Raw genomic sequence first — 53,621 nt, forward strand, 5'->3', positions numbered from 1 at the left:
GGGTCACCCCGTCCACGCCGTCCTGGTCCACGGCGGCGAACACGGCTCCGACCTCCGCCTCGATCTTCCCGAGCGCGGTGTCGGCGGCCTCCCGGTCCAGGGCGGCGGACCGCAGCAGCCGCCCGCCGCCCGCCCCGGCCTCGTAGAGCTGGGTGCCCTGCCCGCAGACGACGAGCCCGGTGTACGCCAGGTCCGCGAGCAGCGCCCGTATCCCGGGCACGGGCCGCCCGGTGACGACCAGGTGCCGGGCGCCGGCCGAGGCGGCGAGGGCGAGCGCGGCCCGGGACCGGGCGCTCACGGTGTCGTCCGGGCGCAGGAGGGTGCCGTCCAGATCCGTGGCGACGAGACCGTACGCGGGGGTGATGCCGGGGGCGTATGCGGGGGGCGTGGGCATGGGCCCCAGCCTAGAAGGCCCCGGACGGCCGCTTGTCCGCCGGCGGCGGATCGGGTATGCGCGCTCTGCCGCCGGGCCGCGGGCCGGGTGCGCGTTCCCCGCCGTCGCGGAGCCGCGCCGCGGTGCGGCGGGGCTCCGCCGGGGCCGTCAGGGGAAGATCCCGCTGTAGGCGTTGAGCGCCGGCTGGCCGCCGAGGTGCGCGTACAGGACGTTGGAGCTCCTGGGGATCTCGCCGCCGCGCACCAGGTCGATGAGCCCGGCCATGGACTTTCCCTCGTACACCGGGTCGATGATCATGCCTTCGAGCCGGCCCGTCAGCTTGATGGCGTCCACCGTGGACGCCACGGGCACGCCGTAGAGATCTCCGGCCCAGCCTTCCAGGACGGTGATCTCGTCGTCCCTCAACTCCCGCCCCAGGCCGATGAGGTCGGCGGTGCCGCGGGCGATCCTCGCCACCTGGGCCCGGGTCTCGGTGAGCTTCGCCGACGCGTCGATGCCCAGGATCCGCCGCGGCCGGTCCTGGCCCGCGAACCCGGCGATCATGCCGGCCTGGGTGCTGCCGGTGACGCTGCACACCACGACGGTGTCGAAGAAGACACCCAACTCCTCCTCCTGGCGCTGCACTTCGCGCGCCCAGTTCGCGAAGCCGAGGCCGCCGAGCGGATGGTCCGATCCGCCCGCCGGAATGGCGTACGGTGTGCCGCCCGCAGCCCGTACGTCGTCCAGCGCCCGGCGCCAGCTGTCCTTCACGCCGATGCCGAAGCCGGCCCGCACCAGCCGCACGTCGGCGCCCATGATGCGGGACAGCAGGATGTTGCCGACCTTGTCGTTGACCGGGTCGGGCCAGTCCACCCAGCTCTCCTGGACCAGGACCGCCTTCAGCCCGGCCCGGGCGGCGACGGCCGCCACCTGCCGCGTGTGGTTGGACTGCACGCCTCCGATGCTGACGAGGGTGTCCGCACCCTGCCGGAGGGCGTCGGGGAGCAGGTACTCCAGCTTGCGGGTCTTGTTGCCGCCGTAGGCGAGACCGGCGTTGCAGTCCTCGCGCTTGGCCCAGACGCGGGCCCCGCCGAGGTGGTCGCTGAGCCGGTCCAGCGGGTGCACCGGGCTGGGCCCGAACAGCAGGGGGTAACGCTCGAAGTCGTCGAGGGACATCGCGGGCTCCTCAGGGGCGTGGTCGGGCCCGGCGCGGCCGTCCCGCGGCGGGTCGCGTGGTGGAGGGGGTTCAGGGCGAGGCGTCGAGCAGCGGCAGCAGCGTCTGCCAGTTCGCCCGGGTGGCTGCCACCGCTCCCTCGACGTCCCCGGCCGCGCACAGCGCGATGATCCGGTCGTGCTGGGCGACCGACCCGCGCCCGCCCAACGAGGAGAAGCGCAGCCGCTCCAGTCGACGCAGCACGGGGGTGAACTGATCGAGGACGGTGGCGACGGCCGCGTTGGCGCAGGCGGTCACGGCGACGCCGTGGAAGGCGTCGTCGGCCTCCAGCGCCGCCTCGGCGTCGTTGCGCCGCAAGGCGTCCGCGAAACGGGCGTTCGCCTCGCGCATGGCGTCGAGCTCGACCGCGTCCACCTGCGGAACCGCCTCCCGCACGGCGAGTTCGTGCATGGCGGAGGTGACCGACTGCGCGGCCCGCACGGCACGGACGTCGAGCGGACTGACGATGGTGTAGCGGCCGGGTTTCGTCCGCACCAGCCCCGCCTGCTCCAACCGCGCCAGCGCCTCGCGCACCGGCGTACGGCTGACGCCGAGCCAGGCGACCAGGTCGCCGTCGTTGAGGCGTTCACCCGGCGCGAGGGTGCCGTCGACGATGGCGTCACGGATGGCCCGGTAGGCGCTCTCGCGCAGGAGCGACCGGGAGACGAGGCCTCGGTTCTGCGGAACTGGCATGCAATATATTGCATGCTGCGCCCTGCGGGGCTGTCAAGATCCGGGTCCCACCCGCCTTCCCCGCCGCCGGCCGCGGCCCATCGGGGCCCGGGAGCGGCTCATGGCGCCGAGCATCAGGGATCCCGGCGGCCCGCGGCGCCGTGGATCACGGATCCGGATCCCGGCGCCGTGGATCACGGATCCGGTATCCCGGCCGTGGACGGAATGCCGATTGGCCCGGGCATCGCGGACGCGTGAATTCACGCTTCGGCAGGTGAGAAATGCGAACGCGCGGCTTTTACAGTCCTCTTCGCGTTCTGTTAAAACTTCCCCCCGTCAAGCACCTTGCTGGTGCTGATCCGTTGGGCCAGAGTTCATGTCGCGGCGGGCATCGCTCCCACCGCCCGGCGGAACTCACTCCCGACGAAGCGCGCTGACGCATCGTCGCATTCAACCCCCCTCGAGAGTTCCGCCTGCCATCCGGAAGGAATCAGCGTGCGTCATTCCCGTCATTCCCGCATTTCCAGCAAGTACAGATTCGTCTTCGTGGCGGCCGCGCTCTCGGCCTCCGTCGTCCTCGGAACCCAGGCCACCGCCCAGGCCCGGGACGCCGCTCCCGCCGGGGACTCGTCAGCCCCGCTCTACCAGCCCGAGATGGTCCGGGCGCTCGCCGCGTCGCTCGGTGTGGACGAGAGGACGGCGACCGACCGGCTGGACCGGCAGGACGCCCAGCAGAAGCGGCTCGCCGAGCTGCGCGCGGGCGGACTGGTCGACGACGGCGCGTTCTTCGACGCCTCGGGCGACCTGACCGTCAACGCCGAGAACCGTGCCGACGCGGCCCGGTTCGAGCGGGCCGGGCTCGACGCCCGGCTGCCCGCCCGCGGCGAGAGCACCCTCGACCGGATCAAGGCCCGGCTCGACGCCTCCGCCGCGAAGAGCGCGCCCGCCGGAGTGGTGGCCTGGTCCGTGGACCTCGCCGCCGACCAGGTCGTCGTCAAGGTGAACAGCGACCGCTCGGCCCCCGCCAAGGCGTTCCTCGCCGCGGCGGCGAAGCACGGCTCCGCCGTCAGGATCGTGCGGGGCGAGGAGAAGCTCGCACCCCAGGCCGCGATATACCCCGGCAGCAAGATGACGATCAACAACACCACCGGCTGGTGTTCCGTCGGCTACGGTGCCCGCGACCGGTCCGGCAACCAGTACCTGGTCACCGCCGGCCACTGCGTCGCCAACCTCCCCACCCTGCGCTACGACGGCACCGCCTTCGCCAAGGGCACCAAGACCCGCTACGCACTCGGCACCCGCAGCGTCGACATGGGCATCGCCTCCGTCAACTCCGGCCACTCCATCACCACCAGCGTCGGCACCTGGGGCAACACCAACCCCATCGCCGTGCGGGGCAGCAGCCGGGCGGCCTCCGGCGCCTCGCTCTGCAAGTCCGGCGCCACCACGGGCTGGACCTGCGGCACGGTCGGCTCGTACAACGTCTCGGTCACCTACGTCGACCTCAACGGCGGGCCCGACACCGTCGTCACCGGCCTGGCCACCTCCAGCGTCTGCACGGAGGGCGGCGACAGCGGCGGCGCGTACATCTCCGGCAACCAGGCCCAGGGCATGACCTCCGGCGGTCCCACCAACCAGCGCTGCACCGGAGGGGTCAACTCCCGCGGTTCCTCCTACTTCCAGCCGCTCGACGACACCCTCGCCCACTACGGGCTGACCCTCAACACCAACTGACCCGCGGACAGAAGGGCTGACCAGGGGCCGTCCACCGGGCTAAGGTGGGCGGCCCCCGAGCCGCTGGTGCCCGCGGACCGTTGAGAGACGCCATGCCGCATCCCGTTCCCGAGACCGACAAGCGCACAGCCGCCGAAGCCGAGGCCGAGGCCGACGGCACCGAGGACCCGGCGTCCGCCCGCGAAGGGTTCCGCGAGCCCGAGGCGACCTTCGCGGCCGTGTTCCGCCAGGCCCTGCGCAGACGCGGACTCCCGCTGGAACGCATCCGCGACCACCTGCGCGCCCAGCAGATATCCGTCAGCCTCGCCACCCTCAGCCACTGGCAGCGCGGTCGCAGCCAACCCGAGAAGGCCCAGTCGCTGCGCGCCGTGGACGCCTTGGAACCCCTGCTCGACCTGCCGACCGGCGCTCTGCGCTCGCTGCTCGGACCGCACCGTCCCCGGGGCGGGGCCCGCCCGCCCGACCCGGCCGCGGCCCGGGGAGTCTTCGGCGAGGACTCCGATGTGGAGCAGGCACTCGGTGACGCCTTCGCCCACTTCAACGCCGGTCTGCGCGCGCTCACGGTCCAGGAGACCGTCTGCCTGGACGAGCACCGCGCCATCCGTGAGACCTCGGTGACCACCGTCGTGCAGGCCGTGCGCGACGGCGTCGACCACCTCGGCGTCGTCCACTTCCTCGACTCACCGAAGTCCGGAACGGCCGCCCTCGACGTACCGGGCCGCCCCGCACCCCGCATCCGGTTCCTGGAGGAGATGGGCTGCGTGGCGGCCGACATTCCGCTCGGCCGCCGGCTGGCCCGTACGGAGACGGCGGTGATCGCCTACACCCTCCGCGCGGAGGGCGAGACCTCCTGGCAGCACGAGCGCCGCGTCACCGTCCCCCTGCGCGCGTACCTGCTGCACGTACGCTTCGACCCCCGGGCGGTGCCCGCCCACTGCTGGGGATACCGCCGCGAGCGGATCGGCGCCGACCCCAGCCACCGTCACCGCACGCCCCTGGACGACTTCCACACGACCCACCTCCTGCCGACGCGGTGCGTACCGGGCGTGTACGGGATCGAGTGGTGCTGGCCCGACTGAGCGGCCTGGGGCCGGGAAGTGCTCCCGGCCCTCCGGCTGCTGGGGGAACGAGGGCCTCGGCCATCCCCGTATCTCAGTTGTACGCGAACCAGGTGAGAATGGCCTTGACGCGCCGATTGTCCTCGTCGGGAGGCATGCCGAGCTTCACGAAGACGTTCGCCACATGCTTGCTCACGGCAGCGCCGGAGAGGAACAGCTCGGTCGCGATCTCCGCGTTGGAGCGCCCTTCGGCCATGTGCGCGAGCACTTCCCTCTCGCGAGCGGTGAGCCGGGCGAGCGGACCCTGCGGCGAGTCCGCGCGGGTGGCGTGGCGGACGACTTCGGGGTCGATCACGACGCCGCCCGCGGAGACCGTCTCGACGGCTCGCAGGAAGTCGGCGACCCGGCCCACCTTCTCCTTGAGCAGGTACCCGACGGCTCCGTCGGCACCCGGGCCGCTCAGGAGCTCCCTCACGTAGGGGCCCGTGACGTAGGCGGAGAGGACCAGCACCGGAAGGTCCCGGTGGCGGGAGCGCAGGTCGATCGCGGCACGCAGCCCGTCGTCCGTGTTCTTGGGGGGCATGCGGACATCCGTGATCACCATGTCCGGGGCGTCGCCGGAACGCACCAGCTCGTCGACCACGGCGACCAGCTCGTCGGCGTCCTCGCATTCGCGGATGACATCGTGATCGTGGGAGGTCAGGATCTCCCGGATTCCAGCCCTGATCAGAACGCTGTCATCTGCCAGAACAATTCTCATGAACCCTCCCCGGGAAGACATTCTGTTTCCATTGATCACCATGGGGGTTGGCCGGGGGCGGACGCCGAAACCTGTGTCCCGCCACCCGGTGGGCTGAGAATGTCGAGATTCCCGCCGACACTGCGCATGCGCTCGCGGAGTCCGGCGAGCCCGGAGCCCGCGTCGATCCTCGCACCGCCGACACCGTCGTCCCGCACCCGCACGTGCACGTCGGTCGTGGTGCACCGCAGGTCGACCCGGGCGACTCCCGCATGTGCGTGTTTCGCGATGTTCGTCAGGGCTTCGGACACCGTGAAGTATACGGCGGTCGCCGTCGGTGACGAAAGCTGGGAGTCATCGCCGGTGCTGGTCAGTTCGACCCGCAGAGGCGATCGGGCGGCGAGTTCTCGGACGGCGGCGATGAGGCCGAGGTCGCTCAGTTCACGGGGATGGATGTCGCGCACCGTCTCCCTCAGCCGTTCGAGTGCGCGCTCCGCTTGAGCCTGCGCCTCGCGGGCCAGCCGCACGACGCGTTCCCGGTCGGTGGCTGCGGAGGTGGCCGCGGCTTCCAGCATTCCGAGACGCATGACGACGGCGACGAGTTCCTGTTGGGCGCCGTCATGCAGATCGCGTTCAATGCGCTGCCGCTCGAATTCGAAGGCCGCTGTCAGCGAAGCCCGACTGGTCCGGAGCTCCTCCAGTTTCGCGAGCAGATCCGGGTCCCCGCCTCGGGAGAAGGCGCGCTGGAAAAGGTCCCGAAGAAATGACGTGCCGGTCAGTACGGCCGTGGTGACCGAACCGAGAATTACCCCTGCGGGAACTGCGAGGAAGGTCTGCCCCACGGAATCAGGGGTGAACGGACCGACCTGTGCGGCAATGCCGAGAAGCCAGAAGACGGGGGAGAAGACCAGCACGGCGGCGCCGATGAACCCGAAGAAGGCCACCAGCAGCGACAGCGCGGACAGGAGGGCTGCGGTCACGAGAACCGGGAGGTCGGTGCGCCACAGCGACCGTGAACGCAGCCGGAGGGACACCCACTGGGCCCAGCTGTTGTCGGAGGGCTTCAGCGGCATCGTCTCGGCACCGCACCACCGGCCTCTCGATCGGTCCGTCTCGGCCACCACCGGGGACGCGACCGGGAAAACGAGAAGGGAAATCAGCAGAATCGGAAAAGCTATGGCTGCGATGCATTCCGTCAGCACTCTCCGGGCAATGCGAATCTGCGCCATGCCCGTCATTGTCGCACACCGCGGATCACGTAAAAGGTAGACCCAGGTCTACCTTCAAGCAGTGCAGGCACCCGTGTGGATCGGGCCGTGCCCTGTTTAGCTCGATGCATGCCTATCGCAGCTACCGTTCCCGTGCCCTGTATCCGTTTGCGCGGCCTTCATATGGACTTTCCCGTCCCGGGGCGTCGACGTGAGACGGCTCGGGTCCTGCACGACATCGACCTGGAAATTCCCGAAGGCCGGCTGACCGCCATTGTCGGCCCCTCCGGGTCGGGCAAGTCGACGCTTCTGCTCTGCATCGCCGGTCTGGAGCGGGCGACGGCGGGTTCCATCGAGGTCCTCGGCACGGACGTCATGTCGCTTTCACCGCGCAAACAGGCCGCATTCCGCAGTGAGAACGTCGGATTCATCTTCCAGGAGTACAACCTCGTCAGCTCGCTGACGGTGGAGGACAACATCGCCCTGCCGGCGCGACTCGCCGGCCGTCGGGTGCCCGGGCCGAGGGTCGGCGACGCCATGTCGAGGCTCGGTATCGCCCAGCACGCACGACGCCGCCCCGACCAGCTGTCCGGGGGCGAACGTCAGCGCGTCGCGGTGGCACGGGTCGTCGCGAACCAGCCGCGGATCGTCTTCGCGGACGAGCCGACCGGCGCGCTCGACCTCAAGTCGGGCCAAGTCGTGCTCGATTGGCTGCAAGCACTTCCCGCGCAGGGAACCACGGTCCTCATGGTCACCCACGACCCCCATGCGGCGGCACGTGCCGATCAGGTCGTGGTGCTGGGGTCCGGGCGCGTGCGCACCGTCATTCCCGGTGGCGACTCCCACGCGGTGAGCGATGCCGTTCTCGCGGCGCAGTCGGAGTTCGAGGCCGGGGTGCGGGCGTCGTGATGCGACTCGTCCTCTCGGACATCCGGATGCGGGCGTCCATGTGGTGGTGGACGTTTCTGTGCGCGGTGGTCGGTGCGGCATGCTCGGCCGGCTCGGTCATCGCCATGTTCACCGCCGTCTCGGCGTCGCGGGCGGCGGGTGACGCGCGGATGGTGTCCGCGTCGATCGCACTCGGCGGCAACATCGTCTTCTTCACCGTGCTCGCCGCCGTGGGTGTCGTCGCGTCCACCGTCGGTCTGACCTTGACGTCCCAACGACGCGATCACGCCCTGTGGGCGATCCTCGGCATCCCGCGGGAACGCATCAGGTCCGTCCTGCGCACGGAACTCGTCGTGCTCGGCGTCGCGGCCGGCGCGCTGGCAGTACCGCTGGCCCCTCTCGTCGCCGGCGCCGCCCTCGACCAGTGGACGGCCAAGGGGCTCGACCTCCACGGAGCAACGGCCGGTTTCCAGGTCTGGCACATCGGGGTGAGTGCGCTGTCCGGAGTGGTCCCGTGTCTGCTCGGCGGCTGGGGAGTCACGCGCCGGGCCGCCAGGACACCGGAGATGCGCGCCTTTCGGGACTTCTCCGATCCACCGGCGCGGCCCGGGGTCGCGCGCGGTGTGCTCGCACTCTGCCTCCTCGCCGGGGTGCTCGGCATGTGGATTCCCGGGCTGGGGCTCGAACTCGAAGGCGGGGTCGAGCAGCGGACGGCCTTCGCTTTCGCCGGGGACCTCTTCCTCATCTGCCTGTTGCTGCTGATGGGCCCGTGGGTGATCACACCTCTGATGAGGTTCTGGACCGCGATCGTGCCCCTGCGCGGGGTCGCCTGGCACCTTGCCGTGCAGGCGTGCCGCACCCGTGCTGCGAGAAGCGTCACCACGGTGCTGCCCTTCGCCCTCTCCCTGTCGTTCGTCGGACTCTTCATGGTCATGGCCAACGTCATGCCCGGAAGCACCGCCGCTCTCGACGATGTCCTGGTCGTGCTGGGCTGGGTCTTCGTCGTGTCCTGGGTCGGCGGCCTCGCTGTGATCGCTCTGGTCGGGCGGGAACGCACCCGCGATTCCGCACTGGTGACGGTCGCCGGTGCGCGGCCGGGCGTGGTCGCCCGATCAACGGTCTACGAGGGAGTGATCTACGCGGGGACGGCCGTCGTCTTCGGCGCGATCACCCTCGCCGTGACGAGTGCCACGATCGCCGCGGGCGCCCGGACCAGCGTTGTCCGGGTCCTGGACGGCCTGCCCTGGACGACTCTCGGCCTGCTTGCCGGCGTGACCCTCGGAACCACCTGCCTCGCGCTGGCCCTCCAGGCGGCCCGCGTGTCGCGCACGGTCGCCGCCCGAGCTCTGCGCTCGTGAACCGGGGCGACGCCCCGGCCCCTCGAAGCAACCACCACCAAGAACGGCGTGCGGCACTCGCATGTCCAGAACCGCAAAGGAACGAGAAGATGAGAATGAGGCCCCGTGCTGTGCTCGCCCTCGGGGGCGTCGTGGTCCTCACCGTCGCAGCCGCAGGATGCGGCCCGGAGGTCACCTCGGCGGACACGGCCGCGAAGTCGAAGACGTTTGAGTTCAGCGGTAGGAGCCTGACCGTGAAGTCCGGCTCCGCCGACCTGGACTTCGTGGCCGCCGACGTCCGGGGAATCGAGGTGACGCGGCAGGTCAGCGGTACGAAGGTCGGCGGTGAAGTGGAAGCCGGATGGAAGCTCGAAGGGGACGTTCTCGCGCTCGCGGTGGACTGCACGGGTATCTCCGTCAACTGCGGTGCGAAGTACACCGTCAAGCTGCCGCGCGACGTCGCGCTCACGGTCGAGAACGCGAAGGGCCTGGTCGAGGCCACGGGCTTCACCGCGGACTTCTCGGCCAAGGCCGACGACATACGGGTGTCGGACCTCAGCGGACCCCGACTGGACCTCGAAGGCCGAGACGGAACCATCGAAGGCGAAAGGATCTCCGCGGGGGCGGTCACCGTCGCCGCGCGCAACGGTGACAGCGAGTTGGACTTCGCCTCAGCACCCGACCTCATCGATGTGCGAAGCCAGGACGGCGACGTTCGGCTTGGCCTGCCGGAGGCGACGTACGCGGTCGACACGGCAGCCAAGAAGGGCGACATCACGGTGGAGGTGACGAAAGACGACACAAGTGACCGTGCCGTGAGGACCCGCACCCGCAACGGGGACATCGTCATCGGCAGGAGCGAGACGCGGTGACGCGGTGAGGCGGTGAGTCCGTGACGGCTCTACCGGATGGGACGTCAACCGCGATCATGCGGCACGGTCCGTCGGGTCTGCAGGCGGTCCGTGCCGGTCCGTGGACGCCGAAGCCCCACCGTGGTCGCGCGGTGGGGCTGTTGTTCGGCCGACTCGGGTGGTTTCAGGCGGTGCCGAGGTCTCCGGCTCGTACGCCTGCCAGGAAGGCCGTGAACGCGGTCGCGGCGATGGTCAGGGTCGGGCCGCCGGCGTTCTTGGAGTCGCGGACGGGGACGGTGCCGTGTGCGGTGGCGAGGTTGGTGGCGACCTCGACGCAGGCGCCGCCGTTCTCGCTGTAGGAGGACTTGAACCAACGGAGAGATTCGGTCGTCACGGGGTGCCCCTTCGTAACTGCTCGATCATGACCACGGATGCCGCCTGGGAGAGCGCTTCTGCCTGCAACTGATGGTAGGCCGTCAACAGCGGTACTACGGAGGCACTGTCCCGTTCCAGCTGGCCTCGCTGGGCTGACTCCGCGTACGAGATGAGCGAGCGGTTCTGCATGGTCAGGACGTACAGCGGCAGGCTCAGGGGGCGACGATCACCCATGTCGAAAGGGGCGACCTGGAGCACGGTGTTCGGTAGTGCCGCGAAGTCGACCAACCGTTTCCACTGCCCGTCCATGGTGGCAGTTTCTCCCACGGGACGCCTGAGGCAGCTCTCGTCGAGGACGACGAAGACCAGTGGTGGTGGTGTGCGGATCAGCGCAGCCTGGCGCTCCTTGACGAGCGAGATCCGCTCCTCGCCCTGTTCTGGGGTGATGGCGCCTCGCTCGACCGCGCGTGCCGTGAGTGCGGATGCGTACTCCGGTGTCTGGAGGATGCCTGGAATGACACCGACCTCGTACAGCCTGATCTCCGACGCGCGCTCCTCATGCTTGACGTACTCCGGGAATCCCTCCAACAGTGCCGTGTATCTGGCCGCCCGGCTCTGACGCTGCAACCGATCGCCCGTGCCCAGCGCTCTGTCAGCACTTGCCGCGAAAGCGTCAGTTGGAGATCGTCGACCAGTTTCCACAGCAGAGATATGCGCACCCGAGCACCTGATGCGGTCGCCGAGTTCGTCCTGCGTCCACCCACGCTCGTCTCGCAAGCTGCGGAGAAGCGCGCCGAACGCGGCGCTCGCCGACCGCTCGGGATCCAGTTCCTTACGGTTCACCATGCGAAACCTAACTTGCTTGTCATTTTGCGTAAGTTGAAGACATCTCGACCGTAGGTCACGCTGAATCGCCCCGGTAGTCAAACGACTACAGAGAGGAGCGATCGGTGTACGGCGAGAACGTCTGCCCGAATGCGCAGGAACCCCCCGACCCCCCACCCCTCGGCACGCTCATGGTGGACACCGCTCGCGGTGACCGCGTGGGCGAGTTCCGTGGGGTCGCCGGCCCCTACTGGTCCCTGCGGCCCGTGGGTGGCGGGGCCGAGTGGGAGGCCGAGCCGCGCCGGGTCCGGCCCGCGCTCCTCATAGAGCAGCTTCGGGCCAGGACCGCACGGCTCAACGCCCGCAGCCGGGGTGAGGTGCTGTGAACGCCCGGTGCCCGCAGCCCACTTGGTACGTCGCCGAGAGTCGCGGCGGCGACGCGGCGCGGTCCGTCCGGCTGGGCGGTGTTCTCGCGCCGACGCGGCGGCTGGCCCTCCGCTGGCTGCTGCGGCAGGCCCGGCGCTTCGCGGACGCGCTCGACCCGGACCCGTACGCCCCCTGGGTCCCGGCCCGTGCGCTGTACCCGGTCCCCGCGGGCGGCCGGCGCGACGCACCTGCCGAACTCCGTTCCTGGGCCGACAGTTTTCGTGAGCACGACTACGCGCTGGGGCGTCTCGCGGACGGGCTGCCGTACGAGTTCGTCGCCCGGGACGCCACGTCCTGGTACGGGCTCGTCATGCGCCCCCTGGCCGTCGCCGCCCGTACCCCTCCTCCCTCTCTCCGGCAAGGATGAGCGCCCATGTTGCAGTGCACCGCCTTCACCGAACTCCCCGAGATGGGTGCGCGCGTCGCGCTCATGGGCCTGCCGGGAGGACCCGGCGCGGCATCGGAAGCGCCCGACCTGGACGAGTTCCTGCTCTGTGAACTCGGGGAGCACGACGAGACGATCGAGCACGCGGCCCAGCTCTGGTCCGCCTCGGCCCGGGCCGGGCGGGATCTGTGGATGTTCTGGTCCGAAGGCGGTGGGTGCCGGAAGTTCCGCTTCACGGAACTGCTGCCCTGCCCGGCCGTCATCCACCGGCTGTCCGTCAGGGACGGGGAGGCCTGCGTGCTGTACGACCGGCATCCGGCCGCGCACTCGTGGGACGTGCGGGATCCGCTCGTCGACCTGATGGCGGAGCGGATCCGGGAGGACGTACGGCGGGACCGGGACGCGGGCGGCGGGAGGGGGTTCTGAGGCGGACGCCGGGACGCCTTCGAAGTTTCCTATCCAGCGTTGAGCAGGCCGTTCGCCTCGGAAGAGAGTGGCGAGAAGTCGATGGTCCTTCAACAGATGGGATGAGAGCGTGCGTAAATTCGCTTCAGGCATCGCCGCGGCGGCCCTGGCAGGTTCGGCCGTGCTGGGCGTCGGCCAGGCCCACGCCGCCCCCGCGCCGGCCACGTCCGCACGTGCCGCCACCGCGTCGGAGGCCGCCTCCGTGCCGAGCTGTGTCGAGGCGGCGTCCGCGGTCATCTTCTACCGGTTCGTGACCGTCTGGATGACCAACAACTGCACGACCACGCAGCGGGTCAAGCCGACGTGGAACCTCGAAATGGTTCCGGCGCCCGACTGCTACGAACTCCAGCCCGGCCAGAAGGCGGAGTTCTCGCGCGACAAGCCGATCATGGGCACCAACTGGAAGTTCCAGCGCCTGGTCGCCTGCTGATCGCCTCCGCGGCCGGTCCGATCCCCCGGTCCTGAGCGGTCACCCGGTTCCGGCGGTTCCCGGCCCGTCCCCCTACGGGCCGGGGACCGCTTTCCCCTGGTGCGCGCACCACCCTTCGGGCGCGCCGAATTCTGCCGATCGGCAGATGTGCGGGGGGCGCCCCGCGCGGCAGCCTTGATCCACGACGACAGGCATCGGGTACCGCTCCGTGAGGCGCGGCGGATGCGAGCGGCGAGTCAGAGGAAGTCGGTCATGCCGAACACAGCCACCGAAACGCGTACCGGGGAGCCCTCCCCGGATGCCGGGCCCCGCCGACGCTGGTGGTCCGGCTGGCCGGACTGGTCCGTCCGCCTGGCGGTCGTGTGGTCGGCGCTCTACGGGGCGGCGGCGCTGTACTGGGCGCTCGGCGGGGACGGTTACCCCTTCGAGCGGGTCCACGAGGACCGGTCCTCCGGATCGATTCTGGAGCCGAGCCGGGCCGAGGCCGTCGCCCCGGTGCTGGCCCTGTTCTGCGCCCTCGGGGTGGTCGCCGGTGTCCTGATGGTGAGGAGGCGTGTCACCGGTCGGCTCCGCAAGGCCGTCCTCGCCTACGGATGGGTGGCCGGGACCGTTCTGACCCTGCTGATCCCCGACTACTCGCTGCTCGGTCTGCTGGCGTTCTCCCCGGCGCTGATCGTGTTCGTCTTCACCGGGGTGCCCGGCCCGCAGGACCTGGGCGACATCATGTACTGGCACCGCGGCAACCTGATGATCGTCTTCGTCGGCGGGCTGCTGTGGGTCGCCGCGACGCTCGCGTACCAGCGGCGGACCAACGGTCAGTGCGTGTACTGCGGTCGGGCCCCGCACGCGCCCGGCCGCTGGACCGATCCCGTCAGGCTGCGCACCTGGGGGCGGCGGGCGGTGTGGCTGGCCGTGCTCTCGACCCTCCCGTACGACATCACCCGCATCGCCTGGTACTTCGGCTGGCCGCTCGGCATCACCGACGCGTTCCTGAAGGAGATGCAGGACACGCCGAACATGCTGGAGATCGGGCTCGCCCTGGGAGTGGTGTCGACCCTGGGCAGCCTGCTGATGCACGGGCTGATCGCCAGGTGGGGCGAGGTGTGGCCGCGCTGGGTGTGGTGGAAGAAGGGGCGCACGATCCACCCGGCGACCGCCGTCGTGCCGGCCGGATTCGTCGCGATCGTGCTCATCCCGGGCGGGCTGATGGCGGTGCGCGGGTTCGAGCCGGCCTCGTGGGGGGAGACCGGTCCCGCGATCCTGTGGGCGGTCTGGGGTGTCGCCCTGGGCGCCGCCACCTACCTGTACTACCTGCGCCGCCGGGGCGTCTGCCGCAGTTGCGGGCAGGGGTGACGGGCCGTCGGCACACCCTGCCCCCCCCTCGCGCGTCGGGTTGTCGGCACACCGCCGCCCCCGCGCGCGCGTCGGCGTCGCGTGTCAGCTGAGGCAGAACTCGTTGTCCTCGGGATCCGCCATGAGGACCCAGCTCCCGCCCTGCTGGTCGACCGTGCGCACCGACCGTGCCCCCAGCCCCACCAGCCGTGCCTCTTCCGCGTCGCGCTGTCCCGGCGCGGAGTGCACGTCGATGTGGAGGCGGTTCTTCACCGTCTTCGGCTCCGGTACCCGCTGGAACAGCAGCCGCCGCCCCTGTCCCGTACCGCTGACCTCGTCGTACGGGTCGTCCGGATGCCGGGCCGCCGCGAGGTCGAGCCAGGCGCGGCGGCCGTGGGCGTGGGTCGTGATGGCCTCCGGTACGGCTCCGGCCGCGAGCAACTGCTCGACCAGCGGGCTGTTGTCCTCGACGAGATAGCCCAGGGCGGCGGCCCAGAATCCGGCCTGTGCGTGCGGGTCGGCGCAGTCGATCACGAGCTTCCAGGACAAGGTCGATGTCATGGAAACCGTTTATAGTGGTTACATGAGTGAAAAGGCAACGGACACGCCGGACCGGTCCGATCGACCGGAGCAGCGGGTCCCTGCCGGGCTGTTGCTGCGGCATCCGGACGGCAGCTCGTTCCGGTTCGATCCGGGGGCGCTGTGTCTGGAGCTCCTGCCGACCGGAGGGCCGGGCGCTCTGGCGTACTTCGAGGTGCTGCACGAGCCGGCCGACCTGGTGAGGTGGGCGGGGGAGAGCCGGCTGCCGGACGGGCTCGGACCGGGCGGCGGGCCCGGCTCGGGGCAGGGCTCCGCGCTCGTCGTGAGCGCGGGGGAGGTGGCGGACGCGCGTCTTCTGCGCGATGCGCTGTGGCGACTGGCGGAGGACCACGTGGCGGGGAATCCGCCCGGCCCCGACGACCTCGCCACCCTCAACGAAGCCGCGGCACGGCCACCCCTGACGGCCCGGCTGACCCCGGGAAGGGACCGGGAGTGGGCCCCCGGGGGCACCGGGGCCGCGCTGCTGTCCACCGTCGCCCGCGACGCGGTCGACCTGTTCACCGGGGCGTACGCCCACCGGATCCGCACGTGCGGAGCGCACGGCTGCCGGCTGCTGTTCGTCGACACCTCGCGCCCCGGCCGGCGCCGCTGGTGCTCGATGGAGCGCTGCGGCAACCGCCACAAGGTCCGGGCCCACCGCGCCCGGCGCACCGCCGCCGACGCGTGACGACGGCTCCGGTCCTTCCGGGGCGGGTCAGCGGAGACGGGGAGCGGGGGAGAGGGCGGGGACTCGGCGGCAAAGTCAGGGCGGGCCCTTACCGGGGCGGAGCTCCGGCAGGGCGCCGACGGCGTGTGCTCAGTGGTCGGAGTAGCTGAAGTCGCCCATGGTCCAGGCGCTGACGTCGTCGATCGCCACCCGGTACATCCCGCCCGTCTCCGGGATCCCCACCGTGCCCTGCAGAATCCGCGCCACATGGAAGTGCAGATGCGTGGGCGCCCTGCCCGCGGGGGTCGGTGCGGTGAAGGCGGCGGAGAACGCGCCCAGGCTGACCGAGTCGGCCAGGACCTCCGACACCCGCTGCCTCCAGACCGCTTCGGGGGCCAGCCGTCCCGTGATGACGGCGCCACCCGCCACCACGGTCAACGTCATCTGATTGCTGTGCCCGGACTCCACCAGAGCAGCGATATCGACGAGCAGTTCGTCAGGCTTCGACATGGGGCCAACTCTATGCACCGCCGTCCGGCCGGATCGAGGGGTCGCCGCGACCGGCTTCGACGACACCGGATCAGCGCACCCGGGCCTCGCGCGGGGGCGGCACCGCGCAGACCGGACAGGTGTGCCGGTCGATCGCGTCCAGCAGGCGGGTGGCCGCCGCCCGTACGGTCCGTGCCGGGGAGGGGCCCCCGGCCCCGGGCGCGTCGGGTGGGCCGGGTGCGGCGCCCAGCCGGGCGGCCGTGGCGCGGCCCGCCGCCACCGCGTCGTGCGCGGCGCGGGTCCACGCCGGGTGCTCGGGATTCCCGGCCGCCAGGATCGTGGCGAGCAGGTCCAGGACGCCCGCCCTGTCCCTGACCGTGTCCGTCACCGCCAGCTCCCAGAGGAACGGCACCGTCGCCGCCGTCGAGTCGAAGACGGGCGGGGTGCCGATCCAGCGCTCCAGATCGCTCAGCGCCTCGTCCGAGGTCGGCGCGTCCCCCCAGGCGATCCGCGACAGCACACCGGGAACCTGGGAGGCGGAGCCGTACGCGTGCTGCAACTCGTGCCACCGCACGTTCCTCATGGCCCGCAGGACAGTCCCCATCCGGGCACTCAATCAGCCTTTACCGCACGGCGTCCACCGTGCCGGAGGGCCGTTCCGCGGACCGGCCCGCTCCGTGGAGCCGGCGCAGGTACTCACCCACGGACCGGGCGTCGTCCGCCGGGGCGACGAGGCCCACGTGGTGGTCGGGGCGGACGACCACGACGGTGCCCGTGCCCGCGCGGATGGAGGCCTCCGTTCCGTAGGCGGCGGCCACGTGGCCCGCGTCGTCGGCCACCGATCCCGGCTCCGCCCCGGCCCGGTCCTCGTGCGCCGCGTACACCCGGCAGGTCCGGACCCCGGCGTCGCCGTACGCGTCCGCCGCCCCGCGCAGGGCCGCCGAGCTCCCGGCGCCGAAGCCGAGGACCGTGGTGCGGGGGCCCGCGAGGACGCGGTGCAGCCGGGTCGGCGCCCCGGTCACGGCGTCGGCGCAGGGGGCGTCCGGGGCGCGGTCCCCGGCGGCCGATTCCGTGGGCGCGTCGGTGTGGTGGGCGGCCAGGGAGCTCCAGCGGTAGCCGACGCCCAGGCCGGTGGTGTCGGAGGTGATCGCCGCTTCCAGGCCGCCGCCGGGCCGGCGGATCGCCTCCAGGGTGGCGCGCAGCCGCTCCGACGCCAGGTCCAGGGTCCGGGCGGCCACCGGAAGGCGCTCCTCCTCATAGGTGTCCAGCAGCCGCGCGTCCGCGTGGCCGGCGAGCACCAGCCCCAGCTTCCAGCCCAGATTGAACGCGTCCTGGATGCCGGTGTTCATCCCGAGGCCGCCCGCGATGGCGTGCACATGGGCCGCGTCGCCCGCGAGGAGGACCCGCCCCACGCGGAACCGGTCCGCCATCCGTACGTTGACGCGGTACGTCGACAGCAGCTCCGCCCGCGTCAGGGACCGGCCGGGCAGGGCGGTGTGGCGGGCCAGCAGCCGCCGGAACCCGTCGGCGGTGGGCGCGAGCGGCCGTCCCCGACCGTCCCGCTCCGGCCCGGCCTGGAACCACCAGCCCGTCCGCGTGCCGGGGATCGGGCAGAGCATCACCGCGCCGTCCTCGTCGAACCACTGGTGCCAGCGGGTGCGGTCCAGGGAGCCCTCGGCCAGGTCGACATCGCCGCAGACCATCACCTGGTCCTCGTCGGTGGCCCCCACGAACCCGATCCCGAGCAGCTTCCGCACGGAGCTGTGGGCGCCGTCGCACCCGACGACGTACCGGGCCCGCCCGGCCGACCCGTCGGCGTACGTGACGTCGACCCGGCCCCCGTCGTCCCCGCCCGTCCCCTGCGCCAGCCCCACGACCTCCCGGCCCGGCTCGACGCGGACGCCGTACCCGGCCAGCCGGTCGCGGAGGATCTCCTCCAGCCGCCACTGGGCGATCAGCCAACCCCGGTCGTAGGGCGCGTCCGGGGACGGCGCGGAGTCCGCCCACGGATCGGCCTCCGCGACCGGGAGGCGGTCGCGGTACTTGAGCATCGGCAGCGGGGCCGAACCGGCGGCGAGCACCTCCTCGGCCACCCCCAGATCGTCCAGGATCTCCAGCGAACGCGGGTTGGGGCCCTTGGCGCGCGAGGTGCGCGGCGGGGCGGGGGACCGGTCCACGATCCGTACGGCCGTGCCGCGCCGGGCCAGATCGCAGGCCAGCACCAGCCCGGTGGGTCCCGCTCCCACGATGAGTACGTCGGTCATGCCCATGCCTCTCCTTCGGTCCCGCTCCCGCTCCGTCAGGAACCAGAGAAACGTAACCGAGTTAAAAAAGCAACTGGGTAATCTTTACTGCGCGGGGCTGCTCCGCGGGGTGGGCGTGGAGTCCGCAGCCGGGGCCGCGGAATCCGGGGCCGATGCGGCGGGAGCCTGTGCCGGAGCCCCGGGGTCCGGGGGCATGGCCGCGGGTGCGGCCGCCGCCGTCGCCAGCAGTCTCAGGGCGAGCGCCCGGTTGCGCCGGGCGGTCCGCAGCGCGTCCCAGGTCAGCAGCGACAGGGCCAGCCAGACCAGGGCGAAACCGGCCCACCGCTCGGGCGGCATCGACTCGTCGAAGTACAGGACGCCCAGCCCGAACTGGAAGACCGGGGCCAGATACTGGAGCAGCCCCAGCGTGGAGAGCGGAACCCGGACGGCCGCCGCGCCGAAGCAGATCAGCGGCACCGCCGTGACGATGCCCGTCGCGGCGAGCAGGAACCCGTGCCCCGCGCCCCCGGCCGTGAACGTCGACCCGCCGGTGGCGGCGAGCCAGAGCAGGAAGCCGAGCGCGGGCACGAAGAGCACGGCGGTCTCGGCGGCCAGCGACTCCAGGCCGCCCATGCCGACCTTCTTCTTCACCAGGCCGTAGGTGGCGAAGGAGAACGCCAGCACCAGCGAGATCCACGGCGGCTTGCCGTAGCCGATCGCCAGGACGAGGACGGCGACCAGCCCCGTGGCGACCGCTGCCCACTGGACCGGCCGCAGCCGCTCGCCCAGCAGCAGGACGCCCATGGCGATGGTGACCAGCGGATTGATGAAGTAGCCGAGCGAGGCCTCGACGACGTGCCCGTTGTTCACGGCCCAGATGTACAGACCCCAGTTGACCGAGATCGTCGCCGCCGCCACCGATATCAGCCCCAGCTTGCGCCGGTCGCGGACCAGTTCGCCGATCCAGGCCCAGCGGCGCACGACGAGCAGGGCGACGGCGACGACGCCGAGCGACCAGACCATCCGGTGCGCGAGGATCTCGACCGCCCCGGACGGTTTGAGCAGCGGCCAGAACAGCGGGACCAGACCCCACATCCCGTACGCGCCGATTCCGTACAGCAGGCCTGCCCGCTGTTCGTTCTTCCCCTCCACGTGCCCTCCCGGCCCGCCCGCGCCGGCGGATCCGCCGACGGCACGACGGTAGCGCCGGAAGGGCTTCGTGTCATAGCCGTCTCACGGAAACACTCATGACACGGCGGAGCGCGACCGGTGGCGTGACGGGCGACGCCGGCAGTTTGACGACAGGCCCTAGGCCAGGGCGGCGCGCACGGTCTCGGCGAGGGGCGTCGTCGGGCGGCCGATGAGCCGGGCGAGGTCACCGCTCGTCCCCGCGAGCCGCCCCCGTCCGATCGCCTCGTCCACGTCGACGAGGATCGCGGCGAAGCCCTCGGGCACCCCGGCGCCGACCAGGGCCTCCTGGTGCGCGGCGGCCGGGACGTTCCTGTACGCGATCTCCTCGCCGGTCAGCTCGGACAGCAGCGCCGCGTACTCCGCGAGCGACCAGGCGGTGTCGCCGCTCAGCTCGTAGGCCGTGTTCAGGTGGCCGTCACCGGTCAGCACGGCGACCGCCGCGGCGGCGTAGTCGGCCCGGGAGGCGGAGGCGATGCGGCCCTCGCCCGCGTTGGCGAGCACCGCGCGGTGCTCCAGGACCGGGGCCAGGTTGGCGGTGTAGTTCTCGGTGTACCAGCCGTTGCGCAGGAACGTGTACGGCAGCCCGGAGTCCAGGATCAGCCGCTCGGTGGCCCGGTGCTCGTCGGCCAGCGTGAAGTCCGCGTCCGGCCCGCCGAGGATGCCCGTGTACGCGAGCCGGGCCACACCCGCCGCCTTCGCCGCGTCGATCACCGCGGTGTGCTGCGCCACCCGCCTGCCCACCTCGCTGCCGGAGATCAGCAGCACCCGGTCACCGGACCGGAAGGCCCCGGCGAGGGACTCGGGGCGGTCGTAGTCCGCGATGCGCAGCTCCACGCCCCGGGCGGCGAGCGCGGCGGCCTTCTCCTTGTCGCGCACGACCGCGACGACCTCGCCGGCCGGGACCTCGGCCAGCAGGGCGTCGACGACGAGGCGGCCGAGGGCGCCAGTGGCTCCGGTGACAACGATGCTCATGAGGGTCTCCGATGTGGTGGTTCGATGGTGCGGTTTCGGTGGTTCGGTCCGCTTCTGTGCTTCGGTGACGACCCTACGGGTAGCGCTAACTATGGGAAAGTACCCACTTTGAAGTAAGGTACTGGTATGGCAGAAAGCACCAAGTCTCCCCGTCCCGGTGAAGGCTCGGGCGAGGCCCTGTCCGCTCTCCTGGCCTGGGACGTGAACCAGCCCATGTGCCCGTCCCGGCTGATCCTCGAACACGTGACGAGCCGCTGGGGCGTTCTCGTGCTGGCGGCGCTGCTGGAGCGCTCGTACCGCTTCAGCGAACTGCGCCGCGCGGTGGGCGGGGTCAGCGAGAAGATGCTGGCCCAGACCCTCCGCACGCTGGAGCGCGACGGCTTCGTCGACCGGGACGCGAAGCCGGTGATCCCGCCGCGGGTGGACTACTCGCTCACCCCGCTCGGCATCGAGGCCGCCGAACAGGTCTGGGCGCTCGCCCGCTGGACCGAGCGCCGGGTGGACGCGGTGCGGGCGGCCCGCGAGGCATACGACGGGGCCCGGGCCTGACCCCGTGAGGGATCGGGCCCGGGCCCCGGGCGGTGCGCGTACGGCCCTCGTCCGGCCTCAGCCGACGACGGTCCAGGTGTCGTTGCCCGCGAGGAGCGAGGCGAGGTCGCCCTTGCCGTTCCGTTCGACGGCGGCGTCGAGCTGGTCCGACATCAGCGTGTCGTAGACGGGCCGCTCGACGCTGCGCAGCACCCCGATCGGGGTGTGGTGCAGGGTGTCCGCGTCGGCGATCCGGGACAGCGCGAACGCCGTCGTCGGCGATTTCGCGTGGGCGTCGTGGACGAGGACCTGCGAGCGGTTCTCCTCCGTGACGGCCACGACCTTCAGATCGCCGGTGGCCGGGTCGCGCACGACGCCCTTGGGCTCCTGGGAGCCGAAGAGGATCGGCTGACCGTGTTCGAGGCGGATGACGGCCTCGGCGGCCTGCTCCTTGTCCTTGAGGACCTCGAAGGCGCCGTCGTTGAAGATGTTGCAGTTCTGGTAGATCTCCACCAGTGCCGTGCCGGAGTGCTCCGCGGCGGCACGCAGCACGCTGGTGAGGTGCTTGCGGTCGGAGTCGACCGTGCGCGCCACGAACGTCGCCTCCGCGCCGATGGCGAGCGACACCGGGTTGAAGGGGGCGTCGAGCGACCCCATCGGCGTCGATTTGGTGATCTTGCCCAGCTCGGAGGTGGGGCTGTACTGGCCCTTCGTCAGCCCGTAGATCCGGTTGTTGAAGAGGAGGATCTTGAGGTTGACGTTGCGGCGCAGGGCGTGGATGAGGTGGTTGCCGCCGATGGAGAGGGCGTCGCCGTCGCCCGTGACGACCCAGACCGAGAGGTCGCGCCGCGAGGTGGCGAGCCCGGTCGCGATGGACGGGGCGCGACCGTGGATGGAGTGCATCCCGTACGTGTTCATGTAGTACGGGAAACGGGACGAGCAACCGATGCCGGAGACGAAGGTGATGTTCTCCTTCGCGAGGCCCAGCTCGGGCATGAACCCCTGGACGGCGGCCAGGACGGCGTAGTCGCCGCAGCCGGGGCACCAGCGGACCTCCTGGTCGGACTTGAAGTCCTTCATGGACTGCTTCGCCTCGGCCTTGGGGACCAGCTGCAGCAGGTCGTTGTGGTGCAGTTCCTCGGTGTCAGGCATCGATGGCCTCCTTGAGGGCCGTGGCGAGCTGCTCGGCCTTGAACGGCATTCCGTTGACCTGGTTGTAGCTGTGCGCGTCCACCAGGTACTTCGCCCTGAGCAGCAGGGCGAGCTGGCCGAGGTTCATCTCGGGGACGACGACCTTGTCGTAGCGCTTCAGCACCTCGCCGAGATTCTTCGGGAAGGGGTTGAGATGGCGCAGGTGGGCCTGGGCGATGGGCGCCCCCGCGGCCCGCAGCCGGCGCACCGCCGCGGTGATCGGCCCGTACGTCGATCCCCAGCCGAGCACCAGGGTGCGGGCCTCGGCGGGGTCGTCGACCTCCAGGTCGGGGACCTCGATGCCGTCGATCTTGGCCTGGCGGGTGCGGACCATGAAGTCGTGGTTGGCCGGGTCGTAGGAGATGTTGCCCGTGCCGTCCTGCTTCTCGATCCCGCCGATGCGGTGCTCCAGGCCGGCCGTACCGGGGACCGCCCACGGGCGGGCCAGCGTCTGCGGATCGCGCTTGTAGGGCCAGAAGACCTCCGTGCCGTCCGCCAGCGTGTGGTTCGGGCCGGTGGCGAAGGGGGTCTTCAGATCGGGCAGGGTCGACGTCTCCGGGATCCGCCACGGCTCGGAGCCGTTGGCGAGATAGCCGTCGGAGAGGAGGAAGACCGGGGTGCGGTACGTCAGGGCGATCCGGGCCGCCTCGATCGCGGCGTCGAAGCAGTCGGCCGGAGTCCGCGGGGCCACGATCGGAACCGGGGCCTCACCGTTCCTGCCGTACATCGCCTGGAGCAGGTCGGCCTGCTCGGTCTTGGTCGGCAGCCCGGTCGACGGTCCGCCCCGCTGGATGTCGATGATCAGCAGCGGCAGCTCCAGGGAGACCGCGAGACCGATCGTCTCCGACTTCAGCGCCACTCCCGGGCCGGAGGTCGTCGTGATGCCCAGCGCCCCGCCGAACGCCGCGCCCAGCGCCGCGCCGATCCCGGCGATCTCGTCCTCCGCCTGGAACGTCCGCACGCCGAAGTTCTTGTGCCGCGACAGCTCGTGCAGGATGTCCGACGCCGGGGTGATCGGATACGACCCCAGATACAACGGCAGCTCCGCCAGCTGCCCGGCCGCGATCAGCCCGTAGGACAGGGCGAGGTTCCCCGAGATGTTGCGGTAGGTGCCGGTGGGGAAGGCCTGCGAGGCCGGGGCGACCTCGTAGGAGACCGCGAAGTCCTCCGTCGTCTCGCCGAAATTCCACCCGGCCCGGAAGGCCGCCACGTTCGCCTCGGCGATCTGCGGCTTCTTCGCGAACTTCTGCCGAAGGAAGGCCTCCGTGCTCTCCGTCGGCCGGTGGTACATCCACGACAGCAGACCCAGCGCGAACATGTTCTTCGACCGCTCGGCCTCCTTGCGGGGCAGCCCGAACTCCTTCAACGCCTCCAGCGTCAGCGTCGTCAACGGCACCGCGTGGACGTTGTAGGCCTCCAGCGAACCGTCCTCCAGGGGACTGGTCGCGTACCCCACCTTGGCCATCGGCCGCTTCGTGAACTCGTCGGTGTTCACGATGATCTCCGCGCCGCGCGGAACGTCGTCGATGTTCGCCTTCAGGGCGGCCGGGTTCATCGCGACCAGGACGTTGGGGGCGTCGCCCGGAGTCAGAATGTCATGATCGGCAAAGTGCAGCTGGAAGGAGGAGACACCCGGCAGGGTGCCCGCGGGGGCGCGGATCTCGGCCGGGAAGTTCGGCAGAGTGGAGAGATCGTTGCCGAAGGAAGCGGTCTCCGAGGTGAACCGGTCACCCGTGAGCTGCATCCCGTCACCCGAGTCGCCCGCGAAACGGATGATCACCCGGTCCAGGCGACGGATCTCCTTGCCGTCGCTGCCCGTGGTTCCCGTCGTACCTGACAGGGGGGCTCGCTGACCCCCGAGAACGGCGTCGTTGGCCTCTTCGGCCTGCTCTGCCGCGCTACTGACCTGGCTCGTCACTGAACTGGACCTCCCATGGGCGGCGGTTCGGAACCGTCCGGCCGGCCGGCGATCCCAGAGGCCACCCTACGTCCGCGTAGGTGGCCTTCCAGGGACCGATCATATGGTGGACGCTGTTTTGAGACACCCTTTGAGTAGGGTTTGTCGCCTTTTGCAACCCCCTGATCGCGGGATGAGGGCAGCCCCTCCCTGCGTCTTTCGTCCTAGGCCTCCCCCGAGTCCCCCTCGGCCGCCCGGGTCTCCGACAGCCCTTCCTTGATCAGAGGTGCCCGTCCCGCGCCCGCCGGACACCCTCGGGCCCGCGTGATGCCCGCAATGCCCCCGGGGCGCTCCCGGGGCGCTACGGAGATGCCCCGGGAGGCGCCCTCGGAGCGCCCCCGGAGAGCCCCCGGGGCGAGGGTCGGCCGGGCCTCGCCCTCCGTCGCCTGCGGCCCGGGTCCCGCTCCCGCCCGAATCTGACGACTCGTCAGGTATTCAGAGTGTCAGATGTCTAGGAATTCAGGTAGGTCAGCACGGCGAGGACGCGCCGGTGGTCCCCGTCGCTGGGGGAGAGCCCGAGCTTCTGGAAGATGTTGCTGACGTGCTTCTCGACCGCCCCGTCGCTCACCACGAGCTGACGGGCGACCGCGGAGTTCGTCCGGCCCTCGGCCATGAGACCCAGGACCTCCCGCTCGCGCGGCGTCAGCCCGGCCAGCACGTCCTGCTTGCGGCTGCGGCCCAGCAGCTGGGCCACCACTTCCGGGTCCAGCGCCGTCCCGCCCTGCGCCACCCGGACCACGGCGTCCACGAACTCGCGGACCTCGGCCACCCGGTCCTTCAGCAGATACCCCACCCCGCGGCTGCTGCCCGCCAGCAGCTCGGTGGCGTACTGCTCCTCCACGTACTGCGAGAGGACCAGCACCCCGATGCGCGGGTAGTCCCTCCGCAGCCGCACCGCCGCGCGCACACCCTCGTCGGTGTGCGTCGGCGGCATCCGCACATCGGCGACCACCACATCGGGAAGCGCCTGCTGGGCGTCGAGGTCCGCCACCGTCTTGAGCAGCGCCTCCGCGTCCCCGACCCCCGCCACCACGTCGTGCCCGAGATCGGTGAGCAGACGGGTGAGCCCCTCCCGGAGCAGGACCGAATCCTCGGCGATGACCACGCGCACCCTGTTCTCCACGTTCTCCACGACTGCGAGTCCCCCACTGTTCCGAATATGCCGCGTTCCCCGCGACCCCGCACGCACCACGCCCGACCACCGCGCACCGCGTCCCGACCGCACAAGCATCCCAGGACCCGGAGCCGCACGCGGTGCCCTGTGGACAACCCAGGTGGACCGGGCAGTACGGCCCCCGCACCCCGGGCACGGACGGCCGCGACGCCCCACCGCCCCTTCGCCCCACCGCCCCTTCGCCCCACCACCGGTTCGGAGTAGCGGAGTGCCGGAGTGCCGGGCGGAGGGGCTGAGGGGCGGTGGGGCGTACGCGCGTGGAGGTGTCCGAGGCGGGTGAGGGAGACGAAGGCGGGAGGCGAGAGTCGGGAGGCGGGTGAGGGAAGCGGGGAGGCGGGGCGCCCGGAGCCGGGGGAGAGCCCCGGAGCCGGGGGAGAGCCGGAGCCGGGGCCCAGGGCCGGGGGCAGGGCCGGGAAGGGAGGCGGCGGGAAGAGGCCCCGAGGGGTGGTCAGCCGCGCCAGGGCAGCTCCGCCGTGACCGTCGTCGGGCCGCCGGCCGGGGAGTCGACCACGAGGACCCCGTCCACGGCGTCCAGCCGCTCCGTCAGCCCCGCCAGGCCGCCGCCCGCGGCCGGTGACGCCCCGCCCCGGCCGTTGTCGGTCACCTGGAGCATCAGCCGGTCGGCCGCCCGCCACACGTCGACCGTGGCCCGGGTCGCACGGGCGTGCTTGCTGATGTTCTGGAGCAGCTCGGAGACGGTGAAGTACGCGATGCCCTCGATCGCCTGCGCGGGGCGCGAGTCGAGATCCACCTCGACCGTCACGGGCACGGTGCACCGGGACGCTATCGCGGAGAGCGCGGCGTCCAGCCCCCGGTCGGTGAGGACGGCGGGATGGATGCCCCGAGCCAGGTCCCGCAGCTCCTGAAGGGCCACCTTCACCTCGCCATGGGCCTCGTCGACCATGCGGGCCGCGGCCTCGGGGTCGTCGGCGAGCTTCTCCTTCGCCAGGCCCAGATCCATGGCGAGGGCGACCAGGCGGGCCTGGGCGCCGTCGTGGAGGTCGCGCTCGATCCGGCGGAGGTCGGCGGCTGCGGTGTCCACGACCACGCCCCGGTCCGACTCCAGCTCGGACACCCGGGAGGCCAGCCGGGACGGCCCCAGCAGACCGGTGACCATCAGCCGGTCCACCGACAGCAGCCCCCGCACGATCCACGGCGCGGCCAGCACGAGCGCCAGACCGATCGCCCCGGTCACCGCCAGCTCGGCCGGCGAGTCCAGGTACTCCTGGTGGGTACGGTCCCCGTACAGCTGGAGACCGTCCTGGCCGCCGAAGACCGGAAAGAGCCAGAACCACAGCGGATACGTCAGCGCCGCCAGGCCGTACGACCAGAACGTGATCGCGACGACGAACGTGAACGTGGCCCACGGGAAGTGCAGCAGCGCGTACAGCAGGTGCCGCCAGGACACCCCGCTCTTGAGGATCGCGCCCATCCAGGACATCACGCCGCCGGTCTTCCCCCGCACCGGCTCCGGGTCCGCGACCTCCACCCGCAGCAACCCGCGCGCCCGGTGCCGCTCCAGCGCACCGAAGCCCCGGCAGACGGCGAGACCGACGGCGAGGACCGGTATCCCGATGAAGGTGACCAGCAGGCCCGCGCTCAGCGACGTCATGGTGACCGCGAAGACGAACGCCGTCGTGGCGAGCGGGAAGCTCAGCAGCGCGTAGAGCAGCTCGCGCCAGGTGCGGGCCTCCAGCGGTGCGCGCAGCGGCGCCGGGAGGAAGTGCTTCACCGGGGTCTTCGCCGGTGAGTTCGCCCCGAAGCCGGGGCCGGCACCCTGATGCCGCCGGTCCTGCGTGTCCGGTCCGTATGCCGTGGCCATGAGTCCCGTCCGTTCCGTCTCTTCTGTCCGAAGTCTCTCAGTGGGCTGTGCGTGGGGCTGTGCGTAGGGCTGTGGGCCTCGCGTGGGCCCGCGCCGCGACGGCGCCGGAGGCGGCCCGTCATCCCCGGACCGTTCTCCCTCAAGGGTCCTGGCCGGCGGCCTCCCGCACCATGAGGTGCTTCTCCGTATCCACCCGGGGGTTTTCCCCACCCCCGGACGCCGGGCGGTCAGGCGGCCGGCCGCGCCGAAGCCCGATCGCGCCAGGGCAGCTCGGCGGTGACGGTCGTCGGCCCGCCCTCCGGCGAGTCCAGGACGAACACCCCGTCGACCGCGTCGAGCCGCTCGGCGAGCCCCGCGAGACCCGTACCGCCGCCCATCCGGGCCCCGCCCCCGCCGTCGTCCGTGACCTGGAGCACCAGCCGGTCCGCCGAACGCCACACGTCGACGGTGGCCGACCGTGCGCCGCTGTGCTTGCTGATGTTCTGCAGCAGCTCCGACACGGTGAAGTACGCGATGCCCTCGATGGCCTCCGCCGGCCGTCCCCGAAGCCCCACCGACACCTTGACCGGAACCGTGCAGCGGGAGGCGATGGCGGAGAGCGCGGCGTCCAGGCCCCGGTCGGTGAGGACGGCGGGATGGATGCCGCGGGCCAGGTCCCGCAGCTCCTGAAGGGCCACCTTGATCTCGCCGTGGGCCTCGTCGACCATGCGGGCCGCGGCCTCGGGGTCGTCCGTGAGCTTCTCCTTCGCCAGGCCGAGCCCCATGGCGAGGGCGACCAGGCGGGCCTGGGCGCCGTCGTGGAGGTCGCGCTCGATCCGGCGGAGGTCGGCGGCGGCGGTGTCCACGACCACGCCCCGGTCCGACTCCAGCTCGGCGATGCGCCGCTCCAGCTCGTCCGAGGGCGACAGCAGCCCCCGCGCCATCGCCCGGTCCACCGTCGTCAACCCCCGTGTGATGAAGGGCAGCACCGGCCACAGGACGAACAGGCCCGCCAGCGTCACCCCGAACGTCAGCACCCCCCACGGCAGCCGGACGAACCCGTACAGCAACGCCCGCCAGCCCACCGGGTCCTTGAGCCCCGCCCACAGCCGGACGAACACCCCCTGCCCCTGATGACCCCGGGCCAGCGGACTCGGCTCCTCGACCCGTACGCCCAGCATCCGCCTCGCCCGCCACCGCTCCACCCGGCCCAGCAGCCGTCCCCCCTGGAGCCCGCCGACCAGCAGCGGCAGCCCGATCACGGTGACGGAGAGCCCGGCGCCGACCGCGACCACGAGAACCGCGTAGACGAACCCGAGGACGGCGATCGGCAGGTTGGCGAGCAGATACGCGACCTCCCGCCAGGCCCACCGGTCGAGGGCGAAGCGGGCGGGCGGCAGCCGGTCGGGATCCGGCACGGAAGGGCTCATGGTCATACCCCCAGCCTGCCGCGCGGCACCCGCGCACACCATGGGGTTCATGGGTGGGGTGAGGTAGGGGTAACCCCACCTCATGCCCGACGCGGCTGCTTACGCTCCGTTTATCAGGCCCTAGACTCCCGTGCGTACAGAACGGAACAGGTACACGGGACAGATGCGGACGACGAGGATCGAGGGGCGGACGTGACCGACGTTACGGACGTGACCGGCGTGGCGGACGTGACCCGCGTGGCGGACGCGGTGGACCTGAGCGGCGTGCCCGGCGCATCCGGGGATCCCGGGGTGTCGGGGATCGCGGGGGCCTCAGGCGGGTCGGGGATGCCGGGCGTTCCGGTGGACGCGCCCACCGCACTCGCCTCGGAGTTCTTCCAGAGCTATTCGGTCATCGGCCTGCTCGCCCTGGTCGGCGTCCTGTTCGTCGCCGTGGCCTTCGGAGCCGGGCGACTGCTGCGCCCCGTCGTCCCCACCCCGGAGAAGCTCCTCACCTACGAATGCGGCGTCGACCCGGTCGGCGAGGGCTGGGCGCACACCCAGGTCCGCTACTACGTCTACGCCTTCCTGTACGTGATCTTCGCCGTCGACTCCATCTTCCTGTTCCCGTGGGCCACGGTGTTCGCGGCGCCCGGATACGGCGCGACGACCCTGGTCGAAATGTTCGTCTTCCTCGGCTTCCTGGCCGTGGGACTGCTCTACGCATGGAAGAAGGGCGTTCTCGCATGGGCCTGACGAGCCGGCCGACCCCCGCGTCGCGGCAGCCCGCGTCCCCGCCCCCCGCTGACCCGGTCCTCCTTCCCGAGCCCAAGCGCCTCGGCGTGCTCTCGCGGCTCGCACCGGAGCCGATGAAGGTCGTCCTCAACTGGGGCCGCCGCTACAGCCTCTGGGTCTTCAACTTCGGACTCGCCTGCTGCGCCATCGAGTTCATCGCCGCGTCCATGGCCCGCCACGACTTCATCCGGCTCGGCGTGATCCCGTTCGCCCCCGGCCCCCGCCAGGCCGACCTCATGATCGTCTCCGGCACGGTGACGGACAAGATGGCCCCGGCGGTGAAGCGGCTCTACGAGCAGATGCCCGAACCGAAGTACGTCATCTCCTTCGGCGCCTGCTCCAACTGCGGCGGCCCCTACTGGGACTCGTACTCCGTGACCAAGGGCGTCGACCAGATCATCCCCGTCGATGTGTACGTACCCGGCTGCCCGCCCCGGCCCGAGGCGCTGCTCCAGGGCATTCTCAAGCTCCAGGAGAAGATCGCGCGCGAATCCCTCGCCGAGCGGTACGCCACCGGGGCCACGGGCGGGGGCCCGTCCACCGACGCCCTGCGCAGCGGCCTGGTCGCCGCGCCGACGGCTCCGGGTCCGACGGCTCCGGCCTCGACGGCTCCCGGTCCGACGGCTCCGGCCCCGACACAGGACGAGGAGCGGCGATGAGCACCAGCGACGACCCGTACGCGGCATCCGGGGCGTCCGGGGCCGAGGCCTACGACAGCCTGCCGGACGGGGTCGCCGACGTGTTCGGCGCCGAGGCCACGGCGGAGTCCGCGTACGACCTGCTGACCGTCGACGTCCCCGCCGCCGACTGGCTCACCGCGCTGCGGACCGCCCGCGACGAGCTCGGGTGCAGCTACTTCGACTGGCTCAGCGCCGTGGACGAACCGGGCGTCGGCTTCCGCGTCTGCGCCCATGTCGCGGCCCTGGGCACGGGTGCGGTGCGGCGGCTGATGGTCCGCACGACCGTGCCGCACGACGCGGCGGTCCTGCCCAGCGCCATCGACGTCTACGCGGGCGCCGCGTGGCACGAGCGCGAGACGCACGAGATGTTCGGGGTGGCGTTCGACGGCCACCCGCACCTCGTGCCGCTGCTCCTGCCGGAAGGCTTCGAGGGCCACCCGCTGCGCAAGGACTTCGTCCTGGCCGCGCGCGTCGCCAAGGCCTGGCCCGGGGCGAAGGAACCGGGGGAGCCGGCGGAGGGACACGCCGGTCCCCAGCGCCGCGCGATGCTCCCGCCCGGGGTCCCCGACCCGAACGAATGGGGCCCGATGAAGGGCCGGCTCCCCCCGGCCGCCGCCCGCCCGGGCCGAGCCGCCCGACCCGCGGCCGACCGCCCGCCCCGCCGCACCCGCACCGCGGGCGAGGGCTCGGCGGCCCAACGCGCCACGGCCCCGGGCCCGGAGGCGACCGGCGCGGGCGCCGCCCCGGAGACGGCCGGTCCGGAAACCTCCACGGCGCCCGGTGCGCAGGCCCCCACTCCCACGACGCGGGAGGCCGCAGCGGCACCGCAGACCCCTGCCGCACCCGGGACCCCCGCGGCGGCCCGCCCGCGCCGGTCCCGGTCGGCGTCGGACGGCTCGGCGAGCCAGCAGCCGCCCGCCGACGCTCCCGCAGAGACCTCAGCCGCCCCGGCACGCCGGTCCCGGTCGGCGTCGGACGGTTCGGCGAGCCAGCGCGCGGAGCCGGACGAGCCGGGGGCCACGCCCGCCCGGCCCGCCCGCCGTTCCCGGTCGGCGTCCGACGGCTCGGCCGGTCAGCGTTCCGGGCCGGGCGAGTCGCCCGCGTCCCCGACGTCCGGACCGCGCCGGTCCCGTTCGGCCTCCGAAGGCTCGGCCAGTCAGCGATCGGCGTCCGACGCGCCCGAGGGCCCGCCGCCGCGTCCGCCCCGGGTGCGCAGCACGGACGCCCCGTGGCACGACGCGCGGCCGGCCTTCGACGAACCGGAGGGCCCGGAGGCCGCGTCTCCGGACGCGTCCTCGCGGCCCCTCCGGCGCAACGCTCCGGACCCGAGCGACGCCCCGGACCCCAGCGACCAGCCCGCCCCCGACAAGCAGCCCCCCGGCCCGGACCACCCCAGCCCGGACCATCCCGCCCCAGACCACCCCGCCGGAGGCGATCCCGAGTGAACGACGTGTCCGACGTCGCCCTCCGTCTGGCCATCGTCTTCGTCGTGTTCCTGGTCGCCCCCCTCCTCGTGGGGCAGACGGAACACAAGGTGATGGCCCACATGCAGGGCCGCCTGGGCCCCATGTACGCGGGCGGCTTCCACGGCTGGGCCCAGCTCGTCGCGGACGGTGTGAAGTTCGCGCAGAAGGAGGACGTGGTCCCGGCCGCCGCCGACCGCCGCGTCTTCCAGCTCGCCCCCGCCGTCGCCCTCCTCCCGTACCTCCTCGTCCTCGTGGTCATCCCCGTCGGCCCCGGTGACGGGGCGGTCGGCCAGGCGGTCGACGCGGGGATCTTCTTCGTGCTCGCCGTCATGGGCATCGGCGTCCTCGGCTCGCTCATGGCGGGCTGGGCCTCCGCCAACAAGTTCTCCCTCCTCGGCGGCCTCCGCACCGCCGCGCAGCTCCTCTCCTACGAGCTGCCGATGCTCCTGACCGCCGCCTCCGTGGCCATGGCGGCCGGAACGGTCTCGCTCACCGGCATCCTCGACGCCTTCGCGTGGTGGTGGCTGCCCTGGCAGATCGTCGGCGCCCTGGTCTTCTTCGTGGCCGGTCTCGCCGAACTCCAGCGCCCGCCCTTCGACATGCCGGTGGCCGACTCCGAGATCATCTTCGGCGCGTACACCGAGTACACCGGGCTGCGCTTCGCCCTGTTCCTGCTCGCCGAGTACGCGGGCATCGTCGTCCTGTGCGCCCTGACCACCGTCCTGTTCCTGGGCGGCTGGCACGGCCCGTTCGGCGCCGACGGGCTCGGCTGGCTCTGGACCGTCCTGAAGACCGCCCTCCTCGCGTTCGTCGTCATCTGGCTGCGCGTCAGCTATCCGCGTCTGCGTGAGGACCAGTTGCAGAAGCTCGCCTGGACCACCCTCGTCCCGCTCGCTCTCGCGCAGATCGCGCTCACCGGCATCGTGAAGGTGGCGATCAACTGATGCCCCCGATCCCCGGCTCGGGCCTCGCCAAAGGCCTCGCCGTCACCCTGCGCACGATGACGAGGAAGACCGTCACCGCGCAGTACCCGGACGCCCAGCCCGAACTCCCGCCCCGCTCCCGCGGCGTCATCGGGCTGTTCGAGGAGAACTGCACGGTCTGCATGCTCTGCGCCCGTGAGTGCCCCGACTGGTGCATCTACATCGACTCCCACAAGGAGACGTCGCCGCCCGCCGCCCCCGGCGGCCGTGAGCGCAGCCGCAACGTCCTCGACCGTTTCGCCATCGACTTCTCCCTCTGCATGTACTGCGGTATCTGCATCGAGGTGTGCCCGTTCGACGCACTGTTCTGGTCGCCCGAGTTCGAGTACGCGGAGACCGACATCCACGAACTCACCCACGAGCGCGACAAGCTCCGCGAGTGGATGTGGACCGTGCCGGAGCCGCCCGCCCTCGACCCCGGCGCCGAGGAACCGAAGGAGATCGCCGCAGCCCGCAAGGCAGCGGACAAGCTCGCCGCCCAACGCGCACAGGAGCAGCGGGAGCAGCAGGAGCGGAATCAGGCAGACGAGAAGGGGGGAACCCCGTGATGCCGCTCAGCACCGCGGCCGGCGCCACCGCGAGCGCCACCATGGGCACCACCGTCGCGTCCGCCGGCGACCACCCCGGTTTCCTCTCCCCGTCCGGCGTCGAGATCGCGTTCCTCCTCGTCGGCCTCGTCACCCTCGGCGCCGCCGTCATCACCGTCACGACCAGGCAACTGGTGCACGCCGCGCTCTGGCTCGTCGTGGCGCTCGGCGGACTGGCCGTCGAGTACCTCCTGCTCACCGCGGAGTTCATCGCCTGGGTCCAGGTGCTGATCTACGTCGGTTCCGTCGTCGTCCTCCTCCTCTTCGGCCTGATGCTCACCCGGGCCCCCATCGGCCGCTCCCCGGACGCCGATTCGGGCAATCGGTGGGTCGCCCTCGGAGTGGCCGCCGCCGCGGCGACGGCCCTCGTCTGGGTCGTGGTCGACGCCTTCCGCACCACCTGGATCGATCTCGACGGGCCGGCCCAGGGCTCCACCGAGGTCACCGGCGCGTTCCTGTTCCGGAACTGGGTGCTGCCCTTCGAGGCGCTCTCCGTCCTGCTCCTCGCCGCCCTCGTCGGCGCGATCGTCCTGTCCCGCAAACACGACACGGACACCACGGTCCGCCCCGGCCCGTCCGGCTCACCCCGCTCACCCGGCCCGTCCGGCTCATCGGGCCCGTCCGGCAAGGAGGAGCGGAGCTGATGCACCTCGCCTATCCCGCCGTGCTCGCCGCCCTCCTCTTCTGCGTCGGCCTCTACGGCGTCCTCGCCCGCCGCAACGCGATCCTCGTCCTGATGTCCGTCGAGCTCATGCTCAACGCCGTCAACCTCAACCTCGTCGCCTTCGACGTCTGGCTCCGCGACACCCTCCACTCCGGCCAGGCGCTCACCCTCTTCACCATCGCCATCGCCGCCGCCGAGATCGGCATCGGTCTCGCGATCGTCCTGGCCGTCTACCGTAACCGGGGCACCTCCGCCATCGACCGGCTCCGCGACACCGCCGAGACCGACGCGGCGGAGACACTCCCCGACGACGCCGGGACCGGCCCGTCCGGGACCGACGCCGCCCCGAACGGCGACACCACGACGGCCACCGGCCGACCGGGCGACAACGCGGGGAAGAACAAGAAGGCAGAGGCCACCAGGTGACCACCACGACCCTCGCCGCCCTCGTCCCCCTCCTCCCGTTCCTCGGGGCGCTCGCCGGGCTCGCCGTCGGCCGCACCGCCCCCGGGTTCGTCCGCCCGCTGGCGATCCTTCCGACCCTCACCGCGGCCGTTCTCGCCGTGGTCGTCGCCGTCCGCCAGGGCGGCGGCCGGGCCATCGACGCCGCGACCCAGCTCACGCCCACCGGCTCGGTCCCGATCGATCTGGCACTGCACCTCGACGGCTTCGCCGTGCTGGTCGCCGTCCTCGTCACCGTCGTCGCCACCTGCGTACAGCTCTACTCCACGGCCTACCTCCGCGGCGACACCCGCTATCCCTCCTACGCGGCCCTCGTCTCCCTCTTCACCTCCGCGATGCTCCTGGTCGTCTACTCCGGCGACCTGATGGTCCTCCTGGTCGGCTGGGAGATCATGGGCATCTGCTCGTACTTCCTCGTCGGCCACTACTGGGAGACCCCCGAGGCCCGGGCCGCCTCCCTCAAGGCCTTCCTGGTCACCAAACTCGGCGACGTCCCCTTCCTGATCGGCCTGTTCGCGCTCGCCGCCGACACCGGCAGCTTCCGGATCACCACGATCCTCGCCGCCGTCGGCAACGGCGGGCTCGACCACCCCACCGTCATCGCCCTGCTGCTCCTCGCGGGCGTCGCCGGCAAGTCGGCCCAATTCCCCCTGCACACCTGGCTGCCCGACGCGATGGCCGGCCCCACCCCCGTCTCCGCGCTCATCCACGCCGCGACGATGGTCGCCGCCGGCATCTACTTCGTGGCCCGTCTGCTGCCCGTCTTCGCGGCCTCCGGCGCGGCGCTCGTCGTCCTCGCCGCGATGGCCGCCGTCACGATGATCGGGTCCGGGCTCGCCGCCCTCGCCCAGGACGACATCAAACGCGTCCTCGCCTACTCGACCATCGGCCAACTCGGCTACATGTCGGGGGCCCTGGCCGTCGGCGACCGGGGCGCGGCGGTCTTCCACCTGATCTCGCACGGTGCGTTCAAAGCGGTCCTCTTCCTCGCCGCGGGCGTCGTCATCCACGCCGCCGGCACCAACTCGCTCGCCGCCATGTCCCGGACGGGAGGCCTCGCCCGCCGCGTCCCGGACGCCTTCTGGACGATGACCGTCGCGCTCCTCGCGCTGGCCGCCATCCCGCCGTTCGCCGGCTTCTTCTCCAAGGAGGCCGTGCTCGTCGCCGCCGAGCACACCGCCCTGGGGGACCGGAGCGTCGCCCCGGCCGCCGCCGGCTGGACGATCCTGATCGCCGGACTCCTCGCCGCCGTCCTGACCGCCGCCTACGCCGTACGCCTGTGGCTCCTCGCCTTCCGGGGACGCGGCGCGGAACTCCCCGACCACGGCGGGCAGCCCGCCGCCATGACCTCCGTCCTGTGGGTCCTGGCCGTGCCCACCATCGCCTTCGGCCTCACCGTCGGCACGATCGGCGACTGGTTCGACGGGCACGACCTCACGCCGTCCCTCACCACCGCCGTCCTCTCCACCGGCGTCACCCTCGTCGGCGGCCTCGTCACCTACGGCGCGTGGCGGCACACCTCCGCCCTCACCGCCCGCACCCCCATCGGCGCCGTCGCCGCCCACCCCGGTGCCGAACCCGCCCTCGTCGAAGCCGAGGCCATGACGTCCCACACCGCCGCCTACGGCACCATCGCGGGAGCCCCCGACCCGGCCGACCCCGGCCGGCTCCTCCTCGGCCGGCTGCACCGCCACGCGGCCGCCGGCTTCCACCTCGACGCCCTGTACACCGCGCTGTTCGTCCGGCCCGTCCAGGCTGCCGCCCGCCTCGTCCGCTTCCTGGACCGCGAGGTCGTCGACACCTACGTCAACGGATCGGGCGCCGTCACGCGCCTCCTCGGCACCGCCGTCCGCCGGGCCCAGACCGGCAACGCGCAGACCTACGTCAGCGCCCTGCTCGCCGGGTCCCTCGTCCTGGCGATCGCCGCCGTCGTCTTCGCCAACGTCAACGCGGGGTCGTGACCGTGATCGATATCAGTGCGTCCGTGCTGCAGTTCCTCCTGGCGTTCGTCGTCGTCGCCCCGCTCCTCGGCGCCGTCGCGGCCCTGCTCCCCGCCCCGCCCGGGCTCCGGGGGAAGAACCCCGACCAGGCCGTGCTCCGCCACGGCGTGACCGTCACCGGGGCCGTCCTCCTCGCCGCGATCGTCCTGACCGCCGGCTTCGACCACGACCACCCCGCCACGATGCAGGCGACCACCGACATCAGCTGGATCCCGGCGCTCGACGTCCGCATCCACCTCGGCGTCGACGGCATCTCGCTCCCCCTCCTGCTCCTGACCGCGCTGCTGACGTTCCTCTGCGCGCTGTACAGCTACTTCAAGCCGCCCGCGGGCCCCTCGGCGAAGGCCTTCGTCGCCCTCGTCCTCGTCCTGGAGTCCGGCACCCTCGCCACCTTCGCCGTCCTCGACCTGGTCCTCTTCTTCCTCGCCTTCGAGATGGTCCTCATCCCGATGTACTTCCTCATCGCCCGCTGGGGCGGCGGCAGGCGGCAGGCCGCCGCCTGGAAGTTCATCCTCTACACGCTGCTCGGCTCGGTCGTCATGCTGCTGGGCATCCTCCTCATCGGGCTGAAGACCGGCACCTTCGACATGGTGGCACTCGCCACTGACAACGGCCGGGGACTCACCACATCCGTGCAGGTCATCGCCGTACTCGCGATCGGTCTCGGCCTCGCGGTGAAGACCCCGATGTGGCCCCTGCACAGCTGGCTCCCCGACGCCCACACCGCCGCCCCCACCGTCGGGTCGGTGCTCCTCGCGGGCGTCCTGCTGAAGATGGGAACGTATGGATTCGTCCGGATCCTGCTCCCCATCGCCCCCGACGGCATGCGGACCTTCGCCCCCTACCTCGCCGCGTTCGCCGTCGTCGGCATCGTCTACGGCTCCCTCGCCTGCCTGGCCCTCGCCCGCACCGGCGCCAAGGGCGACCTCAAGCGGCTCATCGCCTACTCGTCCGTCGGCCACATGGGCTTCGTCCTGCTCGGCATCGCCACCATGACCCCCACCGGAGTCAACGGCGCCCTCTTCGCCAACATCGCCCACGGCCTCATCACCGGCCTGCTGTTCTTCCTGGTCGGCGCCGTCAAGGACCGCTACGGCACCGCCGACCTCGACACCCTCGCCGGAGCGACCGGGGCCGCCCTCTACGGACGGGCCCCCCGCCTCGGCGCCCTGCTCGCCTTCGCCGCCGTCGCCTCGCTGGGCCTCCCCGGACTGGCCGGATTCTGGGGCGAGATGCTCACCCTGTTCGGCGCGTACAGCCCCGCCGAAGGCCTCAGCCGCCCCGCGTTCCGCACCTTCATGGCCATCGGAGCGTTCGGCACCCTGCTCACCGCCGCGTACATGCTCATCGTCGTCCGCCGCGTCTGCATGGGCGAGCACGCGCCCCGCTCCCGGCTGTCGCCCGACCCGGGGACCGCCAACTCCCCGGACGCCCCGCGACCCCCGGACGGCCCCCGGACGCCCGGGGCCGCCACCACCCCGCAGCTCGCCGACATCCAGACGTACGAAGCAGCCGCCTGGACCCCGCTCGCCGCGCTCACCGTCCTCGCCGGCCTCTGGCCCGCCGTCCTCCTCGGCCTCACCGACCCGGCCGTGCAGAAGCTCCTCTCAGGAGGCAAGTCGTGACCGCGGACCTCGGCACCACCGCCGACCTCAGCACCGCCCCCGCCACCGGCGGCCTCCTCGCGGCCGACGCCCCCAGCGTCGTCCAGTCCATCGACTGGCTCGCCGTCGCGCCCCCCACCCTCACCGCGCTGGCCGCCCTGGCCGTCCTGGTCGCCGACCTGTTCCTGCCCGCCCACCGCAAACGGCTCCTCGGGTACGCCGCCCTCACGGCCCTCGCCGCCGCCCTGGCCCTCCTGATCCCCCTGCGGGCGGGGGACCGGGCCACCTTCTGCGTCACCACCGGCACCCGGGCGTGCAGCTACACCGCCGACCACTTCACCCTCGTCATCCAGGCCCTCGTCCTCGGCGGCGCGCTCCTCACCGTCCTGCTCTCGCTCGACGACACCCGCAAGCTGCCGGCCGGGGAGTACTGGTTCCTGCTCCTGGCCTCCGCCGCCGGGGCCGCCCTGCTGCCCGCCTCCCGCGACCTCGCCACGCTCGTCGTCGCCCTCGAAGTCGCCTCCCTGCCCGCGTTCGCGCTCGTCGGCATCAAACGCGGCGACCGACGCTCCTCCGAGGCAGCGCTGAAGTTCTTCCTCTCCTCCGTCGTCGCCACCGCCGTCATGCTGCTCGGCGTCAGCTTCGTGTACGCGACCACCGGCACCCTGCACCTCACCGAGATCGCCACCCGCCTCGACGACGTGCCCCCGGTGCTCGACACCCTCGCCAGGACCGGCGTCGCCCTCACCCTCGTCGGCTTCGCCTTCAAGACCGCCGCCGCGCCCTTCCACTTCTGGGTCCCCGACACCTACGTCGGCGCACCCCTCCCGATCGCCGCGTACCTCTCCGTCGTGGGGAAGGCCGTCGGGTTCTCGGGGCTCATCCTGGTCACCGTCGTCGCGTTCCCCTCCTACGCCGACGTCTGGGGACCCGCCCTCGCCGTCCTCGCCGCCCTCACCATGACCGCCGGCAACGTGGCCGCCCTCCGCCAGAACGCCGCCCGCGCCCGCAGCGCCGTACGGCTGCTCGCCTGGTCCTCGGTCGCCCAGGCCGGCTACCTCCTGGTCCCGATCGCCGCCGCCGCGTACTCCAGCGACGACCAGATCGGCTCCACCGTGGCGTACGCCCTCATGTACGCCGTCGTGAACCTGGGCGCGTTCGCGGTCGCCGCCGTCGTCGCCCGTACCCACCCCGGCAACCGGCTCACCGACTACCGGGGCCTGTACGCCACCCGGCCCCTCGCCGCCCTGGCCCTCGGGTTCTTCCTGCTCTGCCTGGCCGGACTGCCGCCCGGCATCATCGGGCTGTTCGCGAAGGTCACCGTCTTCTCCGCGGCCGTCGACGCGGGCCTCGGCTGGCTCGCCGTCGTCATGGCCGTCAACGTGGTGATCGCTCTCTACTACTACCTTCAGTGGACCGCGATCCTCTTCCGGGCCCCCGAGGGAGCCCCGGAAACCACCGGGACCGCCACCGCACCCACGGCATCCGCCCCGCCCCGCCGATTCCGCGCCCCCACCCCCCTCACCACGGCGATCGTGCTCACCGCCACCGCCGGAATCCTGCTCTCCGGGGTCCCGCAGACCGTTCTGCGCTTCGCCTCCGTCAGCCTTTTCTGAGGCCTCCGGGCCCCGCAAGATCGGTTTGCCCGGAGCCCCCGCCACAGGGCATGGTCTTGGCTGCATACGTCACGTAATCGGCGTGGACATGCCGGAGAAAGAGGAGAGAGAGCAGTGCTGAACGGGTTCAAGGACTTCATCCTGCGCGGGAACGTCATCTCGATGGCGATCGGGCTCGCCGTCGGAGCCGCCTTCACCGCCGTCGTCACGGGCTTCAGCAATGCCTTCATCACCCCGCTGATCGGCCTCGCCACGCGCGGCACGGGAGACTTCAGCAAGGCCTCCTACGAAGTCGACGGCGTCGTCTTCCCCTACGGCCTCTTCATCGCCGCCGCGATCGCCTTCCTGATCACCGCCGGGGTGCTGTACTTCTGCGTCGTGGTCCCCATGGCCAAGGTGCAGAACCGCTTCGCCAAGGAGCAGGAGGAGGAGGCCGTCGACATCAAGGCCGCCCTCCGCGACTGCCCGCGCTGCTTCAGCGAGATCCCCGCCATCGCCTCCCGCTGCGGCCACTGCACCAGCGAGGTCGAGCCCGACCCCGAGGCGCTCTCCCTCGCCAAGCTCCCCGCACAGCAGCACTGACCCCACCGCGACGCCCCGACCCCGCGGGACCGTCGCGCAACGAGCCACCCCGCCACCCGTACGGCCCAGCGCCCCTCCGTACGGGGCCGGGCGCCCGACCGGCGCGAACACGCGGCACAGCCCCCGCCCTCCGGCCGCACGCACAAGGGAACTAGCTCCTCTCGCCTGGCGTTGACCAGTACAGGAGGCTCCACTGGGGAGTGGAGCACCACCATGCAAAGGGTTCCCCTGCTGCACCACTTGGAGGGCGTACCGTGCACCGCCGGCACAACGGGCTGAAAACCGCCGTACTCCTCGGGGGACTGTCCGCACTCATCATCGTCATCGGCAGCTTCTTCGGACGTACGGGACTGATCGTCGCGCTCCTGGTCGCCGTCGGCACCAACGCGTACGCGTACTGGAACAGCGACAAACTGGCCCTGCGGGCCATGCGCGCCCGACCCGTCAGCGAGTTCGAGGCGCCACAGCTCTACCGCATCGTCCGCGAGCTCTCCACGGCGGCCCGCCAGCCCATGCCGCGCCTCTACATCTCCCCGACGCAGGCGCCCAACGCGTTCGCCACCGGCCGCAACCCGCGCAACGCCGCCGTCTGCTGCACCGAGGGCATCCTCCAGATCCTCGACGAACGCGAGCTGCGCGGCGTCCTCGGCCACGAGCTGAGCCATGTCTACAACCGGGACATCCTCATCTCGTCCGTCGCCGGAGCCCTCGCCTCCGTCGTGATGTTCCTGGTCAACTTCGCCTGGCTCATCCCGGTGGGCCGCTCCAACGACGACGAGGGCCCCGGCCTCCTCGGGATGCTCCTGATCATGATCCTGGGGCCGCTCGCCGCCTCCGTCATCCAACTCGCCGTCAGCCGCTCCCGGGAGTACGAGGCCGACGCGTCCGGAGCCCAGCTCACCGGCGACCCGCTCGCCCTCGCCAGCGCCCTGCGCAAGCTCGACGCAGGAACGAAACAGCTCCCACTGCCGCCCGAGCCCAGGATCGAGACCGCGAGCCACATGATGATCGCGAACCCGTTCCGTCCCGGCCAGGGAATGGCGAAGATGTTCTCCACCCACCCGCCGATGGCGGAGCGGATCGCCCGACTAGAACAGATGGCAGGTCATCGCCCGTGAAAACCATCCTGAACGTCATCTGGCTGATCCTCTGCGGATTCTGGATGTTCCTCGGCTACCTGCTCGCGGGCGTCCTGCTCTGCATCACCATCATCGGCATCCCCTTCGGGCTCGCCGCCTTCAGGATCGGCGTCTACGCCCTCTGGCCGTTCGGCTACACCGTCGTCGACCGCCGGGACGCGGGCTCGCCCTCCTGCGTGGGAAACGTCCTCTGGCTCGTCCTCGCCGGATGGTGGCTCGCCCTCGGTCACATCACCACCGGCATCGCGCTGTGCATCACGATCATCGGCATCCCCCTGGGCATCGCCAACTTCAAGCTGATCCCCGTCTCCCTCATGCCCTTCGGCAAGGAGATCGTCCGCTCCGACCAGCCCTTCGCCGCCCGCTAGGTCCTGTCGTCACACTGCCGTCGTCGCCCCGGGGCAGGCGGCAGTGTGACGACAGAGCCCAGTCCCTGGCCCGGCCCCGGAGCAACCGAACACCTGCCCCCGGCGTCTTGGATTCCAGGACGAGGCAAGGGGTAGGTGCAGCCACATGGGCATCATCAGTTGGATCATTCTCGGGCTGCTCGCCGGAGTCATAGCCAAAATCCTGCTCCCGGGACGTGACCCGGGCGGCATCGTCGGCACCACCGTGATCGGCATCGTCGGGGCCTTCGTCGGAGGCTGGCTCTCCAGCAAGTTCCTCGACCGCCCCATCAGCAACGACTTCTACGACACCGCGACCTGGATCGCCGCCATCGCCGGCTCACTGGTCCTGCTCATCGCCTACCGGCTGCTGTTCGGCAACTCCCGCGAACGCCGCTGACCCGGCCCGGACGCCGGGACCCGTGAACGGCGGGCGCACCGCGCCCTACCGCACGTCCCGCGCCGTCAGCCCGGTCTCCCGCAACGTCAGGTTCAACCGGCCGGCCCGCAGCCCGGCTGCCGGGTCGGCCGGTCCCGCGTACACCTTCGGCACCCCGTGGAACGCGAAACGCGACGGCCCGCCGAAGACGAACAGATCCCCGGACGCCAACTCCACATCTGTGTAGGGCCGCCCGCGCCCCTCGGTGTTCCCGAAGCGGAACACGCACCGCGCCCCGATGCTCAACGACACCACAGGAGCGCTCGACCGCTCCTCCCGGTCCTGATGCATGCCCATCCGCGCACTGTCGTCGTAGAAGTTGATCAGCGCGGTGTCCGGTGCGAACGCCTCCGCCGCCTCCCCGTCCCCGTACGCCTCGGCCACCGCCGCCCGCCCCAGGTCGCCCAGCCACTCCGGAAACGCGGCCACCCGAGCGCCGTTCACGTCATCAGCCGTACGCGCGTACCGGTACGGCTGCCAGTGCCACCCCAGGCACACCGTCCGCACCGACATCACCCCACCGCCCGGCAGCACCGTGTGCCGCAACGGCACCGGCCCCGACGCCCACTGGCGGCACGCCGCGACCAACTCCGCCCGCCGCTCCACCGACAGCCACTCCGGGACGTGGACCGCCCCCGGCGCGACCACCCTCCGCTCCCGCCGGAACAGACCGTCCGAGGACGGCGGAAGTCCTGGCACCACGGCTCAGCCCGCCCCGCCCTCGATCCCCAGCAGCAGCCTCTTCCGCTCCAGCCCGCCCGCGTACCCCCGCAGCGCCCCGTCCGCCCCGATCACCCGGTGACACGGCCGCACGACCAGCAACGGATTGCGCCCGATCGCGGTGCCCACCGCCCGCACCCCCGCACCCGAGGCCCCGACCAGCGCCGCGACCTCCCCGTACGACACCGTGCTCCCGTACGGGATCGACTCCAGCGCCGCCCAGACCCGCCGCTGGAACTCCGTCCCCGCTCCTTGCGCCAGGGGCACGTCGAACCGCGTCGAGCGCCCCGCGAAGTACGCCTCCAACTGCCGGGCGATCTCCGCGAACGCCTCGGGATCCCGGCGCCAGCCGTCCTCGACGACCGCGCCGCCCTTCTGGCCGGGCACCGACAGCGAGCGCAGCCGGACCCCGGCCGCCCCGGCAGCGTCGGGCCCGCCCGCCGGCACCTCACCGACCAGCAGCAACTCGCCCAGCGGGCTCTCCACCCGCGCGTACACCGTCGTCGTCATGGCTTCTCACTTCCCCGGTTCGTACGGCCAGTCTGCGCCCGCTCCCCCCACCGTCACCGGCGGTTTTCGGACATCGCACCCGCGTCCCGGGCCCCCGGAAACACGAAGAGGCACGCCGTCGAGGTCGGCCTCGGCGGTGTGCCCCGTTGTGCTCTGCTCAGACCGCCCGGCAACGCCCCCGCGGATCGCGGAGGTCGATCACCGGTAGTTCACGAACTGCACCGCGAAGTCGAAGTCCTGCCCCTTCAGCAGCGCCTGCACGGCCTGAAGGTCGTCCCGGCTCTTGGAGCTGACCCGCAACTCGTCGCCCTGGACCTGCGCCTTGACGCCCTTCGGGCCCTCGTCGCGGATGATCTTCGCCACCTTCTTGGCGTTCTCCTGGGAGATGCCTTCCTCGATCGTGGCGAAGATCTTGTACTCCTTGCCGGAGAGCTGCGGCTCACCGGCGTCCAGCGACTTCAGCGAGATACCGCGCTTGATCAGCTTGGACTGGAAGATGTCCAGGACGGCCTTGACGCGCTCCTCGCCGTTCGCCTCCATCAGGATCTTCTCGCCCGACCACGAGATCGAGGCGCCCGTGCCCTTGAAGTCGTAACGCTGGGAGATCTCCTTGGCGGCCTGGTTGAGGGCGTTGTCGACCTCCTGCCGCTCGACCTTCGAGACGATGTCGAAACTGGAGTCGGCCATGACGTGTGGCTCCTTGCGTCGAATGCTTGAGGGATACGGCGCAAGCCTAGCCACCGCCGGACCCTCCGGCTGCTGATCAATGAGGTGGCGGAGCACCCCTGGCCATCAGGTATCGTTTACGTCGTCGCCAAGGAGCTCACCACGAGATCCAACGCGTCGTTCGAGGCGGTGTGCCCGAGTGGCCAAAGGGAGCAGACTGTAAATCTGCCGGCTCAGCCTACCCAGGTTCGAACCCTGGCGCCGCCACAGGACGGGAAACCCCGTCCGATCTGCTTTAACCGCAGGTCGGGCGGGGTTTCTGCATGTGTGTAAGTGTGACGACGGGGATCTGTGAGCGGGCCCGTACGTCTCACCTTGTCTCGCCCGAATCCCACCTTTGATCAGCCTGTGTGGGGCAGGTGTGGGGCACGGTTGGGCGCTACTGACCGGCCCGCAACGTCGCTTCGATCCGGGCGTTCGCGGTCGCCGCTGCGCCGTCCAGGCACTTGGCGTAGACGCGGAACAGCACCGCCACACTGTGGCCGGCGCGCTGGGCAACCACCTGAGGCTCCACCCCTGAACTGAGCCAGGTCGACACTGCCGCGTGACGTAGGTCATACGGTCGTTTGGCCAGGGCCGAATCCCGCTGGGCAGGCGTCAGGGCTCGTGTACGGGCCTCTGCCCACACCTCCCCGTATCCGGTGTCCTGGATCAACCCGCCGCGCTGGGTACGGAAGATCCGTCCGTCCGGGGCCGCTCCATAGGCGATGAGATGCCATCGAAGCAGAGCGACCAGATCAGGAGGGATTGGCACGGTGCGCACCGCTTTCCGCGGGCGGTGCTTGAGCCCTCGCCGGTCGTGCGCGGTGCCGCTGTCGGTCCAGGCTGAGCCGGAGCGGGGGCGGGTCTCGCGTAGCCGCAGAGCGCCCCAGCCGCGTCGGGGAAGCTCGCAGTCCTTGACGCAGAGGCCGACTACCTCGGCCGGCCGCGCCGCCGCGTAGTACATGCACCCGAAGAACCCGACCAGGTGTCGGCCCCGGGCGCTCTGCGTCCGCACGGCATCTAGCAGGGCGAGAGCCTGCCGGGGATCAGGGACGGTTGCAGGGTCCAACTCTTCCTCGACCTGCTCGGGCGCCTTCCACTGGATTTGTGGCAGGGGATTCTGAGGCAGAAGCCCGGCGTCGACGGCGTAGCCAAGGGCATTGTGCAAGATCGCGCGCTTCCGTCGGATGGTCGATGCGGCAGCCGTTGTGCCGTCCAGCTTCTTGGTGAGGGCGTCGAGCGCGGCACGCACGTGCATGCGGTCGGCCAAAGCCGATGTCGGCAGCGACTTCCGCTCGAACCAGGCCAGGACCTTGGCGACCTCGGCCGGAGGTTCCTCGGAACGCCGGTTCATGTTGAAGGCCCAGCTGTAGAGCGCTGTGCGTACTGTCCTCGGGTCAGGCATGCCCTTGGTGTCCGTGACCAAGGCGGGCGCGATGGTCGCCATCGCTTCGGAGAGAGTGCGCCGGGTTGATCCGGGGGAATGCGGCCACTTCATCTCGATGTAGTCGCGTGCGTGCTGGTACCAACTCACCTCCTTACGCTGACGCAGTTCCCGGACTGGTACGCCGGTCGCTTCGTCGAAGGGCTCCCCGGCATGGACGGCCCGGAGCAGCTCCGCCCGCCGGCCGTCAGCGAGCGTCTTAGTGCGGAAGGTCTGGGAATGCGGCGTCAAGCCGGTCTTCCACCGCAGTTCCGCGGAACTCTGCCCGCGGTCCTTTCGCTGTCGCACTGCCCAGATCCGCACGTCGTACGTATGCATGCTGCTCCCATAGAGAAGGGGCCCGTCACATCGACGGGCCCCTTGTGGTCGGTGGTGGTATTTATGCGGTGGGCTGCGCGCAGGATTGCCACCAAGCGTCAAGGTCACTACGGCTGACGCGAACCTGGCCGTTCGGCAGCTTCCGGACGAGCGGGGCCTTGCCGCGGGCGCGCATCCGGTAGAAGGCGGCGCGGCTCATGTCGAGTTCGGCGAGGACTTCGGGGAGCTTGAGCATCTGGGGGCGTGCCACGGTGCGACTCCTTGGCTCGGTTCGGTCTCACAGGTGCGGTTACATCGGTTACGTCGGTTACGCACCAGGTCAGGGGCGTGTTTTCTGTAACCGATGGGCGGGGCGTAACCGAGGGCGTGCGGTTACAGGTGGTGGTGGCCCGGGCGGTGTAACCGGAGATGTTCCGGTTACACCGCCCCGGTCGGTTACGGGTACGCCGCAGGTCAGACGTCCAGGGGGAGGGGCGTAACCGATGTAACCGAGGATTCCGGGGGCGGGGGGCAGTAGCGGTTCCAGGCGTCGGTGAGGTCGTCGCGGTGGTAACCCTTGACGATCTGCCCGCCGATGCGGAGCGGGCGAGGTGAGATGGGCTTGCTCTTGGCGGTGACGTATTCCTTGAGCGTCTTGGAGAGGGTGCGCGCGTTCAGCGGGCGGCCGTCGAGGTCGCCCCAGGGCGATTCCTCCAAGCCGTTGAGCAGGTGCAGGATTTCGACGGTGGAGACGGTGACTTCGCCGGGGAAGACGTGGTCGCGTAGGTCGGTGAGGAGTTTGACGCCCAGCGAGGCGCGGTCATCCTCGTTCACGGCGGTGACCAGGTCGACGCAGGCTTGCCGGGCCCGCTCGGGCCAGGTTCCGCCAGCCGCGTCTGCGACGGCGAGCAGTGGTTCCCACACGTCCGCCGGCCGGTCGGTGATGCCCTCGGGCATGTCGGGAAACGCCCCGTCGACGCGGGGCCGGACCTGCTCGGCCCAGGTGATGAGCTGGTCGCGTAGAGCGTGGCCCTGCGGTTCGTGGATGCGAGCCCGGAAGGGTTCCACGCGCTCGTTACGGGCCCGGCGCCGCATCCGGATGATGACAGAGCGGGCCAGGATCGTGTCGGGCAAGGAGCCGAGTCCCCCCATGGCGACCGCGCAGTACGAGGGGAAGGCGACGACGGTCTGCGTGCCGCCGTCCCCGACGCACCGGTAGGAGACGCCGCTCTTGCGGTGCCCTGCGTTGAGCAGGCCCCGCAGATCCTCGTTGTCCTTGGCTTTGGGGCCGAAGACGGTGTCGATCTCATCGAAGAGGATCGTCGGCCGCCCCGCCTCATCGGCCACCGCACGGAAGAGTGCGGCGGGTGAGGCATTCACGGCGTGCATCGGGTGGGGGACCAGCGTGCTGATGACTTCGAGCGCCCGAGTCTTTCCGCTGCCCGGTTCCGGGGAGAGGAAGGCGAGGCGGGGCGTGGAGTCGAAGCAGTCAAGCAGGTGCGTGTGCGCGTCCCACAGGGCGACCGCGACGTAGGCAGCCTCGGTCGGGAAGGCGTTGAAACGGCGGTGGAACGCTTCCACCGCATCGAGCAGGGCGGCACCGTCGATGAGTGTCTTGGGCTGCTGGTCGGTGTTCATGCGGCGTTCCTCCGGTGCTGCTCGGTGTGCGGGCAGTGGTCGACGCGGGCGCGGGTGGTCAGGTCGGTCACGGCGTTGCCGCCGCGGGCGTGTTCGTGGTGGCCGCAGGCGCAGAGCCAGTCGGCGGCGGGGATCTGGTTGCGTCCGAGCCCGCGCACCGTGAGGCCGGGGCGGATGCCGGTCACAGTGATCGTGTGCGGGTCAGGGAGAACAGCAACGCGGACGCCTTCGGCGACGCCTTTCGGTTCGCCACCGGTCACCGGTGCTGCGGCGCGATCGGCGGCCTGCGGGGCGTTCGGGGTGGCAGGCAGGCTCTTAAGGCGGGGATTGGGGGCGGTGGTCATGCCGGCCGCCCGGGGTTGTTGGCGATGGACCAGTTCAGAGCGCTGGCCACGGCGGCCCTGCACTCGTTCTCCCGGAGGCCGGCCCGCAATCCCGCCGAATTAAGAGCCGCCTCTACCTCACTGCGGTCGAGGTCGCCGGACGGGATGAACCGCCCCAGAGCGCGGGCGGCCCGAACCAGCGTCCAGTTCCGCACACCCTCCCCAGCCCCCGCGACAGCCGCCGTTTCGGCCCTGAGGGCCGCTGCGGCGTACCGAGAGGCCCGAACCGGCACGGGCACAGCCATCAGGCCCCGAGAGGGCTGACGGGGCGCCAGGAGGGCGTACAGCCATTCCGGCAGCGGTACGGGGTCGGTGGGGTTAACCACCTCGTACGCACCGTTCGGGAGGGTGCTCCCGGCGGCGACGACGTAGCCGCCGTGGGCGCGGGTGTCGATGTGCTTGCCCAGCCTGCCCGCGCTGTTGCCGAGCCGGACCCCGGGCGGGGCGGTGAAGTACAGGTGGTGTCCACCGGACGCGGTCCGGGTCCGGTAGGTGGCGGGGACGGTCTGCCCGGCGCGCTCGCAGAGCGCTTGCAGGGAAGTCACGCCGTCAGGCGTTCCTTTCGGGTCCTTCGCCTTGACCGGGTCCAGGTCCACCACGACCAACCCGGACGGACCCGTGGCCAGGCCCACGTTGAACGCCCCCGCCGACCAGGCCGCACGGATGCGGTCGGGGTCGGTGGTGGCCCGCTGCTCCCACTTCCGGTGCCCGCCCGCGCAGTCCCCGGTCCCGGAGCACGCGGTTTCACCGTGGAGGGCGGGCCGCTTGTCGGCCGGCCGCAGGGGGAAGACGTGCCATCCGCGTTCGGCCGCGTCCAGGGCGGCGTTGAGGAGGGTGTTCATGCGGCCACCGCCCGGGGGTGGGTCCAGGCGGCGGGGGTGGCTCCGAGGAGTTGTCCGTAGGCGTGGTGGGCCTGGCGGGGGATGACGCCGTTGCCGAGGATGCGGAGCTGTTCCTTGCGCGGAACGTCGGGGACGGCGGTGACCCAGCCGGCGGGCAGGCCCATGAGCCATTCCGTGAAGAACGGCGACAGGCGGCGGTTGCCCCGCATACCGGGCTCGGTGGGGCAGGGGGCGGGGCGGCCGGTGATGTGTTCCCAGCGGCGGATGGCGGGCCCGTAGTCGATGCCGTCGGTGGAGATCCAGCTCCCGCTGTAGGGGAGCCGGTTGACGACGAACTCGTTCAGCGGGCGCGCGTTGCGCTCCAACAGGTTGGAGGCCCCCGACCGCCAGTCCCGCGCGGCCGGCGTGGGGACCAGCCTCAGGACTCGGTCGGGGGTGCCGGGAGGCGTGTCACTGCGGTGCGCAGGTTCAGGCCGCCCTTGCGTTTCGGGCTGGTGCCGGGTCCGCCAGTGCCGTCCGAGGTGGTGGGGGTCGGCATCAGCGGGATGGGCAACTGCGAACCAGCGGTCACGCTCGTGCGGGGCCCCGACTTCGGGGTCACCAGCTCGTAGACATGTCCACCGGACGCCATACCCGATCGCGGCCAGGTCCTGGGCGACGACGTCCAGCCCCCGCGAGCGGAGCGCCGCCACGTTTTCCAGGAAGACGTAGCGCGGTCGAATGACGCCCACAGCCGCAGCGACGTTCTTCCAGACCCTCGACCACTGGCCACTGATCCCATCCTTTCGTCCGGCGTTGCTGATGTTGCGGCACGGGAATCCGGCCCCGACGATCTCGGGCCGGTAGAGGTCGCGGACCCGTTCCCAGTCGGCGCGGGTGATGTCTCCGAGGTTCGGCACCCCGGGGTGGTGGGCGGCGAACACGGCGGCGGCGTAGGGGTCGTTCTCGGCGTAGGCGACCGGCACCGCGCCGATACCCGCACCGAGCGCGGTTTCGAGTCCGCCGTAGCCGGCACACAGGGCCACGGCTCGTAAGGTCCCGTCCGGCACTCGCCGGATGGGGGTGGGGTGGGTCATGCTGGTGTCTCCAGTTCTGTGAGAAGTGCTGGCAGACAAGGGCGGCCCCGGTTCTTTGGCGAGATGCGGGGGCCGCCCTTGGCGTGTCAGAAGGGCGGTTCGTCGCTCCACGGGTCGCGGGCGACCTGGTGGCGGCGACGGAGGCGCGGGAGCCGGAGCAGGGTCCGGCGGCGGGTTTCGTCCCAGCAGGTGCAGGGGTCCCACTCAGTGCCGGCGTACTCCCCTTCGTGGTCGCCGTAGTCGTAGGCGAGCCCGCCGTGCCCGGCGCAGAGCGGGCAGTCGGGGCGGGGGGTGTCGGTCAGGATCAGGGTCCGGCGGTCCCAGCCGGTGAGCTGGAGGCGCAGTCGCACGGGGTGCTCCCTCAGATGTTGGGGATGGCGTCGACGATGGCGGCGGCCATCTCGTTGATAGGTCCGGCGGCTCCGGTGGAGGCGAGGAAGAACCCGAACCCGGCGGCGGTGAACGCTCCGCCGGGCGTGAGGCTGCCGGACCGCAGCAGGAAGAACAGGACGAGCCCGAAGAGGGCGACGAGGGACAGCGTCACTGCCATGGGGCTGCCTTCCGGTCGATGGTCTGGGGTCGAGTGCCGGCTGCGTGGATGCTGCGGCTGTTGTTGAGCAGTCGGCGCCCGATGCGGAGTCGGGAGCGGTGGCCGTGGCAGCGGCGGCAGAGGGTGACGGTGCGGCGGCGGGTGCGGACGCCGGTGCCGGAGCACTTCCGGCACGGGGCGAACGGCTTCACCGCGCACAACACTGCGTAACCGGCGGTGGTGAGGAGGATGAGGAGGCTAGCGAGCGCCACGAGGGGCTCACATCCCTTCGATGGGCGGGTTTCCGGGTGTTTCCGCAGGTGGGCTGCTAGAGGCTAGGTTGCAGCTCAGGGCGGTTGTGGGGTGCTAGCGGGGGTGCTAGACCTAGCAGTCGGGGGTGCTAGGTCTAGCAACCGTGCTGGGGTCAGGCGGCGGCCTTGTTCTGGTTACGTCGGGTGATGGCGGTGGTGATGTCGGTGCGGTCGATGCCGCGCCGGTTCTTGCCCTCGCCGGTGTCGGTCTGGCCCCAGACCTGCCCGGCCTTGATGCCGTGGGGCTTGAGGGCGGCGGTGACGTTCTCGCCCTTCCACCCGCCGTAGACGTCCGGGAGCGCGGCGGCCAGCCGGGCGGCGATCCGCTCGCACCAGACGGCCTTCTCGTCCGGAGCGATGACGGCCAGGACGTCGGCCAGCACATCGGACTGGCCCGTCTTCTCCGGTCCCGCGCCGATGGCGTGGCCGGTGACGTTGCCGTACTCCTCGCGGACCTGGCGGGCGCGTGCGGCGATCTGCTCGGCGGCCACCGCGTCCACGAAAGCGCTGGCGACGATGCGCGGGTCGTCGCCCTCACCGGCCATCCAGCAGATGCCCCGGTCGGAGCGGGAGAACATGGTGGCCCGGTACCCGGCCTTGTACATCGAGGTCCCCAGCACCATGTCGTTGGCGGGCTGTCCCATGACCTTGAGGCAGAACCGCAGCACCGCGTTGGCGCTGATCCCGGTGGGCAGCGACTTCGCGTCCGGCCGCTGCGTCCCGAACAGCGTCACGATCCCCAGCGCCGGGCCGCGCTTGACGAGGTCGGTGCAGATCGCTTCGATCTCCTTGCCGTGCTCCTCGTGCTCGAACGGCACCTGGCACTCGTCGAACCCGGCCACGATCGGGTGCAGCCCCAGACTCTTGTCGCTGGCCAGTTCGGGGGTGACCTTGGATTCCGGGCAGCGGGAGCGCGGCAGGGACTTGATGACCTTCGCCCGCCGGCGCAGCTCCTCCTTCAGCTCCCGCAGGGCGTCCAGGACGTATGCGATGTCGTCGTTCTCCTCGCCGGCCCGGTAGCGGTGGCAGACCGGTTCGAGGGCTCCGAAGTCGCCGGTGCCCTTGAAGTCGAACGCGTGCAGCTCGGCGCGCGGGTCGAGTGCGGCGATGAGGAGGAACAGCCGCATCAGGAACGTCTTGCCCATGCGCGGGATCGACCCGACGACCACGGCTGCGAACATCAGCGTCACCGACACGTCCCGCATCCGCTGGTCATTGCCGAACACCACCGGCCTGAACAGGTCCACCTGCCCGGCCTTGAGGAGGGGCCAGGCGGGTTTGGTGGTCTCGTTCATCGGCTTGTCCCCGACCCAGAGGACCAGGCGTCCTTCGTGTTCGGTGGGGTCGGGGGAGGGCCAGACGCAGCCGACCTTGCGCCGGAGCCCGGACGCCAGGGGCTTGCGGGCCTCCATGATGTCCTCGGGCGTGACGCCGTAGGGGAGGTCGAGGTCGGCGCGGTAGCCGGGGCCGTCACGCACGATTTCGCTGGTGAAGCGCAGCCCGTTCATCTCGCCGCCCTTCTTGATGGCGGCGGAGATCTTCGCGTTCCCGATCGAGTCGAGACCGCGCAGCACGATGCTGCCGGTGAGCTTCTGCACCTCCGTCTTCAGCACGGCGGGGCCGATGACCGGGGCATCGGGCTGCTGGCCGCCCATACCGAGGAGCAGCACCCCGCCGGCGGCGAACGCGTACATCAGCGCGGGGGCCATGACGTAGAGCCAGAGGGCGAAGCCGACACCGAACACGGCGGCGACCAGGGTGACCAGGCCCCGCAGCCGCACCCGCCCGGCCCGCAGCCGGGACAGGCGCATGTACTCCTCCACGTCCTCCGCGCGGACAGCGGCGGCCCGCAACGGTGCGGCTTCGCGGTCCCACACCCACCGGTTGGTGGTGGCGATGAACCGGCAGGCTCCCCGCGGCGACATCAGCGCGAGCCGCCCGGCGTAGACCGGGAGCCGCACGCCATGGAAGAGGGCGCTGTATCCGGCGTTCGCGCCGGCGTGGCGGGCGGTGGCGGTGAAGTCGCGCCGGTCGGTCAGCCACCCGGCCAGGACCGGCTTGCGCTTCTCCACGCTCACCTTCGGTTCCGGCAGGGCGGGGTTGTCGACCGCGACCGGCGCGGTGGTCTCGGTGTCGTTGTCCAGGTCGGGTACCGGCCGCAGATGCGCGGCCGGGGCGGCGGTGTCCGTCATGCTGGTACTTCCTCCTGCTCGATGGGTGGAGAGGAAAGAGGGGCGGCCGGTTTCCTTGGCCGGGTCCGACCGCCCCCGCTCAGTCGCGCTCGGCCTTGTGAACGGCCCGCTCCGCGAGGCGGACGCGCTGCTCGGCGTCCTTGCGGGCCTGACGGGCGGCGGTCTTGTCGGCGCGGGGTGAGGTGCGCTCGGCGGCCTTGGCCCTGGCCAACTCCTGCCGGGCGGTGGCCTGCACCTCGTGCAGCGCCGTCAGCTCCCGCTGCCCGCGCTCGGCGGCTGCCTGGTCGATGGCGTGGATACGGGCGGTGACCTTGGCGTCGACGCAGTCGGCAAGGGCCTGCTTGAAGCCCTTGCGGAACAGCTTGCCGCGCTCGCGGGACTCGGCTCGGGTGTAGCTGTGCACGGTGACCTCCTGTGGGGTGGGGCCGGTCTGTCCGGCTCCCCTTGCCTCCCCGGCGGTGGCCGGGGAGGCGCGGGCAGCCTTCAGGCAAGCCGCAGTTCGGAGGTGTGGCACAGGACGGGGCCGATCAGCAGCCCGATCCTGCGCACGGTCCATCGGCCCTCGGTGAGGGGGCCCGGCGGTACTTCGTCGACGATCCGGCCGGTCCTGCCGGCCGCGCGCGGGTCGTCCTCACACGAGACGATCAGCACTTCTTGCCCTGCCTTGAACATGGCTTCTCCCTTCCGGGTCAGCGGCTCTTGCGGCCGGTCTTGCCGCTGGTGCCGCCGACCGACTTCACGACCGTGACGACGCCCCACGCGCAGACGGAGGCGACCAGGGCGAGGAGCGCGAGGTTGGCGGCGATGGCGGTGAGGACGCCGACGAGGAGCGGGCCGAAGTAGACGCCGGCGGCGACGGCTCCGGCGCCCACGCCGGAGCCGAGCGCGAGACGCTGCACGGTCCGGTCCGGCGGGGCCTGGTGGACGTGGACGACCTGCGGTGCCGCGTTGGTGGGCTGGTAGGTGGTGGGGAGGTGGTCGGTGTAGGCGGGGGTGCCGTCAGGCAGGCGGACGACGGACGGGGTTCGGGGGGCGGGGAGGTTGTCCATGGGCGGT

General features: G+C 71.5%; 60 protein-coding genes and 1 tRNA gene (1 of these 61 cut by a window edge). 27 read left to right on the forward strand and 34 right to left on the reverse strand.

The window, feature by feature from the left end; genetic code table 11:
* The 3 genes from DTB53_RS16475 to DTB53_RS16485 all read right to left on the reverse strand — a co-directional run.
* Positions 1-394 carry the 5' portion of an HAD family hydrolase gene (locus DTB53_RS16475; RefSeq protein ID WP_003967054.1) on the reverse strand. The gene continues 488 nt to the left of window position 1, outside the view, so the window shows 394 of its 882 coding nt (coding positions 1-394); the start codon lies at positions 392-394; the stop codon falls past the left edge of the window.
* Positions 395-541: 147 nt separating this feature from the next.
* Positions 542-1,549 carry a 1-aminocyclopropane-1-carboxylate deaminase gene (locus DTB53_RS16480; protein WP_012379544.1) on the reverse strand — a complete coding sequence of 336 codons (1,008 nt, stop codon included), beginning with the start codon at positions 1,547-1,549 and terminating at the stop codon, positions 542-544.
* 70 nt (positions 1,550-1,619) lie between these two features.
* Entirely contained in the window at positions 1,620-2,279 is a 660-nt protein-coding gene (locus DTB53_RS16485; RefSeq protein WP_012379543.1) for a GntR family transcriptional regulator, read from the reverse strand.
* Between the two features lie 474 nt (positions 2,280-2,753).
* Here DTB53_RS16485 and DTB53_RS16490 point away from each other — a divergent pair, with 474 nt between their 5' ends.
* Together DTB53_RS16490 and DTB53_RS16495 are read left to right on the forward strand one after the other, a co-directional pair.
* Complete coding sequence (locus DTB53_RS16490; protein WP_012379542.1) at positions 2,754-3,992, forward strand: S1 family peptidase; 1,239 nt, start codon at positions 2,754-2,756, stop codon at positions 3,990-3,992.
* A 92-nt stretch (positions 3,993-4,084) separates the two neighbouring features.
* Entirely contained in the window at positions 4,085-5,071 is a 987-nt protein-coding gene (locus DTB53_RS16495; protein ID WP_012379541.1) for a hypothetical protein, read from the forward strand.
* A gap of 73 nt (positions 5,072-5,144) precedes the next feature.
* Here the strand turns inward: DTB53_RS16495 and DTB53_RS16500 are convergent, their stop codons facing one another.
* Positions 5,145-5,810: a response regulator transcription factor gene (locus tag DTB53_RS16500; protein WP_032773842.1), complete on the reverse strand. Its 666-nt coding sequence runs from the start codon at positions 5,808-5,810 to the stop codon at positions 5,145-5,147.
* A gap of 35 nt (positions 5,811-5,845) precedes the next feature.
* Positions 5,846-7,018 carry a sensor histidine kinase gene (locus DTB53_RS16505; protein ID WP_236586228.1) on the reverse strand — a complete coding sequence of 391 codons (1,173 nt, stop codon included), beginning with the start codon at positions 7,016-7,018 and terminating at the stop codon, positions 5,846-5,848.
* A gap of 162 nt (positions 7,019-7,180) precedes the next feature.
* Here DTB53_RS16505 and DTB53_RS16510 point away from each other — a divergent pair, with 162 nt between their 5' ends.
* From DTB53_RS16510 to DTB53_RS16520, 3 genes are all read left to right on the forward strand, one after another.
* A complete protein-coding gene (locus tag DTB53_RS16510) occupies positions 7,181-7,906 on the forward strand; it encodes an ABC transporter ATP-binding protein (protein WP_012379538.1) in 726 nt (241 codons plus the stop codon).
* The gene (locus DTB53_RS16515; RefSeq protein ID WP_202549607.1) at positions 7,906-9,243 is read left to right on the forward strand and encodes an FtsX-like permease family protein; all 1,338 of its coding nucleotides are present in this window, start codon (positions 7,906-7,908) and stop codon (positions 9,241-9,243) included. The genes DTB53_RS16510 and DTB53_RS16515 overlap by 1 nt, the downstream gene beginning before the upstream one ends.
* 95 nt (positions 9,244-9,338) lie before the next feature.
* A complete protein-coding gene (locus DTB53_RS16520; RefSeq protein WP_236586229.1) occupies positions 9,339-10,094 on the forward strand; it encodes a DUF4097 family beta strand repeat-containing protein in 756 nt (251 codons plus the stop codon).
* 163 nt (positions 10,095-10,257) lie between these two features.
* Here DTB53_RS16520 and DTB53_RS16525 read toward each other — a convergent pair whose 3' ends face one another.
* Positions 10,258-10,467 (reverse strand): DUF397 domain-containing protein, encoded by a 210-nt coding sequence (locus DTB53_RS16525; RefSeq protein ID WP_012379535.1) that lies wholly within the window; start codon positions 10,465-10,467, stop codon positions 10,258-10,260.
* Complete coding sequence (locus DTB53_RS16530; RefSeq protein ID WP_003967047.1) at positions 10,464-11,294, reverse strand: helix-turn-helix domain-containing protein; 831 nt, start codon at positions 11,292-11,294, stop codon at positions 10,464-10,466. Before DTB53_RS16530 ends, DTB53_RS16525 begins: the two co-directional genes overlap by 4 nt.
* 104 nt (positions 11,295-11,398) lie before the next feature.
* Between DTB53_RS16530 and DTB53_RS16535 the strand changes: the two genes are divergently transcribed.
* From DTB53_RS16535 to DTB53_RS16555, 5 genes are all read left to right on the forward strand, one after another.
* The gene (locus tag DTB53_RS16535) at positions 11,399-11,659 is read left to right on the forward strand and encodes a hypothetical protein (protein WP_012379534.1); all 261 of its coding nucleotides are present in this window, start codon (positions 11,399-11,401) and stop codon (positions 11,657-11,659) included.
* On the forward strand, positions 11,656-12,066 hold the full coding sequence (locus DTB53_RS16540; protein ID WP_012379533.1) for a hypothetical protein: 411 nt from the start codon (positions 11,656-11,658) through the stop codon (positions 12,064-12,066). Before DTB53_RS16535 ends, DTB53_RS16540 begins: the two co-directional genes overlap by 4 nt.
* Before the next feature lie 6 nt (positions 12,067-12,072).
* A complete protein-coding gene (locus tag DTB53_RS16545; protein ID WP_012379532.1) occupies positions 12,073-12,510 on the forward strand; it encodes a hypothetical protein in 438 nt (145 codons plus the stop codon).
* A gap of 109 nt (positions 12,511-12,619) precedes the next feature.
* Positions 12,620-12,979, forward strand: coding sequence for an alpha-amylase inhibitor (locus tag DTB53_RS16550; protein ID WP_003967043.1), 360 nt, complete (start codon positions 12,620-12,622; stop codon positions 12,977-12,979).
* Between the two features lie 252 nt (positions 12,980-13,231).
* On the forward strand, positions 13,232-14,332 hold the full coding sequence (locus DTB53_RS16555; RefSeq protein WP_042496396.1) for a hypothetical protein: 1,101 nt from the start codon (positions 13,232-13,234) through the stop codon (positions 14,330-14,332).
* 84 nt (positions 14,333-14,416) lie between these two features.
* On the opposite strand, the gene DTB53_RS16560 is transcribed toward DTB53_RS16555, so the two are convergent.
* Positions 14,417-14,872, reverse strand: coding sequence for a VOC family protein (locus DTB53_RS16560; RefSeq protein WP_012379529.1), 456 nt, complete (start codon positions 14,870-14,872; stop codon positions 14,417-14,419).
* Between the two features lie 22 nt (positions 14,873-14,894).
* Between DTB53_RS16560 and DTB53_RS16565 the strand changes: the two genes are divergently transcribed.
* Positions 14,895-15,578, forward strand: coding sequence for a CGNR zinc finger domain-containing protein (locus DTB53_RS16565; protein WP_236586230.1), 684 nt, complete (start codon positions 14,895-14,897; stop codon positions 15,576-15,578).
* 129 nt (positions 15,579-15,707) lie between these two features.
* Here DTB53_RS16565 and DTB53_RS16570 read toward each other — a convergent pair whose 3' ends face one another.
* From DTB53_RS16570 to DTB53_RS16590, 5 genes are all read right to left on the reverse strand, one after another.
* Entirely contained in the window at positions 15,708-16,067 is a 360-nt protein-coding gene (locus tag DTB53_RS16570) for a hypothetical protein (RefSeq protein WP_012379527.1), read from the reverse strand.
* Between the two features lie 70 nt (positions 16,068-16,137).
* Positions 16,138-16,650: a hypothetical protein gene (locus tag DTB53_RS16575; protein ID WP_042496394.1), complete on the reverse strand. Its 513-nt coding sequence runs from the start codon at positions 16,648-16,650 to the stop codon at positions 16,138-16,140.
* Between the two features lie 19 nt (positions 16,651-16,669).
* On the reverse strand, positions 16,670-18,316 hold the full coding sequence (locus DTB53_RS16580) for an FAD-dependent monooxygenase (protein WP_012379525.1): 1,647 nt from the start codon (positions 18,314-18,316) through the stop codon (positions 16,670-16,672).
* A 78-nt stretch (positions 18,317-18,394) separates the two neighbouring features.
* The gene (gene rarD, locus DTB53_RS16585; protein WP_012379524.1) at positions 18,395-19,441 is read right to left on the reverse strand and encodes an EamA family transporter RarD; all 1,047 of its coding nucleotides are present in this window, start codon (positions 19,439-19,441) and stop codon (positions 18,395-18,397) included.
* Between the two features lie 156 nt (positions 19,442-19,597).
* Positions 19,598-20,452: an SDR family oxidoreductase gene (locus tag DTB53_RS16590; RefSeq protein ID WP_003967035.1), complete on the reverse strand. Its 855-nt coding sequence runs from the start codon at positions 20,450-20,452 to the stop codon at positions 19,598-19,600.
* A gap of 213 nt (positions 20,453-20,665) precedes the next feature.
* On the opposite strand from DTB53_RS16590, the gene DTB53_RS16595 reads away from it, so the two are divergent.
* Positions 20,666-21,001 (forward strand): winged helix-turn-helix transcriptional regulator, encoded by a 336-nt coding sequence (locus DTB53_RS16595; RefSeq protein ID WP_086023599.1) that lies wholly within the window; start codon positions 20,666-20,668, stop codon positions 20,999-21,001.
* Positions 21,002-21,058: 57 nt separating this feature from the next.
* On the opposite strand, the gene DTB53_RS16600 is transcribed toward DTB53_RS16595, so the two are convergent.
* The 5 genes from DTB53_RS16600 to DTB53_RS16620 form a co-directional block, all read right to left on the reverse strand.
* On the reverse strand, positions 21,059-22,132 hold the full coding sequence (locus DTB53_RS16600; protein ID WP_012379523.1) for a 2-oxoacid:ferredoxin oxidoreductase subunit beta: 1,074 nt from the start codon (positions 22,130-22,132) through the stop codon (positions 21,059-21,061).
* On the reverse strand, positions 22,125-24,089 hold the full coding sequence (locus tag DTB53_RS16605) for a 2-oxoacid:acceptor oxidoreductase subunit alpha (RefSeq protein ID WP_012379522.1): 1,965 nt from the start codon (positions 24,087-24,089) through the stop codon (positions 22,125-22,127). The genes DTB53_RS16600 and DTB53_RS16605 overlap by 8 nt, the downstream gene beginning before the upstream one ends.
* Before the next feature lie 490 nt (positions 24,090-24,579).
* On the reverse strand, positions 24,580-25,239 hold the full coding sequence (locus DTB53_RS16610) for a response regulator transcription factor (protein ID WP_030702370.1): 660 nt from the start codon (positions 25,237-25,239) through the stop codon (positions 24,580-24,582).
* 511 nt (positions 25,240-25,750) lie between these two features.
* Positions 25,751-27,124 carry a sensor histidine kinase gene (locus DTB53_RS16615; RefSeq protein ID WP_012379520.1) on the reverse strand — a complete coding sequence of 458 codons (1,374 nt, stop codon included), beginning with the start codon at positions 27,122-27,124 and terminating at the stop codon, positions 25,751-25,753.
* 227 nt (positions 27,125-27,351) lie between these two features.
* Positions 27,352-28,539: a sensor histidine kinase gene (locus DTB53_RS16620; protein WP_012379519.1), complete on the reverse strand. Its 1,188-nt coding sequence runs from the start codon at positions 28,537-28,539 to the stop codon at positions 27,352-27,354.
* A 321-nt stretch (positions 28,540-28,860) separates the two neighbouring features.
* On the opposite strand from DTB53_RS16620, the gene DTB53_RS16625 reads away from it, so the two are divergent.
* The 14 genes from DTB53_RS16625 to DTB53_RS16690 all read left to right on the forward strand — a co-directional run bounded on the left by DTB53_RS16625 (position 28,861) and on the right by DTB53_RS16690 (position 41,876).
* Positions 28,861-29,268: an NADH-quinone oxidoreductase subunit A gene (locus DTB53_RS16625; RefSeq protein ID WP_042498403.1), complete on the forward strand. Its 408-nt coding sequence runs from the start codon at positions 28,861-28,863 to the stop codon at positions 29,266-29,268.
* Positions 29,259-29,966 (forward strand): NADH-quinone oxidoreductase subunit B, encoded by a 708-nt coding sequence (locus DTB53_RS16630; protein ID WP_012379517.1) that lies wholly within the window; start codon positions 29,259-29,261, stop codon positions 29,964-29,966. The genes DTB53_RS16625 and DTB53_RS16630 overlap by 10 nt, the downstream gene beginning before the upstream one ends.
* A complete protein-coding gene (locus tag DTB53_RS16635; RefSeq protein ID WP_012379516.1) occupies positions 29,963-31,432 on the forward strand; it encodes an NADH-quinone oxidoreductase subunit C in 1,470 nt (489 codons plus the stop codon). Before DTB53_RS16630 ends, DTB53_RS16635 begins: the two co-directional genes overlap by 4 nt.
* Positions 31,429-32,397: a complex I subunit 1/NuoH family protein gene (locus DTB53_RS16640; RefSeq protein ID WP_012379515.1), complete on the forward strand. Its 969-nt coding sequence runs from the start codon at positions 31,429-31,431 to the stop codon at positions 32,395-32,397. Before DTB53_RS16635 ends, DTB53_RS16640 begins: the two co-directional genes overlap by 4 nt.
* Positions 32,397-32,984 (forward strand): NuoI/complex I 23 kDa subunit family protein, encoded by a 588-nt coding sequence (locus DTB53_RS16645; RefSeq protein ID WP_012379514.1) that lies wholly within the window; start codon positions 32,397-32,399, stop codon positions 32,982-32,984. Before DTB53_RS16640 ends, DTB53_RS16645 begins: the two co-directional genes overlap by 1 nt.
* Positions 32,984-33,667: an NADH-quinone oxidoreductase subunit J family protein gene (locus DTB53_RS16650; protein WP_202549309.1), complete on the forward strand. Its 684-nt coding sequence runs from the start codon at positions 32,984-32,986 to the stop codon at positions 33,665-33,667. The genes DTB53_RS16645 and DTB53_RS16650 overlap by 1 nt, the downstream gene beginning before the upstream one ends.
* Complete coding sequence (gene nuoK / locus DTB53_RS16655; protein ID WP_003967022.1) at positions 33,667-34,113, forward strand: NADH-quinone oxidoreductase subunit NuoK; 447 nt, start codon at positions 33,667-33,669, stop codon at positions 34,111-34,113. The genes DTB53_RS16650 and nuoK overlap by 1 nt, the downstream gene beginning before the upstream one ends.
* Positions 34,110-36,110: an NADH-quinone oxidoreductase subunit 5 family protein gene (locus DTB53_RS16660; RefSeq protein WP_012379512.1), complete on the forward strand. Its 2,001-nt coding sequence runs from the start codon at positions 34,110-34,112 to the stop codon at positions 36,108-36,110. Before nuoK ends, DTB53_RS16660 begins: the two co-directional genes overlap by 4 nt.
* A complete protein-coding gene (locus DTB53_RS16665; protein ID WP_012379511.1) occupies positions 36,107-37,774 on the forward strand; it encodes a complex I subunit 4 family protein in 1,668 nt (555 codons plus the stop codon). The genes DTB53_RS16660 and DTB53_RS16665 overlap by 4 nt, the downstream gene beginning before the upstream one ends.
* The gene (locus DTB53_RS16670; protein ID WP_012379510.1) at positions 37,771-39,369 is read left to right on the forward strand and encodes an NADH-quinone oxidoreductase subunit N; all 1,599 of its coding nucleotides are present in this window, start codon (positions 37,771-37,773) and stop codon (positions 39,367-39,369) included. Before DTB53_RS16665 ends, DTB53_RS16670 begins: the two co-directional genes overlap by 4 nt.
* A 114-nt stretch (positions 39,370-39,483) precedes the next feature.
* Complete coding sequence (gene mscL / locus DTB53_RS16675; RefSeq protein WP_003967018.1) at positions 39,484-39,951, forward strand: large conductance mechanosensitive channel protein MscL; 468 nt, start codon at positions 39,484-39,486, stop codon at positions 39,949-39,951.
* Positions 39,952-40,205: 254 nt separating this feature from the next.
* Positions 40,206-41,069: a zinc metalloprotease HtpX gene (htpX, locus tag DTB53_RS16680; RefSeq protein ID WP_003967017.1), complete on the forward strand. Its 864-nt coding sequence runs from the start codon at positions 40,206-40,208 to the stop codon at positions 41,067-41,069.
* Positions 41,066-41,458 carry a YccF domain-containing protein gene (locus DTB53_RS16685; RefSeq protein ID WP_003967016.1) on the forward strand — a complete coding sequence of 131 codons (393 nt, stop codon included), beginning with the start codon at positions 41,066-41,068 and terminating at the stop codon, positions 41,456-41,458. The genes htpX and DTB53_RS16685 overlap by 4 nt, the downstream gene beginning before the upstream one ends.
* Positions 41,459-41,603: 145 nt before the next feature.
* Positions 41,604-41,876 (forward strand): GlsB/YeaQ/YmgE family stress response membrane protein, encoded by a 273-nt coding sequence (locus DTB53_RS16690; protein WP_003967015.1) that lies wholly within the window; start codon positions 41,604-41,606, stop codon positions 41,874-41,876.
* Positions 41,877-41,921: 45 nt separating this feature from the next.
* Here the strand turns inward: DTB53_RS16690 and DTB53_RS16695 are convergent, their stop codons facing one another.
* The 3 genes from DTB53_RS16695 to DTB53_RS16705 form a co-directional block, all read right to left on the reverse strand.
* A complete protein-coding gene (locus DTB53_RS16695; RefSeq protein WP_172595268.1) occupies positions 41,922-42,563 on the reverse strand; it encodes an alpha-ketoglutarate-dependent dioxygenase AlkB family protein in 642 nt (213 codons plus the stop codon).
* A 57-nt stretch (positions 42,564-42,620) separates the two neighbouring features.
* Entirely contained in the window at positions 42,621-43,145 is a 525-nt protein-coding gene (locus DTB53_RS16700; RefSeq protein WP_012379509.1) for a methylated-DNA--[protein]-cysteine S-methyltransferase, read from the reverse strand.
* Between the two features lie 198 nt (positions 43,146-43,343).
* Positions 43,344-43,832, reverse strand: a complete 489-nt coding sequence (locus DTB53_RS16705) for a YajQ family cyclic di-GMP-binding protein (RefSeq protein ID WP_003967012.1) — start codon at positions 43,830-43,832, stop codon at positions 43,344-43,346.
* 164 nt (positions 43,833-43,996) lie between these two features.
* Between DTB53_RS16705 and DTB53_RS16710 the strand changes: the two genes are divergently transcribed.
* Positions 43,997-44,078, forward strand: a tRNA-Tyr gene (locus tag DTB53_RS16710).
* A 172-nt stretch (positions 44,079-44,250) separates the two neighbouring features.
* On the opposite strand, the gene DTB53_RS16715 is transcribed toward DTB53_RS16710, so the two are convergent.
* The 13 genes from DTB53_RS16715 to DTB53_RS16775 form a co-directional block, all read right to left on the reverse strand.
* Positions 44,251-45,615 (reverse strand): tyrosine-type recombinase/integrase, encoded by a 1,365-nt coding sequence (locus DTB53_RS16715; RefSeq protein ID WP_012379508.1) that lies wholly within the window; start codon positions 45,613-45,615, stop codon positions 44,251-44,253.
* Between the two features lie 61 nt (positions 45,616-45,676).
* A complete protein-coding gene (locus tag DTB53_RS16720; RefSeq protein WP_012379507.1) occupies positions 45,677-45,865 on the reverse strand; it encodes a helix-turn-helix transcriptional regulator in 189 nt (62 codons plus the stop codon).
* Between the two features lie 203 nt (positions 45,866-46,068).
* A complete protein-coding gene (locus DTB53_RS16725) occupies positions 46,069-47,232 on the reverse strand; it encodes a DUF3631 domain-containing protein (RefSeq protein WP_012379506.1) in 1,164 nt (387 codons plus the stop codon).
* The gene (locus DTB53_RS16730; RefSeq protein WP_012379505.1) at positions 47,229-47,576 is read right to left on the reverse strand and encodes a hypothetical protein; all 348 of its coding nucleotides are present in this window, start codon (positions 47,574-47,576) and stop codon (positions 47,229-47,231) included. Before DTB53_RS16730 ends, DTB53_RS16725 begins: the two co-directional genes overlap by 4 nt.
* Positions 47,573-48,457 (reverse strand): bifunctional DNA primase/polymerase, encoded by an 885-nt coding sequence (locus DTB53_RS16735; RefSeq protein WP_012379504.1) that lies wholly within the window; start codon positions 48,455-48,457, stop codon positions 47,573-47,575. Before DTB53_RS16735 ends, DTB53_RS16730 begins: the two co-directional genes overlap by 4 nt.
* The gene (locus DTB53_RS16740) at positions 48,454-49,482 is read right to left on the reverse strand and encodes a DNA cytosine methyltransferase (protein ID WP_236586231.1); all 1,029 of its coding nucleotides are present in this window, start codon (positions 49,480-49,482) and stop codon (positions 48,454-48,456) included. Before DTB53_RS16740 ends, DTB53_RS16735 begins: the two co-directional genes overlap by 4 nt.
* Positions 49,483-49,619: 137 nt before the next feature.
* Positions 49,620-49,883 (reverse strand): hypothetical protein, encoded by a 264-nt coding sequence (locus DTB53_RS16745; protein ID WP_012379502.1) that lies wholly within the window; start codon positions 49,881-49,883, stop codon positions 49,620-49,622.
* A gap of 11 nt (positions 49,884-49,894) precedes the next feature.
* Positions 49,895-50,083 carry a hypothetical protein gene (locus tag DTB53_RS16750; RefSeq protein WP_012379501.1) on the reverse strand — a complete coding sequence of 63 codons (189 nt, stop codon included), beginning with the start codon at positions 50,081-50,083 and terminating at the stop codon, positions 49,895-49,897.
* On the reverse strand, positions 50,074-50,334 hold the full coding sequence (locus tag DTB53_RS16755; RefSeq protein ID WP_012379500.1) for a hypothetical protein: 261 nt from the start codon (positions 50,332-50,334) through the stop codon (positions 50,074-50,076). The genes DTB53_RS16750 and DTB53_RS16755 overlap by 10 nt, the downstream gene beginning before the upstream one ends.
* Positions 50,335-50,486: 152 nt before the next feature.
* Positions 50,487-52,565 carry a cell division protein FtsK gene (locus DTB53_RS16760; RefSeq protein WP_012379499.1) on the reverse strand — a complete coding sequence of 693 codons (2,079 nt, stop codon included), beginning with the start codon at positions 52,563-52,565 and terminating at the stop codon, positions 50,487-50,489.
* 79 nt (positions 52,566-52,644) lie between these two features.
* Positions 52,645-52,968 carry a hypothetical protein gene (locus tag DTB53_RS16765; protein ID WP_012379498.1) on the reverse strand — a complete coding sequence of 108 codons (324 nt, stop codon included), beginning with the start codon at positions 52,966-52,968 and terminating at the stop codon, positions 52,645-52,647.
* Between the two features lie 80 nt (positions 52,969-53,048).
* Entirely contained in the window at positions 53,049-53,237 is a 189-nt protein-coding gene (locus tag DTB53_RS16770) for a hypothetical protein (RefSeq protein ID WP_012379497.1), read from the reverse strand.
* Between the two features lie 17 nt (positions 53,238-53,254).
* Positions 53,255-53,614 carry a DUF6251 family protein gene (locus tag DTB53_RS16775; protein WP_012379496.1) on the reverse strand — a complete coding sequence of 120 codons (360 nt, stop codon included), beginning with the start codon at positions 53,612-53,614 and terminating at the stop codon, positions 53,255-53,257.
* Between the last annotated feature and the right edge of the window lie 7 nt (positions 53,615-53,621).

Source organism: Streptomyces griseus (assembly GCF_900460065.1).
Taxonomy (GTDB): domain Bacteria; phylum Actinomycetota; class Actinomycetes; order Streptomycetales; family Streptomycetaceae; genus Streptomyces; species Streptomyces griseus.

Excerpts from the sequence above, each read along its gene's own strand:
- DTB53_RS16480 (WP_012379544.1), bottom strand. The coding sequence starts at position 1,549 with ATGTCCCTCGACGACTTCGAGCGTTACCCCCTGCTGTTCGGGCCCAGC.
- DTB53_RS16715 (WP_012379508.1), bottom strand. The coding sequence starts at position 45,615 with ATGCATACGTACGACGTGCGGATCTGGGCAGTGCGACAGCGAAAGGAC.
- DTB53_RS16565 (WP_236586230.1), top strand. The coding sequence starts at position 14,895 with ATGAGTGAAAAGGCAACGGACACGCCGGACCGGTCCGATCGACCGGAG.
- DTB53_RS16615 (WP_012379520.1), bottom strand. The coding sequence starts at position 27,124 with ATGGCCACGGCATACGGACCGGACACGCAGGACCGGCGGCATCAGGGT.
- DTB53_RS16495 (WP_012379541.1), top strand. The coding sequence starts at position 4,085 with ATGCCGCATCCCGTTCCCGAGACCGACAAGCGCACAGCCGCCGAAGCC.
- DTB53_RS16620 (WP_012379519.1), bottom strand. The coding sequence starts at position 28,539 with ATGACCATGAGCCCTTCCGTGCCGGATCCCGACCGGCTGCCGCCCGCC.
- DTB53_RS16645 (WP_012379514.1), top strand. The coding sequence starts at position 32,397 with ATGCCCCCGATCCCCGGCTCGGGCCTCGCCAAAGGCCTCGCCGTCACC.
- DTB53_RS16635 (WP_012379516.1), top strand. The coding sequence starts at position 29,963 with ATGAGCACCAGCGACGACCCGTACGCGGCATCCGGGGCGTCCGGGGCC.
- DTB53_RS16690 (WP_003967015.1), top strand. The coding sequence starts at position 41,604 with ATGGGCATCATCAGTTGGATCATTCTCGGGCTGCTCGCCGGAGTCATA.
- DTB53_RS16600 (WP_012379523.1), bottom strand. The coding sequence starts at position 22,132 with ATGCCTGACACCGAGGAACTGCACCACAACGACCTGCTGCAGCTGGTC.
- DTB53_RS16580 (WP_012379525.1), bottom strand. The coding sequence starts at position 18,316 with ATGGGCATGACCGACGTACTCATCGTGGGAGCGGGACCCACCGGGCTG.
- DTB53_RS16595 (WP_086023599.1), top strand. The coding sequence starts at position 20,666 with ATGTGCCCGTCCCGGCTGATCCTCGAACACGTGACGAGCCGCTGGGGC.
- DTB53_RS16575 (WP_042496394.1), bottom strand. The coding sequence starts at position 16,650 with ATGGGGACTGTCCTGCGGGCCATGAGGAACGTGCGGTGGCACGAGTTG.
- DTB53_RS16500 (WP_032773842.1), bottom strand. The coding sequence starts at position 5,810 with ATGAGAATTGTTCTGGCAGATGACAGCGTTCTGATCAGGGCTGGAATC.
- DTB53_RS16650 (WP_202549309.1), top strand. The coding sequence starts at position 32,984 with ATGCCGCTCAGCACCGCGGCCGGCGCCACCGCGAGCGCCACCATGGGC.
- DTB53_RS16590 (WP_003967035.1), bottom strand. The coding sequence starts at position 20,452 with ATGAGCATCGTTGTCACCGGAGCCACTGGCGCCCTCGGCCGCCTCGTC.
- nuoK (WP_003967022.1), top strand. The coding sequence starts at position 33,667 with ATGCACCTCGCCTATCCCGCCGTGCTCGCCGCCCTCCTCTTCTGCGTC.
- DTB53_RS16545 (WP_012379532.1), top strand. The coding sequence starts at position 12,073 with ATGTTGCAGTGCACCGCCTTCACCGAACTCCCCGAGATGGGTGCGCGC.
- DTB53_RS16700 (WP_012379509.1), bottom strand. The coding sequence starts at position 43,145 with ATGACGACGACGGTGTACGCGCGGGTGGAGAGCCCGCTGGGCGAGTTG.
- DTB53_RS16730 (WP_012379505.1), bottom strand. The coding sequence starts at position 47,576 with ATGACCACCGCCCCCAATCCCCGCCTTAAGAGCCTGCCTGCCACCCCG.
- DTB53_RS16505 (WP_236586228.1), bottom strand. The coding sequence starts at position 7,018 with ATGGCGCAGATTCGCATTGCCCGGAGAGTGCTGACGGAATGCATCGCA.
- DTB53_RS16625 (WP_042498403.1), top strand. The coding sequence starts at position 28,861 with ATGCCGGGCGTTCCGGTGGACGCGCCCACCGCACTCGCCTCGGAGTTC.
- DTB53_RS16515 (WP_202549607.1), top strand. The coding sequence starts at position 7,906 with ATGCGACTCGTCCTCTCGGACATCCGGATGCGGGCGTCCATGTGGTGG.
- DTB53_RS16560 (WP_012379529.1), bottom strand. The coding sequence starts at position 14,872 with ATGACATCGACCTTGTCCTGGAAGCTCGTGATCGACTGCGCCGACCCG.
- DTB53_RS16485 (WP_012379543.1), bottom strand. The coding sequence starts at position 2,279 with ATGCCAGTTCCGCAGAACCGAGGCCTCGTCTCCCGGTCGCTCCTGCGC.
- DTB53_RS16750 (WP_012379501.1), bottom strand. The coding sequence starts at position 50,083 with ATGGCAGTGACGCTGTCCCTCGTCGCCCTCTTCGGGCTCGTCCTGTTC.
- DTB53_RS16570 (WP_012379527.1), bottom strand. The coding sequence starts at position 16,067 with ATGTCGAAGCCTGACGAACTGCTCGTCGATATCGCTGCTCTGGTGGAG.
- DTB53_RS16775 (WP_012379496.1), bottom strand. The coding sequence starts at position 53,614 with ATGGACAACCTCCCCGCCCCCCGAACCCCGTCCGTCGTCCGCCTGCCT.
- DTB53_RS16705 (WP_003967012.1), bottom strand. The coding sequence starts at position 43,832 with ATGGCCGACTCCAGTTTCGACATCGTCTCGAAGGTCGAGCGGCAGGAG.
- DTB53_RS16735 (WP_012379504.1), bottom strand. The coding sequence starts at position 48,457 with ATGAACACCCTCCTCAACGCCGCCCTGGACGCGGCCGAACGCGGATGG.
- DTB53_RS16630 (WP_012379517.1), top strand. The coding sequence starts at position 29,259 with ATGGGCCTGACGAGCCGGCCGACCCCCGCGTCGCGGCAGCCCGCGTCC.
- DTB53_RS16530 (WP_003967047.1), bottom strand. The coding sequence starts at position 11,294 with ATGGTGAACCGTAAGGAACTGGATCCCGAGCGGTCGGCGAGCGCCGCG.
- DTB53_RS16770 (WP_012379497.1), bottom strand. The coding sequence starts at position 53,237 with ATGTTCAAGGCAGGGCAAGAAGTGCTGATCGTCTCGTGTGAGGACGAC.
- DTB53_RS16510 (WP_012379538.1), top strand. The coding sequence starts at position 7,181 with ATGGACTTTCCCGTCCCGGGGCGTCGACGTGAGACGGCTCGGGTCCTG.
- DTB53_RS16520 (WP_236586229.1), top strand. The coding sequence starts at position 9,339 with ATGAGGCCCCGTGCTGTGCTCGCCCTCGGGGGCGTCGTGGTCCTCACC.
- DTB53_RS16760 (WP_012379499.1), bottom strand. The coding sequence starts at position 52,565 with ATGACGGACACCGCCGCCCCGGCCGCGCATCTGCGGCCGGTACCCGAC.
- DTB53_RS16725 (WP_012379506.1), bottom strand. The coding sequence starts at position 47,232 with ATGAACACCGACCAGCAGCCCAAGACACTCATCGACGGTGCCGCCCTG.
- DTB53_RS16555 (WP_042496396.1), top strand. The coding sequence starts at position 13,232 with ATGCCGAACACAGCCACCGAAACGCGTACCGGGGAGCCCTCCCCGGAT.